Here is a 54450-nt window from a genome sequence, read left to right as displayed (position 1 = left end):
TCTCTTCCCGCGGGATCTCGACCTCGGGAGGGATCGGATTGGCGACCAGCTGACCTCCGGGCAGACCCAGCCGGGCGCGCATCAGATGCGCAGCGGCGATCTCGGCCGCGCTGTCCAGCCGCAAGGGCGCCGTCAGGCCCGAGGACCGCGACCAGAAGGCGGGAAACTCGCACTGGCCAAAGGCGATGACCGGCACCCCCATGGTTTCGAGATACTCCAGCGTTTTCGGCAGATCGAGGATCGCCTTGGCGCCGGCGGCAACGACTGTGACGGGCGTCTCGGCCAGTTCGCGCAGGTCGGCCGAGATGTCAAAGCTGCGCTCGGCCCCCCGGTGAACGCCGCCGATCCCTCCGGTGGCAAAGACGCCGATCCCGGCCAGATGCGCACAGATCATCGTCGCGGCCACCGTCGTCGCGCCCGTGCCGCCCGTGGCCAGGCAGACGGCAAGATCGGCGCGCGACAGTTTCGCCACGCCTTGCGCCTGCCCCAGGCCGTCAAGCTGAGCCTCGGTCAGCCCGATGTGGATCCGGTGATCCATGATTGCAATGGTCGCAGGCACCGCGCCATGCGCCCGGACTTCGGCTTCCACCCGTCGCGCCGTTTCGACATTCTGCGGGAATGGCATGCCATGCGTGATGATCGTGCTTTCCAACGCAACGATCGGGGCGCCCTCGGCGCGCGCTTGCGACACTTCGGGCGAAAAGGTCAGGGGCAGCGTCATGAGCCGATGTCTCCGGAAACATAGGTTGCAGCGGCGCGAAGCGCTTCGTCCAGCGCCGCTTGCCGGGCCAGCCCGCGCCGTTCGGCGACCAGATGGGCGGCCATGAACGTATCACCCGCGCCAGTGACGCGGGTCACCAGCACCTGCGGCGGGGCCCCTTCGATCACGCCGTCACCCCGGCGCCCCTCGGCGGCTGGCTTGCCGCCGTCGGTCACCAGAACCCGGGCGGCACCGCGGTCCAGCAGGGCCCGCGCGGCGTCCACCGCCGTCACCGCTTCGCTGCGGGCCAGGATGTTCGCCTCTTCCAGGTTCACATACAGCGTGGCCGACGCGTGGGTCAGCAGGGGCAACAGCCGCCCCGCCTTGCCGGGCGAGGCCGGGGCGACGCGAAGATCGGCGCGGGAAAACAGCGGCGAGGCGGCGATTTCCGCCAGCAGGCCCTCGGTCAGGTTGCCGTCCAGCGCGATAGGGCCAGCCCAGGGTGCTTTCTCGGTTCCCAGACGGCCATCGGCCAGGGGGCGCAGGATCTTGTCGCCCGCTGCCTCCAGCGAATGCGCGTCCGCGATGGCGGCGATCAGCCCGTTCGCGCCCTCGATGGCCGTGTAGCGGTCGGTCGGCAGGTCTTCGGATCGGTAGACCGTGTCGGTCATCAGCCCCAGCCGGTCACAGGCGGCCACCAGTTCATCGCCCTCGGCGTCCCGACCGATGGCGGTCAGAAGGGCAGGGGTCATCCCGAACCGCCGCAGCGTCATCGCGATGTTCATCGCCACGCCCCCCGGCAGGCGGGTGATCCGCCCCGGCACGTCCGAGCCAAGCCGCATCGAGGTGGGTGAGCGGCCGATGATGTCCCACAGGACCGAGCCGATGCAAAGGATGTCAGGCGTCATGTGCGCCTTCTGCCTTGTTCCGACAGGCAGGGTCAACTGCTCTTGCACCCCGCGTCGGTGGCCGAAGGACCGGCGAGCGCGGTGCCCCGGCGGAAAGCGAATTGCTGACAGCTTCAGTCATCTATAGGATGCAGCCGCTGTCCGGTCCGAGTGTTGAAACGGAGGCATTTCCCAGGAGGCCTTGCTGATGTCCGATGCGTTGTCAGGCTGGTTTGCGAAACCGCCCAAGGTTGTCAGTGACCAACCGAAACGCGGCTACTGGGTGATCGGCGTGCGAATCCTCGATCCGGTGCGCTATTCCAATCTTCTTGAGATCGCCGAGGAGACGATCGACTATCTCGGCGGCAGGATCGTGATCCGCAGCCCGGTCCTGACGGTCCTCAGCGGCTCGCTTCCGCCGCGTCTTCTGGTGGTTGAGTTCCCCAGCCTCGACCGTGCCCGCGAGGCCGTCGACGAGGCCGCCCTGAAGATCGGCGAGGGACTGTTCGACGGGGTGGCGGAATTCGACATGGCCATTGCCGAGGGCTACCACGATTTCGGCTGACGCCGACCTTTCCGTCCCGGCGTCATGCCGCCCCTTGCGCCTGGGCCGCATCCCGTCTATACGCGCGGCACTTCACAGGTGTCGTCGGGGCCGATGCGGGGAGAAATCCCGTACGGTCCACCGGTTGCCCCGGATCAGGTCCGGGGTGAAGACGGCGGCATCGAGGTTCAAACCGGAAAAGGACAAGGCATGGCTCTTCCCGAGTTCACCATGCGTCAGCTCTTGGAAGCTGGCGTTCACTACGGCCACCAGACCGCCCGCTGGAACCCCAAGATGGGCGAGTACATCTACGGTGAGCGCAACGGTATCCACATCATCGACCTGACCCAGACTGTTCCGCTGCTGGACCAGGCGCTGAAAGTCGTGCGCGACACCGTCGCCAAGGGCGGCCGCATCCTCTTTGTCGGCACCAAGCGTCAGGCCCAGAAGCCGATCGCCGAAGCGGCCGAGAAATGCGCGCAGTATTACATGAACCACCGCTGGCTCGGCGGCACGCTGACCAACTGGAAGACCGTGTCGCAGTCGATCCAGCGCCTGAAGCAGCTGGACGAAATCCTTGGCGCGGGCGGCGAGGGCCTGACCAAGAAGGAACGCCTCGGCATGGAGCGTGACCAGGCCAAGCTGCAAGCCTCGCTGGGCGGCATCCGCGAGATGGGCGGCGTCCCGGACCTGATCTTCATCATCGACGTGGGCAAGGAGGACCTTGCGATCCTCGAGGCGCAGAAGCTGGGCATTCCGGTCGTGGCCGTGGTCGACACCAACTGCTCGCCCAAGGGCGTGACCCATGTCATCCCGGGCAACGACGACGCGGCGCGCGCGATTGCGCTTTACTGCGACCTTGTCGCCCGCGCGGCGCTGGACGGCATGTCGGCCCAGATGGGCGCGGCGGGCGTCGACCTGGGTGCTCTGGAGGCGGCTCCGGCAGAAGAAGCGGTCGCTGAAGCCGAGGCCTGAGGCTTCGCTGTCACCAGACTTTCACCCGGCGGGCCTATCCCCGCCGGGCCATCGTTTCCAAGGAGTGAACCCATGACGATCACCGCTCAGATGGTGAAGGAACTGCGCGAATCGACCGGCGCAGGGATGATGGACGCCAAGAAGGCGCTGACCGAGACGAACGGCGACATGGAAGCCGCCGTCGACTGGCTGCGCACCAAGGGCCTGGCCAAGGCCGCCAAGAAGGCCGACCGCGTCGCGGCCGAGGGCCTGATCGGCGTGGCCGTGTCGGACGGCAGGGGTGTGGCCATCGAGATCAACTCGGAAACCGACTTCGTCGCCAAGAACGAGGATTTCCAGGCTCTGGTGCGGGATGTGGCCAATGTCGCGCTGACCACCGGCGATTCGATCGAGGTCGTGAAGGCCGCGCATCTGAACGGCAAGACGGTCGAGACGGTGATCCAGGAAGCCATCGCCCGCATCGGCGAGAACATGACCTTCCGCCGCCTGCATGTGCTGGAGGGCGACACCGTGGTGTCCTACGTCCATAACGCGGCAGCACCCGGAATGGGCAAGATCGGCGTCCTCGTGGCGCTGAAGGGCGACAAGGCCAAGGCGGAAGAGATCGGCAAGCAATTCGCGATGCACATCGCCGCGACGAACCCGCTCTCGCTGTCGGAAGCCACGCTCGACCCGGCCGTGGTGGAACGGGAACTGGCGGTGCAGACCGCCAAGGCGCTGGAAGAGAACGCCGCCTCGTCCAAGCCGAAGCCCGAGCAGGTGATCCATCAGAACATCATCCCCGGCCGGATGAAGAAGTTCCTGGCAGAGAACACGCTTCTCGGCCAGGCCTTCGTCATCAACCCCGACCTGACCGTGGAAGCCGCGGCCAGGGAAGCCGGGGTCGAGATCACCGGATACGCCCGCGTTGCCGTGGGCGAAGGCATCGAGAAGAAGCAGGAAGACTTTGCCGCCGAAGTGGCGAAGGCGCTTCAGGGCTGACACTGTCAACGATCGACAGGGCAGGGGGCCGGTGCAGATGCGCCGGCCCTTGTTGCTTTGCGCACCCCGGATCGGGCAGGTCGCAGGCCTGGGCGGACAGGTCCGGTCGGCACCTGGAAATGATGACGGCGCGGTTCTGGGGAAAACCGCGCCGTGCAGCCCCGCCCGATCCCCAGGGGAAAAGGGACCGGAGGGCAGGACAGGATATGACCACGAAACGCGTGGTCGAAACTCTTACGAACCGGCCTCAGCCAAAGGCCGTCGACCAGCATGACGCGGGCCTGCTTTCCGCAGCGTCAACTCTCTGCCTGACACGACACCCGCCTACAGGCGAGTAGGGAATCCCTTACCTTCTACCCAGGGCCGAAGATCCTCTGGCCAGGCTAGCGCGCGGCCTGGGACAGTTCGGGCGTGCGCTGGAAAATCATGTTCAGAAGCGCACCCTTGGCCACCGCCTGCGCGGTTGTCTCGACCGCCAGCGCCTCGCGGGCAAGGCGCAGATGTTTCTCCACCATCGCCGGGCTGACCCCCATCAACAGCGCCACGTCCTGCGTCGTCTTGCCATCGGCCACCCATTCCAGCGCCTCGCGCTGCCGCGGGCTAAGCGCCCGATGCCGCGACAGTTGCGGCAGGTGGACGATGGTAAGATGCATCATGTTGGCGACCGCCAGGATTTCCTCGCGCTGCGCGGCATGGATCGCTTCGACATCCTCGGGGCTCATCCCCGGATTGGCGATCAGGCCCATGGCTCCCTTGGACCGCGACAACACCTCAGGAAAACTTACCGACATCCCGGCCACAATGCCGTGAGCCGCGTTCTGCCGCACCGCCTCGGCCTCTTCCGCCGACAGCCTGCCCGCCTCGAACGCCTCTTTCACCCAGGACCAGGTGCAGATGCCGGCGTTCTGTTCGGCCCAGCGGAAGACCGGCGTCTTGGCGTAGAAGCCCCCCTGGAAATAGCGTTTGACATAGTCTGCATCGCAGGTGGTCAGGAACAGCGCATCATCCGGGTCGCCGATGGTTTTCAGATGCTTGAACCGTGTGAAGCCGTAATTGACCCGGCCAAAACCCAGCCCGGCAAAATAATCTGTCGCGAGGTTCCAGGCATCGTCGATCCGTTGCGAAGCGGCGATCCGGTTCAGCAGCGGCAAAATCGAGCTATCACGCATTGTCTGTCATCCCTGTATGCCTGACTGCGGCGCACGATCGCCTTGACCTTGCGGCAGTCAGGGGTTGGACGTGAGATACGGTGCCTTTCCTTGGTTTGTCTACCTTGTCGCGCGTGATAAGCCCGTCAAAACGGATGGATGACGGAACTTGTCATCCGTTCAGCGGTTTCGGCGTTCAAAGCCGCGGTGCGAGATGTGCGATCAACCGGGGCAGGGCGGCATGATCGTCGAAGATCAGCTTTGCGGAAAGATCTTCGGGTGCGGTCCTTCGGTAGCCCCGGGTGAACAGTGCCAGGGGCACATCGGCAGCGCGCGCGGTCTCTGCGTCGACTTCGCTGTCGCCGATGAAAATCGTCTGGCGCGGGCCAAGCGCAGATATCGCGCTCAGCAAAGGGGCCGGATCGGGTTTGCGCCGGGGCAGGGTGTCTCCGCCGACGACGACGGTGAAGAATTTCTCCAACCCGAAATGCCGCAACACGGCATGGGTCGGCCCCTCGGGCTTGTTGGTGCAGATCGCCAGGTGATGCCCTGCCGCGGCAAGATCGGAAACCGCTGTAGATACGCCAGGATAAAGTGCCGTCAGATCAAAGGCTTCTTCGTAGAGCCTGACAAAGTTGCCGACAAGTTCCGCTTGCAGATCGGCGTCATGCGTCAGCCCCTTGAAAGCCAGAAGCCGGTCGAACAGGACTTCGACACCATTGCCGATGAAACCTCGCACGGTTTCCTGAGAAAAGCCAGACAACCCTTTGGCAGCAAACACGGAATTCACAGCCGCATGAATCTGCGGCGCACTGTCGATCAGCGTGCCGTCAAGGTCGAACACAAGGTTCAGCGCGTCAGCCAATCGCGGCCTCGGCGGCAGCCCGGATCGACCGGATGTTTTCGCCATAGGCGGCGGGCTGATCCGCGGACCCGCCAGAGAACACCGCGTTGCCTGCCACCAGCACGTTCGCCCCAGCCTTGGTGACCAGAGGCGCCGTCTTCGCCGAAATCCCGCCGTCGATCTCGATATGGACCGGACGGTCGCCGATCATCTGCCGCAGTCGCGCGATCTTGTCGACCTGGCTGGCGATGAAGCCCTGACCGCCGAACCCAGGATTGACCGTCATCACGCAGACCAGGCCCACCATGTCCAGAAGTTCGGCCACGGCCTCGACAGGGGTTCCGGGATTGATGGCAACGCCTGGAGTTTTGCCCATGGATTGAATGGCTTGCAGGCTCCGGTGAATGTGCGGGCCTGCCTCGACATGCACCGTGATGTTGTCCGCGCCAGCCTTGGCATAAGCCTCCAGATAGGCATCGACAGGCGAGATCATCAGGTGGACATCCATCACGCCCTTGATATGCGGCCGCAGCGCCGCGCACATCGCCGGGCCGAAGGTTAGGTTCGGCACGAAATGGCCGTCCATCACATCGACATGCACCCAATCCGCGCCCATGGCCTCGACCGCGCGACATTCTGCGCCGAAGTTCGCAAAATCCGCCGCCAGGATGGACGGGGCGATCTTGATGGTGCGGTCGAACATCGGCAGGCTCCTTGCGGCGTCCTTGCCTCATATCCCGGCCAAACCGGGCTTTCCAGAAGCCATTACATTACATAATATTGATTATGCGATTACCAGACTTGGCCAGGTGCCCCTCTCTCCTGCAAATGAAAATGGCCCGGACAGATGCCCGGGCCACCCTGCACTGCTTGCGTCGGGATCAGCCGACCAGTTCGAGGCCCGAGAAGAAGAACGCGATTTCGCGCGCGGCCGAAGCCTCGCTGTCCGACCCGTGGACCGAGTTCTCGCCCTTGGACAGCGCAAATTCCTTGCGGATCGTGCCCTCGGCTGCGGCGGCCGGATCGGTCGCGCCCATCACCTCGCGGTTCTTCGCGATAGCACCTTCGCCTTCCAGCACCTGCACCACGACCGGCGCCGAGGCCATGAAGGCACAAAGCTCGCCGTAGAAGCCGCGCTCCCTGTGCTCGGCATAGAATTCGCCGGCCTGGGCGGGCGTCAGGTGGATGCGCTTGGACGCCACGACGCGCAGGCCGGCATCCTCGAACTTGGCAATGATCTTGCCGGTCAGGTTGCGCTTGGTGGCATCGGGCTTGATGATCGACAGGGTACGTTCAACGGCCATTTGGCTCTCCAGAAATGTGCGGCTTTGCGCCGGAATGGGACGCCGGGCTGCTACCACGCCCGCGCCGCATTGAAAAGGTGCAGCGGCATTGACCTTGGCCAGAGGTTCAGGCACTTCCCCGCCCATGCTGAAGATCGAGGACATCACATACAACGTCGAAGGCCGTCCCCTGTTCGAGGGCGCCTCCGCGACGATTCCCACCGGGCACAAGGTGGGCCTCGTGGGCCGCAACGGCGCGGGGAAAACCACGCTCTTCCGGCTGATCCGCGGGGAGCTGGCGCTGGAGGGCGGCTCGATCACCCTGCCCCAGCGCGCCCGGATCGGTGGCGTGGCGCAAGAGGTGCCGTCCTCGGACACCTCGCTTCTCGACACGGTCCTTGCCGCCGACACCGAACGCGCGGCCCTGATGGCCGAGGCGGAAACCGCCCGGGATCCCCACCGGATCGCCGAGATCCAGGCCCGCCTTGCCGACATCGACGCCTGGTCGGCCGAAGGCCGCGCGGCCAGCATTCTCAAGGGCCTGGGCTTTGACGCTGAACAACAACTCATGCCCTGCTCGGCCTTTTCGGGTGGCTGGCGGATGCGGGTGGCGCTGGCGGGTGTCCTCTTTGCCCAGCCCGACTACCTCCTGCTGGACGAGCCGACCAACTACCTCGACCTTGAGGGCGCGCTCTGGCTGGAAAGCTACCTGCAGAAATACCCCCACACCGTCCTCATCATCAGCCACGACCGCGGCCTTCTGAACCGCGCGGTCCAGGGCATCCTGCATCTCGACAACCGCAAGCTCACCTATTGGCAAGGCGGCTACGACCAGTTCGCCCGCCAGATGGCCGAACGCCGCGCGGTCCTGCAAGCCGAGGCGAAGAAGGTCGAGGCGCGGCGGGCGCATCTGCAAAGCTTCGTCGACCGTTTCAAGGCCAAGGCGTCCAAGGCTGTGCAGGCGCAGTCCCGCGTGAAGATGCTGGAAAAGCTGACCCCGATCACCGCGCCAGAGGACGCAAAGAAGGTCGTCTTCACCTTCCCCAAGCCCGAGGTACTCGCCCCGCCGATCATCAACCTCGACGGCGCGGCGGTGGGCTATGGCGGCCCGCCGGTGTTGAAACGGCTGAACCTGCGCATCGACCAGGACGACCGGATCGCGCTTCTGGGCCGGAACGGCGAAGGAAAATCCACGCTTGCCAAACTATTGGCGGGAAAACTTCAACCGTCCGAGGGCAAGCTGGCGCGCTCCTCCAAGCTGCGGATCGGCTATTTCGCCCAGCACCAGGTGGATGAGCTGCACCTTGACGAAACGCCGCTCCAGCACGTCATGCGCCTGCGTCCGGCAGAAGCGCAGCCGAAACTGCGCGCGCGGCTCGCGGGCTTCGGGCTGATGGCCGATCAGGCCGACACGGTCGTCGCCCGCCTGTCGGGTGGCCAGAAGGCGCGGCTCTCGCTCCTGCTCGCCACCATCGACGCGCCGCACCTCCTGATCCTCGACGAACCGACGAACCACCTCGACATCGAAAGCCGCGAGGCGCTGGTCGAGGCGCTGACCGAGTATCCCGGCGCGGTGATCCTCGTTTCCCACGACATGCATCTTCTGGGTCTGGTGGCCGACCGTCTGTGGCTGGTCAAGGGCGGCGCGGTGACCCCCTACACCGAGGACCTGGAAGCCTATCGCCGCCAGCTTCTGGCCGGGGACGACGAGGTGAAAGCCCCCGCGCAACCCGTTGTGAAACCGAAGAAAGCCAGCCGGGACGAGATCAGCGCCCTGAAGGCCGAGGTCCGCAGATGCGAGGAGCGGCTGGCCAAGCTGAACGACATGCGGGACAAGCTGGCCAGAAAACTGGCCGACCCGGACCTCTACGAGGATGCCCGCAAGGGCGAACTCGCCACTTGGAACGCCAAGTATGCCGAGGTGATGCAGGCGCTGGACAGGGCCGAGGCGCTGTGGCTGGAGGCGCAAGAGAGACTCGAGGCTGTGGCCTGACTTTCGGACCGGCTCTGCGATCGCGCAGGTTCCGCTTCCCAAACCCGGAACAGCCGGGCTAGCCTTGCGGAAAAGGACCCGCTATGCCCGAAACCGCCTTCCTCATCACCGCCTTTGCCACGCTGTTCGTCGTGATCGACCCGCCGGGTCTGGTGCCGCTGTTCATCGCGCTCACCCGCGGCATGGGGCCGGAAAGACGCCGGGCGATGGCGCGGCGGGCCTGCATCATTGCGGCCTGCCTGCTTCTGCTGTTCGGGCTCGCCGGCGAGGCGATCCTGACCTTCATCGGCATCTCGATGCCCGCCTTCCGCATCGCGGGCGGGATCCTTCTGTTCCTGACCGCGCTCGACATGCTCTTCGAACGCCGCACCCAGCGGCGCGAGGGGCAACTGGCCGAACCCGACCACGACCCCTCGGTCTTCCCTCTCGCCACCCCGCTGATCGCCGGGCCGGGGGCGATCGCCTCGGTCATCCTGCTGGTCGGACAGGCGGGACCGGGCTGGGCGGGGACGCTCTGGGTGCTCGGGCTGATGGTCGTGATGATCGCCGTGACCTATGCCTTCCTCCTCGCCTCGCCGCCCTTGGAGCGGATGCTGGGCCGGACCGGGACCATCGTCATCACCCGGCTGCTGGGGATGCTTCTGGCTGCGCTGTCGGTCCAGTTCGTGATCGACGGGGTCAAGGGCACCGGCCTGATCGGCTGACCTTCCCAAGCCGCCCCCCTGCCCCCATATCTGCCGGAACCGGAGGTGCGGATGGACGGAGACACACTGGCCCGCGCGGGCTATCTGGCGCTTATCCTGGTCGCGTTGGGCGGCTGGGTGATGGTCGAGTTCCGGGAACGGATCGGCCAGGCGCTGCGGATGGCCCTGGCCTGGGGGCTGATCGTCATCGGCATCATGGCCGGTTACGGGCTGTGGAGCGACATCCGCCGCGATGTGATGCCGATGCAGGAGGTCGTCGCGGACGGCGTGGTCGAGGTTCCGCGCGCGCAGGACGGGCATTACTATCTGACGCTGAAGATCGACGGCAGGCCCGTCCCGTTCATGGTCGACACCGGGGCTTCGGGCATGGTGCTGGCGGGACGCGATGCCGAGGCGCTGGGGATCGACCTTCAGACCCTGCGCTTTCTGGGAGAGGCGAACACTGCGAACGGGGTCGTGCGGACCGCGCGGGTCACGCTGGATCGGGTCGAACTGGGCCCGTTCACGAATGACCGCTTTCAGGCCTTCGTGACCGAGGGGGCGCTGGACCAGTCGCTGCTGGGGATGGATTATCTGGGGCAGTTCCGCATGGAATTCGCCGGTGGAAAGCTGATCCTGAGGCAGTAGATGCCGGGTCTGCCCACGCGTGGGCAGATTTTCCCGACCAATGTTTTCAATGCCTTGGTCGTGGATGTTAACGTTTTCGAAAGGTTCGCCCGCTCGGCCTCAAGTCGAGCTCAGCAGTCCCTGCACGGTGTTGGTCAGATCGCTGAGCGAGAAAGGTTTCGGCAGGAAGACCGAGTTCGGCACCCGCGCCTGATCCTCGGCCAGGCCGTCGTCGGCATAGCCTGACATGAAGACCACCTTCACCCCCGGCCGGTCGAGATGCGCCCGGCGCACCCAGGCCGGGCCGTCCATGCCCGGCATCACCACATCGGTGACGAACAGGTCGATGTGCAAGTTCTTGTCTTCCAGCTTTGCCAGTGCCTCTTCCGCACTCGCCGCCTCCAGCACCGTATAGCCACGCAGGGTCAGCGCACGGCTGGCAAAGGCACGGACCGAGGCTTCATCCTCGACCAGAAGCACCACGCCCTCGCCCTTGCGCGCGGCCACGCGCTTGGGCTCGCTGGGCAGAGAGCCGTCGGCATCACCTTCGTATACCGGGAAATACAAGGAGAACGTGGTCCCCTGCCCCAGTACGGAATCGACGAAGATGAAGCCGCCCGACTGTTTCATGATGCCATAGGCCATCGACAGGCCCAGCCCGGTGCCTTCGCCGATGCGCTTGGTGGTGAAGAAGGGCTCGAAGATCTGGCGCAGCTGGTGTTCGGGAATGCCGATGCCATGGTCCACCACGCGGATCACGGTGTAATCCCCGGCGGGCACTGTGGCCCGGTCGCGCTTGAGGTCTTCGGCCAGCGTTACCGGCTCGGTCTCGATCCGCACGTCGCCGCCATCGGGCATTGCGTCGCGCGCATTGACCACGAGGTTGATGAGCACCTGTTCGATCTGCCGCTTGTCGGCGCGAATGCGACCCAGGGGACGGTTGCCCTCGCGCCCCAGATGCGCCAGCGACAGATCGACCTTTTCCACCATCAGGCGGTTCAGAAGGTGGATCAGATCGGCCAGCAGATCCTCAAGATCCAGCACTTCCGGGTTCAGGGTCTGCTTGCGCGAAAAGGCCAGAAGCTGGCCCACCAGAGAGGCCGCGCGGTTGGCGTTCTGCCGGATCTGCTCCAGATCCGCAAAGTCGATGTCCTCGCGGCCGTGGCGCATCAACAACAGGTCGCAATGGCCTGAAATTGCAGTCAGAAGATTGTTGAAGTCATGCGCGATGCCGCCCGCCAGCTGACCGATCGCCTGCATCTTCTGGCTTTGGACGAACTGCGCCTCCAGCGTCTTCAGACGGGTCGCGTCGTTCAGGATCGCCAGCGCGCCGAGCCGGCCGTTTTCGACATAGCGGCGAAGCGTGATCTGAAGAAAACGCTCGGGCTCGCCCCTCTGGCGGAGGACTTCCGACCCGCCCGGATGCCGCCCCGCGGTGACATCGGCCAGCCATTCCGACACCGGCCGCCCCAGGCCCTCGAACAGGTCGTGGAACATCGCGGCCCGCGCATCGCCGTTCCACATCAGCTCGCGCGCGGCCAGGTTCGCCGACCGCATCGCCCCATCCGGGCCAAAGGTCATGATCGCGACCGGCACGTCCTCCAGATCGGCGCCGACGGTCACCACCGGCGCGCGCTCACCCGGTGCGGGCAGCGGCAGATCGGAGGCCAGCGGCAGATCCTCGGCCCGCCAGTAGTAATGCTCGGCATCGGCCCGATGGACCGACAGCCGCAGGGCCGAACCGTGACCGGGAAGATCCTCACGCGCCGCGCCTTCGGCCTCGGCCCGGCGTTGCAGACGCTGCAAGAGTTCACCCGGGTTGAGGGCGGTCTTGCCCAGTGCGGCCTGAAGCGAATGGGCATCGGCCCCGAAGCGCGTCTCGGCTGCCTGGTTGCGCAGGATCATCTGCCCGGCCCTGTCGGTCAGAAAGCAGGGCACCGGATCGTCGGCCATCAGGTGAAAGGCCAGATGACTGTCGCGTTCGGCCCTGCGCAGGCTGATCCTGTTCCAGGCGATCAGGGCAAGCGTCAGCGCCAGAAGGGCAAGCCCCACGAAGGCGGCGTAGGGCCCGCCCTCGCGCCAGAGGGCGGCACCCAGAAGGATCAGCGCCAGTCCGAAACCCGCCAGGGCAAGGAGGGACCCTTTCTGCATCTGCGGAGACACAGCCAACAACGACAAAGCCTTACCTGCCTCAAATCTGCCTGCCCGCGACCGGGATGCCGCGCAGCATGTCTGCAAGCGGTTAAGGGATCATTAACCGAGACAATGGACACGTCTAGGTTGCAGGTGGAAATTCAGTTTCCACGAAGAAGCGAAAGATGGAATCCGTCACCGCCCTGCAACGGTGTGAAGGTCTGCTCGCGCTCCAGCCGGAAGCCGGGATGGCGATCCAGGAAGGCGCGGACCTGATCCTGGTTCTCGGCCCGCAGAAGCGAGCAGGTGACATAGGCCAGCGCGCCCTTGCTGCGCAGCAGGGGGGCCACGCGGTCGAGGATCCGGCCTTGCGTCTTGCGAAGGCTGTCAAGCAGGTCCGGCGTCAGGCGCCACTTGCCCTCGGGGTCGCGGCGCCAGCTGCCCGACCCCGAACAGGGCGCATCGACCAGGATCAGGTCATAGGGCCCGGTCGTTTCGGGCCGGTCGGTCAGGGTGATCCGCACCCCGGCCCGACGGGCGCGGTCGGGCAGGTCGGCCATCCGGCGCGGGGCGGCATCGTGGGCAAGCAGGCGCAGCCTTGCCCGCGCGGCCATCGCCAGGGTCTTGCCGCCCCCGCCCGCGCAATGGTCCAGCACCGTCATCCCGTCCGCCAGCGGCAGCGCCTCGACCACGGCCTGCGAGGAGGCATCCTGCAACTCCACCAACCCGTCGCGGTAGGCGGCCGATGTCTGCACCTTGCGGGCGTTCTCCACCACCTCCAGCGCCGTCGCGGCGAGGGGATGCGGCCTTGTCACGATGCCTTCCGCCGCCAGCGCCGCCCGGGCAGAGGCGAGATTGGCCTTGCGCAGGTTGACCCGCAGGAAGACCGGCGCGCGCTGCCGAAGCGCCTGCGCCACCGCTTCCAGATCGGGGCCAAGGCTGTCGCGCAGCTGGGGGAGCAGCCAGGACGGCAGGTCCAGCGCCTCGTCCGCGTCGGGGGGACGGCCGGTCTCTGCGGGACCGGGAGGCGGTGGCGCGTGGCCCTCGCCGTTGAAAAGCGTCGCTTGCCCCGTGGCGCGCGCCAGCCCCAGGATCAGCCCGCGCCCGGTCAGTCCGCCGCCCAAGGCCGCCGCCGACCGGCGCTGGCGCAGGGCCTGGAACACCAGGTCCCGCACCGCCGCCCGGTCGCCCGACCCGGCATAGCGGTTCGACCGGCCCCAGTTGGTCAGCGCCTTCTCGGCGGGCTCTCCCGCAAGGACGCGGTCCAGCACGGCGATGGCGGCCGCAGCGCGCGCGCCGGGGGTCACTACATCACCCGGTAATTCGGGCTTTCGCGGGTGATCTGCACGTCATGGACATGGGATTCCTTCAGCCCCGCCCCGGTGATCCGCACGAACTGGCACTTCGTCCGCATCTCGGCCACCGTCGCGCAGCCGGTATAGCCCATCGCCGCCCGCAGGCCGCCGACCATCTGGTGGATCACCGCCGCGGCCGAGCCCTTGTAGGGCACCTGCCCCTCGATCCCCTCGGGCACCAGCTTGTCGCTGGCCGCATCCTTCTGGAAATAGCGGTCCGCCGAGCCCCGCGCCATCGCGCCAAGGCTGCCCATCCCGCGATAGGCCTTGAACGACCGCCCGTTCCACAGGATGACCTCGCCGGGGCTTTCGTCCGTCCCGGCAATCGCCGACCCGACCATGGCGCAAGAGGCCCCCGCCGCGATCGCCTTGGCGAAATCGCCGGAATACTTGATGCCGCCGTCCGCGATCACCGGGATGTCCCCGGCCGCCCGGGCCGCATCCATGATCGCCGTCAGCTGCGGCACGCCCACGCCCGCGACGATCCGCGTGGTGCAGATCGACCCCGGCCCGATCCCCACCTTCACCGCATCCGCCCCCGCGCCGATCAGCGCCCGCGTCGCCTCGGCCGTGGCCACGTTCCCGGCCACGACCTGCACCGTGTTCGACAACCGCTTGATCCGCTCCACAGCCTTCGCCACGCCCTCGCTGTGCCCATGCGCCGTGTCGATCACCACCAGGTCCACGCCCGCGTCGATCAGCGCCTGGCTGCGTTCGAACCCCGCATCGCCCACGGTCGAGGCCGCCGCCACCCGCAGCCGCCCCATCTCGTCCTTGCAGGCGTTGGGGTTCAGCACCGACTTCTCGGTGTCCTTCAGGGTCAGAAGTCCGGTCAGCTTGCCCTGCCCGTCCGTGACCAGAAGCTTCTCGATCCGCCGCGCCTTCATCAGGGAAATCGCCTCGGCCCGGTCCACCGGCTCGCGCAGGATCGCCAGGTTCTCGCTGGTCATCATCACCCGCACCGGCGTCCTGTCGTCGGAGGCAAAGCGCATGTCGCGGTTGGTCACGATGCCCAGCACCCGGCCCGCCTCGTCCACCACCGGAAAGCCGGTGATCGAATAGCGCTCCATCAGCACCTTGGCATCGGCCAGCGTCTGGTCGGGCGTGAGGGTGATCGGCTGATAGACCACCCCGCTTTCGAACCGCTTCACCCGGCGCACCTCGCGCGCCTGCGCCTCGGGGTCGAGGTTGCGGTGGATCACCCCGATCCCGCCCGCCTGCGCCATGGCAATCGCCATCCGGCCCTCGGTCACCGTATCCATCGCCGAGGACAGAAGCGGGATGTTCATCCGGATCGCCTTGGTGACGAAGGTCGAGGTATCCGCATCCGAGGGCAGGACGCTGGATGCCGCGGGCACCAGAAGCACGTCGTCAAAGGTGAGAGCCTCACGAATCTCCATAGGCGAACCCTCCGGGAGTTGGCGTCGTTTGGCGGTTCCCCTTTTCACGGGGCCGCAGGCTTTGCAAGAGCCAATCCGCCCCCGGATCGCCCCTTGCCCCCGCCCGACACACATGCAGATTTGCGGCAAAGCCGAAGGACACCAGATGCGCGTCGCCATTGTCGAGAACACCCGGATCACCCACCACGGTCAGGTCGGCGTTGCGCTGCATGAACAGGCGGCGCTGATCGACCTTTACAAGCCCTGGTCCGGCCAACCCCTGCCCCGCAGCGTCGATGCCGATGCGCTGATCGTCTTCGGCGGCGAGCAATCCGCGCGCGACGATCACACCCATCCCTACCTGCCCGACCTCGCCCGCCTGATGGCGGATTATACTGCGATGGACCGCCCGGTTCTGGGCATCTGCCTCGGCAGCCAGCTTCTGGCCCGGGCCTTCGGGGCCGAGAACCAGCTGGGAACCGCGCCCGAATTCGGCTGGGTCGATGTCAGCCTGACAGAGGCGGGCCGCGCCGATCCGGTCCTGTCGCAGGTGCCGGAAACGTTCCCGATCTTCCAGTGGCACTCGGACACCTTCACCCTGCCCGAGGGCGCAGTCCACCTTGCCCAAAGCCCCACCGCGCGCCATCAGGCCTTCCGCATCGGCCGCGCGACCTATGGCACGCAGTTCCATTTCGAGGCCAGCCGATCCGTCGTGCGCGATTGGATCGCGTCCTTCCCCGAGGTGATCGACCGGATGCTGCCCGGCTGGACCGCGAGCCACCCCGAGCTTGCCGCAACCCGTGGCATCGAGGCCGATGCGCATGGCCTCGCCCTCGCCCGCGCCTGGGTCGGATTGATCTAGGCCTCGGCGGCGTTGGTTCTGGCGGCCAGCCGCCCGCCCGGCCACAGGCTCAGCACCTGCCAGGCGATCCAGGGGATCACCCCCAGCGCCAGCAGCAGAAGCCCCTGCCCCACCCAGGCGAGCGCCCCGACCTGTTGCATCAGCGCTGTCGCGGCGGCGGCCATCGGAAAGGTGAAGGCCCCCAAAAGCGGCGAAAACCCGGATTCCGTGATCCAGCGCAACGAGGCCAGCAGGGCCAGAAGGATCGCCAGCGCCAGAAGCCCGAAGCCTGCAGAAAGCAAGGGCAGTCCGGTCAGGGCCGCGGTGGAGGCGAACAGGCTTGCCGGGGCCAGATGGATCGCCAGCATCGGGCGCAGGGGGGCGGGCGGCACCCGTCGCGCCAGTTGCGCAAGGCTGATACCCCAGATCGCCAGCGCAACCGGAAGCGTCAGAAAGAGCAGGCCGCGCGCCAGTTCGTCCAGGCCCAGCATCGCCGCCGGAGGAGCCGCGACGATGAAGCCCACAAAGGTCATGTGCCAACCCGGATTGATCTGTCGCGCCTCGGCCGGAAGCCCGAGGAGGACCCGCACTGTCAGAACGGCCAGCGCTGCGTGCAGCGCGATCATCAGCAACAGCAGCGGGACCGCGAGCTTGGGCACAAAGACCCCAAGATGCCCGGCGGCAACCATGCCCCCCATGGTCGCCGCCGCCAGACCGGCGCGCGCGGGCATGACTTTAAGATCATCCGCTATCACACTGATCCGTCGCACGATCTTGACGCTGTAGGCAAGGACCGCAAAGGCCCAGACCGGCACGGCAAGTCCCGCTGCGAGGTCGGCGATCTCTTGCCCCGTGCCCCACTGCGCCGCCGCCATCCGCAGCGCCGTGGCCAACCCCAGAAGGCCCAGAATCACCGGAAATACCGCGGGCGGGGTCCTGGCGAACAGCGCGACCTTGCGCGGTGGAAATTCGGGCGGCGGATACAGTTTCGGGCGGTGCCGGACCGGGTGTTCAGCCATTGAAAGTCTCCCTCTGCGCGAAGCTGACAGGAGCCCGGCTCGATTGTCGACCCGCCCCGATGTCGCACGGGACCGCTTCGACAGACCGTGGCGCGCGGCGCCTGGTATATACAACGTGCGATGACGGCATGTATCCATAGATGTATCTACAGATCAGAAAGCATTTCTGGATCAATGGCCTGACGCCTTTCATTCACGTCCCGATCGGCCATATCTTCGGGAACCAGTCGGGCCGCAGCCGCTGCCCGGCCCGCATCCCATGTCCGGGAAAGGGCGGCGAAGTCGGTCCCGGCCGTTCCACATACCGCGCATCGTCGCCGACAAGCCGCAGCGAGAAGGCCCGCCGCCGGTTCGCCGTCGTGTTCCCCCGCGCGCCATGCAGGGTGCGGAAGTGGAAGGCCACCGCGTCGCCGGGCTCCATCTCCCATTCCAGGATGCGCATCCCCTCGGCCTCGGGGTCGGGCACGGGCATGTAGTCGTCGTCGCCGGGATAGAAGTTGGTCTCGGACATCCAGCGCGTCGGCAGCACGTCCCTGGGCCAGAGGTGGCTGCCCGCGACACAGCGCAGCGAGGCCTCCCTGACCGGGTCCAGCGGCGACCAGAAGCTGACGGTCTGGCGGCCTTCGACAAAGTAATAGGGGCCGTCGGTGTGCCAGGGGGTGGGCTTGGTGGTGCCGGGCTCCTTGACCAGGACATGGTCGTGGAACAGTTGCACCGTGTCCGACCGCATCAGCTGCGCCGCAACCTCGGCTGCCGGCGACTGCCGGATCACCGCCGCGAATTCGGGCACCTTCTGCCAGTTGCAATAGTCGTCGAAGAAATACCCCGGCTCTCCGGGTTTCAGCGTCGCCATCTGGTGCGTCGGGTTGGCCATGTTCCGCGCGATCCCGGCGCGCAGCATCTCGACCCAGTCGGCCCAGAGCCCGCGGATCAGCACGACCCCGTCGCGCTGATAGGCCTCGACCATGTCCTCTGTCACCGTGACCATGCGGCATCTCCCCTTTGCCGCCACCCTGCCCCGCACGACCGTCTAGGGCAAGACCAGGCAGGTCGCCCCCAACCGGTGCAGCGCCGCCCCCGTTCCCAGCTTGAACCGCGCAAGGCCCGGCGCGCGGTCTGTATCTACAGACCCAAGGTCCAGCCACTGCACCCCTTCCGCCTGCAAGGCGCCCGCCGCCGTCATCAGCATCACCGAATGCACACCCTGTTGCCGCGCGGCCTCGGAGGCCCAGCCGAGGTGGTATGTGGCCGAGCCGCCATGCCGGACAAAGGCCATCGCGGCCCTGATTTCCCCGTCATGCCGCCACTCCCACAGCCGCAGCGCCTCAGCGGGCAGCGCCCGCGTAAAACCGGGAGGCAGACAGCGATAGCCGCGCCTGCGGCGCTGCACCGCTTCCTCGCCGATGAGCTTCTCCAGTGTGGCGGGCGTGCCCATTGTGACATCCACGCCCGCCCGCAGCGCCGCCATCAGCCTGTTGCGCCATTTCCCGGCCAGTCCGGCGCGCAGATCAGGCCCCAGCCGCCAGATCGCGTGATGCATCGGCGTGACCAGCGGTATCAGGCCGAAGCCTGTCACAGGCACCTCGGGCGTGGCAATCGTCACTCCCGGCCAATGCGCCAGTTGCCGCATGGCGCGGCGCTGGTCGTTCGGCGAGAGGTCTCTGCCAAAGACCGGCCCGCGCGACACCAGCCGCAGCCGCCCGCGTTCGATCGCCAGCGCCCGGCCCCCGTCCAGATCGACCCATGCCGCCCGCGCGCCATTCGCCCCGGCCGCCACCGCATAGGGCAGGCTTTGCTGGAACGGCAGGAATCCCTCGAATCCGTCGCAGTTCGTCATGCCGCCATTAACCGAACAGAAAGCTTACACGCGGTTAACTGGAGCCATGAAACGGGTCTCGCTCAAACGTTCCCCTGCCCCCACACCCCGGATGACACTCTGGGTTCCCGTGGTGCTCAGCGGCGGGCTCAGCCTGTTCTGGCTGGGCATTCTGGCGCTGACGCGGATCTAGCCCCAGCTCCGGCGCCTTAGGCTTTGACGCATCGGCAGGCTGTGGCTATGGTCCCAGCATCCAAACCGCATTGAGTGCCCCGCCCGATGAACCTGAAGGATCTTGCCCAGAGGCTCGGCCTGTCGCCGACCACGGTGTCCCGTGCGCTGAACGGCTATCCCGAGGTGAACGAGGCGACGCGCGAACGTGTCATCGCGGCGGCGAAAGAGCACAACTATCACCCGAACACCCGTGCGATCCGGCTGGCGACAGGCCGGGCCATGGCGGTGGGCCATGTGATCGCCATCGCCAACCGGCATGAGATCGTGAACCCGGTCTTTGCCGATTTCATCGCCGGTGCGGGCGAAACCTACAGCCGCAACGACTATGACATGGTCCTGTCGGTCGTCCCCGACGAAGAGGAAGCGCAGACCTACCGTGCGATGAAGGTGAAGGGCAATGTCGACGGCGTCATCGTCCACGGCCCGCGCGAGAACGACCCCCGCATTCCCCTCTTGCGCGAGGTCGGCCTGCCCTTCGTGGTCCATGGCCGCGCCACCGGGGCGACGGAGGACTATTCCTGGCTGGACGTGAACAACCGCCGCGCCTTCCAGCGCGCGACCGAACATCTGCTGGACCTCGGCCACCGGCGCATCGCGCTGGTCAACGGGCTGGAGTTCATGGATTTCGCGATCCGCCGCCGCCGGGGCTATGTGGACGCGCTGGCTGCGCGGCAGATCGCGCCGGATCCCGCGCTCATGGCCTCGGACGAGATGACCGAGGTCGCCGGCTTCCGCGCCGCCCATACCATGCTCGACCTTCCCGATCCGCCCACCGCTTTCGTTGCCGCTTCGATGCTCTCGGGCATGGGCGTCCGCCGCGCGGTCGAAGGGGCGGGCCTGAAACTTGGCCGCGACGTGTCGGTCATCATCTTCGACGACGACCTCAGCTACATGAAGAACGGCGAGGACCGGCCGATCTTCACCGCAATGCGCTCTTCGGTGCGCGAGGCCGGGCGGCTTGTGGCCGAAATGCTGCTGGCACGGATCGCCAATCCCGCTGCGGGCGAGGTCCAGCGCCTGCTCGAGGCCGAGCTGGTCGAGGGCATGTCCACCGGACCGGCTCCGCAGCGCTGACCGGCCCGAACCGCTTTGAACCCTCTGGCGCGCCCGGCGCTTTCGCCCTATCACGCAGCAGCCTCTTGAACGACGGACCTGCCCGATGACCCTCGCGATCCTTGCCGATATCGGTGGCACCAACACGCGCGTTGCGCTGGCCGACGGCGCCAGCGTCCGGCACGACTCGATCCGCCGCTATCCGAACGCCGAGTATCGGGCCCGCGGCCAGGACATCGCCCATGTGCTGCGCGATTATCTGGATGCAACGGGGGCCAGCGTTTCGGGGGTCTGCGTGGCCGCTGCCGGGCCGGTGCAGGACGGGGTCGCCACGATGACCAATCTCGACTGGGTGATGGATGCCGGAAAGCTGACAGCCGCGACCGGCGCGTGCAAGGTGGCGATCCTGAACGATCTTCAGGCGCAGGGACATGCGCTTGGCCATATCCCGGCCGCCAACCTGCGCAGGGTCATCGAGGGGCCGGTCAAGGCGGGTGGGTCCATGCTGGTTGTGGGCCTTGGCACCGGGGTCAACGCCGCCCCCGTGCATCCCGGGCCGCAGGGCCGGGTCGTGCCGCCCTCGGAATGTGGCCATGTGAACATGCCGGTGCGAACCGAAGAGGACGTCCAGCTTGCCCGTTTCGTGCAGGCGCGGCTTCGGGCCGAGGGCGAAGTCCCCCATGCCGGGGTCGAGGAAGTGCTTGCCGGCCGCGGGCTGGCGAACCTGCACGCCTTTGCCGCCCAGGCCGCGGGCCATCCCTCAAAGATGACCTCGGCCCAGGTCCTGACCGCGCTTGAGGCGGGCGACCCCATCGCCGCCCATGCCGCGCGCCTGTATATACACATCCTCGGTCAGATGCTGGGTGATCTCGCGCTGATCCACCTGCCCTATGGCGGCATCTTCCTGATCGGCGGCATGTCCCGCGCGATGACGCCCTATTTCGATGGCTTCGGCCTGCAAACCTCGTTCCGCGAGGCGCGGCGAGTCGATCTTCTGCTCAAGGATTTCGCGGTCACCGTGGTCGAGGACGACTACGCCGCCCTGACCGGCTGTGCGGCCTATCTGCACAATGCCGCGTAAGACTTTTGCCTGAAAGGCCTATCCCAGAACCTGCCTGATGAATTGCAACGCCGCGCCCAGGCCATCGGGGGCGATGCCGTGGCCGGTGCCCTGCATCACATGGCCATAGGTCTGGAACCCCGCCGCCACCAGCGCATCGCCCGCCCGGGCCATGTCGTCGAATGGCACCACCGGATCCTGGTCGCCATGGATCAACAGCACCGGCGGCTTGACTCGCGCCTCTTCCGCCAGCGCCTCGGGTCGCAGCAGCCTGCCCGAGATCGCCACCACCCCGGCCACCGCCTGATCCCGGCGCGGGGCGACATGCAGGCTCATCATCGCGCCCTGGCTGAAGCCGACCAGCACCAGCCGGTCCGGCGTCAGCCCCTCTTCGGCCAGCCGTGCATCAAGAAACGCGTTCAAGTCCTTGACCGAGGCTGCCATTCCGGCCTCCGCCGCGGCTTGCGACGAGCCGTCAAGCCACGGGATCGGAAACCACTGATAGCCGAAGCCGCCACCGATGCAGCGTTCCGGCGCGTCCGGGGCGACAAAGGCCGCGTCCTTCAGATGCGGGGCCAGCACATCGGCCAGACCCAGCAGATCGGCCCCGTCGGCGCCATAGCCATGCAGGAAGACGATCAGCGACCGCGCCCTGCCCTGTGCCACACCCTTCCGGCCGAACCGCAATTCCCGCATCAGATCACCCCGTCCCGTTCCTTCGCCACGCGGTAGTAGGCCCAAAGAATGCGCGCCGCAACCGACCGCCAGGGCGACCAGGCCTCGGCCATCCCTCGCAGCGCCTTGTCCGAGGGCCGCGCCTCCAGCCCGAACAGCATCCGCGTGGCCTCCTGCAAGGCCAGATCGCCCGGCGCAAAGACATCGGCCCGCCCCAAGGCGAACATCGCGTAGATCTCGGCCGTCCAGACTCCGATCCCCGGCACCGCGACCAGCGCCTTCACCACGTCCGAATCAGGAACATCGCGCAACTCATTGAAATCAATGCCAGCCTGCGCCAAGGCCCGCCCATAGCGCGCCTTCTGGCGGCTCAGGCCAGCCGCCCGCAGCTCCTCATCAGACGCCGCCGCCATCGCCTCGGCCTCGGTCAGGCCCATCGCCTCAAGCCGCGCCCAGATCGCCCGGGCACTGGCGACCGAGACCTGCTGACCCACAATGGCGCGCAGCAGGGCCGCAAAGCCATCCGGCTCGCGGCGCAGCGGCAAGGGGTCCACCAGTGTCAGAGCATGGGCAAAGCGCGGCTCGCGCGCGGCCAGCCAATCCGCCCCTTCGGCCACGCAGTCCAGCGTCTGGATGATCCGTCCCACCATGCCCGCAGCCTTGCATCCGCACGCGCCAGCCGCAACTCCCCGCAAAACGCACCTTGCCGCCACCCTGCCCGAGGTCTACGCCTTGGCGCATGAGCACCGACTCCCTCGCCCGCCGCAACGTTCTGGTCCTTGTCGCCGCCCAGGCCGTGCTGGGCGCGCAGCTGCCGATGATCTTCACCATCGCCGGGCTGGCGGGGTCCTCGCTTGCGCCCAACGCCTGCTGGGCGACGCTGCCGATCACGATGATGGTCATCGGCTCGATGCTGACCGCCACCCCGCTGTCGATGCTGATGCAGCGGTTCGGTCGCCGCGCCGGATTCTTCTTCGGCGCAGGCGGCGGGGCGCTTGGCGCGGCGATCGGCGCCTGGGGCCTGTCCACAGGCAGCTTCCTGACCTTCTGCATCGGCGCGGTCTTCTCGGGTATATACATGTCGGCGAACGGCTTTTACCGCTTTGCCGCTGTAGATACAGCGTCCGAGGCCTTCCGGCCCAAGGCGATCAGCTGGGTGATGGCGGGGGGCCTCCTCTCGGCCGTCTTCGGCCCGCAACTGGTGAAACTGACCGCGGACGAGATGGCCGTGCCCTTCCTCGGCTCCTACCTTACGGTGATCGGCCTGAACCTTGTCGGCTCGCTCCTCTTCCTTGCGCTTGACATCCCGAAGCCGAAGCCCCCGGTCGCCGGCAGCCCGCTTGGCCGCTCCCGGGCCGAGCTTCTGCGCAACCCGACGATCCTGGTGGCGATGATCTGCGCCACGGTCTCCTACGCGCTGATGAACCTGGTGATGACATCGTCGCCGCTGGCGGTGGTCGGCTGCGGCTTCGACAAGGGCGATGCGGCGGATGTGGTCACCGCCCATGTCCTTGCGATGTATGCGCCAAGCTTCTTCACCGGCCACCTGATCGCCCGTTTCGGCACCGAAAGAATCATCGCGCTTGGCCTGACCATCCTTGCTGCCGCCGGGGCCGTCGCCATGGCCGGCGTGCAGCTGGAAAACTTCTTCATCGCCCTGATCCTTCTGGGCCTCGGCTGGAACTTCGGCTTCATCGGCGCCACGACCATGCTGACCGCCGCGCAGCGCCCCGAGGAGCGCGGCCGCTTGCAGGGCCTGAACGACCTTGTCGTCTTCGGCGGGGTGACGCTGGCCTCGTTCTCGTCGGGCGGGCTGATGAACTGTTCGGGCGGGTCGGTGCAGGCGGGCTGGCAGATGGTCAACCTGGCCATGCTGCCCTTCCTGGTGCTGGCGGGCGGGGCGCTGATCTGGCTGTGGCTGCGCCCCGAGGCGCGCCGGGCCTGAGCTACCAGCGCCCGGTCAGCGCCTGCCGCAACAGCCGCCAGCGGCGCTGGAACTCCGAGAGCCGCACGTCGCAACGTCCCGTCGCAACCATCTGACGCAACAGGCTTTCCGCCTGCCAGCCCGCCAGCAGCGCCGGAGCGATGTCCTTCGGCACCAGCCTGCGGGCCTGCCGCGCCGTGGCCAGTCTGTCCAGGGCCAGACGGGCGAGGTCCCGGGCCGTCGTGCCCGGCGGCAAGGGCTGGCGGCCGCGCGCCTCCAGCTCGGGCACGGCCTGCAGATAGGCCGCCGCCGCCGCCGCCCAGCCATAGGCCCGCAGCGCATATTCCGCGCCGTCCGGCGCCCCAAGCGCGCGACCGGCCAGCCACATCAGCCCGGCCCCGGTTGCATCGAGGTAATCGGACAGCCCGGCAATCCCGTCGTGCGGGTCGCGGGTGATGTCCCAGCGCCGCGCCGCGATCAGCGCATCCAGCACCTCGATCGGCAGGCCGAAGTCGCGGATCAGATCGTGCAGCGGCCCCGCCACCTCATGCGCGCGCGCCGCCCCGGACTGGGCATTCTCCACCACGTCGCGCCACCATTGCAGCCGCATCTCGGCGATCAGCGGTTCCGCCGTGACCCAGGGCGCGCGCGCAACTTCCAGGTTGAAGGCATACAGCGGGAAAAGCTGCTCGCGCACCCGGGGCGGCGCAGCCATCACCGCCAGAAAACGGTCGGGATCGCCCCGCCGCACCAGCTCGGCACAGGCCTCTACGCTCATTTCGGCGCCCCGAAATCGCGGATCAGCTTCCACTGGATCGCGTCCAAGAGCGCCTCGAAACTGGCGTCGATGATGTTGGCGCTGACGCCCACGGTGGACCAGCGGTGGCCCTGCCCGTCCTCGCTGTCGATGATGACGCGCGTCACGGCTTCCGTTCCGCCATTGGTGATGCGGACCTTGAAATCGACCAGTTTCATGTCGTCGATGCAGGCCTGATAGGGCCCGAGGTCCTTTGCCAGAGCCTTTGCCAGCGCATTCACCGGCCCGCGGTCGTGGCCGTCCTCGTCCATGCTGTCCGACACCGACATCATCTTGCGGTCGCCGATCTTGACCACCACCACCGCCTCGGAAAGCGAGATCATCCGGTCATACCTGTTCTTCCGCCGCTCCACCGTGACCCGATAGCGCTTGACCTCGAAGAACTCCGGGCAGAGCCCCAGCTCGCGCCGCGCCACCAGCTCGAAACTGGCCTGCGCGCCGTCATAGGCATAGCCCTGATCCTCGCGCGCCTTGATGACCTCGATGATCCGGCCCAGACGGGGGTCCTTCGGATCGATCTCGATCCCCGCCGCCGCCAGCCGCGCGCGCAGGTTCGACAGGCCCGCCTGGTTCGACATCGGGATGATGCGTTCGTTGCCGACCAGCGCAGGGTCGATGTGTTCGTAGGTCGAGGGGTCCTTCAGGATGGCACTCGCATGCAGCCCCGCCTTGTGCGCGAAGGCCGAGGCGCCGACGTAAGGCGCCGACCGCAGCGGCACGCGGTTCAGGATGTCGTCCAGCATCCGGCTGGTCTTCAGCAGGCCCGCCAGAGCCTGTTGCGTGACCCCGGTCTCGAAGCGGCTGGCATAGGGTTCCTTCAGCAGCAGCGTCGGGATCAGCGTGGTCAGGTTCGCATTGCCGCAGCGTTCTCCCAGCCCGTTCAGCGTGCCCTGGATCTGCCGCGCCCCGGCCTCGACCGCGGCCAGCGAATTGGCGACGGCGTTTCCGGTGTCGTCGTGGCAATGGATGCCCAGCCTGTCGCCCGGGATTCCGGCGGCGATCACTTCGCCGGTGATGCGGCCGACTTCGGCAGGCAGCGTGCCGCCGTTGGTGTCGCACAGCACGATCCAGCGGGCACCCGCGTCCAGCGCGGCCCGCAGGCAGGACAGCGCGTAGTCGGGGTTGGCGCGGTAGCCGTCGAAGAAGTGTTCGGCATCGAACAGCGCCTCGCGCCCTTTCGCGACCAGATGCCGGATCGAGGCCGCGATGGCCTCGCGGTTCTCCTCCAGCGTCACGCCAAGCGCGGTGGTGACGTGGAAATCATGCGTCTTGCCGACCAGGCAGACCGCCGGCGTGCCCGCGTTCAGGACGGCGGCGAGGACGTCGTCGTTCTCGGCCGACCGGCCGACGCGGCGGGTCATGCCGAAGGCGGTGAGGGTGGCGCGCGTCGGCGGGGGGCTTGCGAAGAACTCGCTGTCGGTGGGGTTGGCACCCGGCCAGCCGCCCTCGATGTAATCGACGCCCAGAGCATCCAGCGCCCCGGCGATCTGCGCCTTCTCGGCGGTGGAAAACTGCACACCCTGCGTCTGCTGCCCGTCGCGCAGCGTGGTGTCGAAGAGGTAAAGGCGTTCGCGGGTCATTCGTGCAGTCCCCTGACCCCGCCCCGGACCCGATCCGGGAGCCCGCCCCGGACCTGATCCGGGGCCTCTCGGGTCGGCTGGAGGTCCCGGGTCAGGCCCGGGACGGGTATCCCACGGGTCACTGGAGCGCCTCCAGTTTGGCCGGGTCGAAGTCGGGGCCTGGGACGAGTTCGACACCTTCTTTCGACATGCGCACTTCGACGCCAGCGGCGGTCAGAGCGGATTTGAGGGCGTCGACGGCGGTGAAGTCTTTGGTGGTCATTGCGCCGGTTCGCGCCAAAGCAAGCCTCGCGGTCAAAACTTGTAATGCTCGCGCCGAGGAACTCGGCAGTTGTTCGGCCCGCCCCTGCAGCGCGAAGCCGAGGAGGTTGAGTGCCCCAGCGACCTCATGGTCACTCCGATAGTTCACCAGTAGTGCCATCGCACCGGCAGTATTCAGATCATCTGCAATGCAAGCGACAAAATCGTCGGGTGCTTTTGCACCAACATGCAGATCGGGTGATTTGATGCGTGCCCGCAACTTGGCCAGCGTCGCCTCCGCCTGCCGCGCCTTCCCCGCCGTCCAGTCCATCGGACTGCGGTAATGCGTCATGAGGAACACGAACCGGATCACCTCGCCCGGTATCCCCTGATCCAGCAGATCCCGCACCGTGAAGAAGTTGCCCAGAGACTTGGACATCTTCTTTCCCTCGACCTGCAACATCTCGTTGTGCAGCCAGTAACGCGCGAAATCCCCGTGCGGATGGGCGCAGGCGCTTTGCGCGATCTCATTCTCGTGGTGGGGAAACTGCAGGTCCAGCCCGCCGCCGTGGATATCGAAGCTCTCGCCCAGCAGCTCATGCGCCATGGCGCTGCATTCGATGTGCCAGCCCGGACGCCCCCGGCCCCAGGGGCTGTCCCAGCCCGGCTCTTGCCCGCTTGACGGCTTCCACAGCACGAAGTCCATCGGGTATTCCTTGAAGGGCGCGACCTCGACCCGCGCGCCCGCGATCATGTCGTCGACCGAGCGGCCTGACAGCTTGCCATAGTCCTTGTAGGACCGGACGCGGAAGAGGACGTGGCCGGACGCCTCGTAGGCGTGGCCCTTGTCGATCAATCCTTGCGTCATCGCGATCATCTGGCCGATGAACTCGGTCGCGCGGGGCTCGTGGTTCGGCCGCAGCGCCCCGAGGGCGTCCATGTCGGCGTGATACCAGGCGATGGTCTCCTCGGTGCGCTGGCGGATCAGCTCCTCCAGCGTGCCGGGGGCGCCTGCCCGCTGGCGCCGCAACGCCTCGGCGTTGATCTTGTCGTCCACGTCGGTGAAGTTGCGCACGTAGGTCACATGCTCGGCCCCGTAGACGTGCCGCAGCAGGCGGAACAGAGTGTCGAACACCACCACCGGGCGGGCGTTGCCCAGATGCGCGCGGTCATAGACCGTGGGGCCGCAGACATACATCCGCACATTCGACGGGTCGATCGGCCGGAACTCTTCCTTCTTCCGGGTCTTCGAATTGGTCAGGCGGATCGTCACCATGTCAGTCCCTTTGGCACGCGGCATCCCGCGCGGGGTGGCTGTTCAATCCGTTTGGGGGAATGACGAAGCACCCGCGCGACCGAAGTCAGCGGGTAATGCAGCAGATGCGGATGTTGCGCAATGTCGTCATGGGTGGGACAATTACATCGGAACCCGCCAGCCGCCAAGGGAAATCCGCCATGCAGGACCGCACCTTCGTCAACGCCTTCTGCGCCGGGTTTCCGGGGGCCGAGGTCAGCCAGCCCTTCGGCCCCGACCACGACTGCTGGAAGGTGGGCGGCAAGATGTTCGCCATCATCGGCCAACGGGGAGACGGCGTCTCGGTCAAGACCGACCACGTTGAAACAGCCCGCCTCTTGATCGAGACGGGTCGAGCGATCCGCGCGCCTTACCTGCACGCCTCCTGGGCGCGGATCCCCTTCGGCCAGGTGGCGGACGCCGAACTGCGCGAGCGCATCGCCACCTCCTACGCGCTGATCCGCGTGGGCCTGCCGAAGAAGGTGCAGGCCGCGCTGGACCAAGGCGCCGTCAGTTCCCCTGACGGCTGAATTCGCCCCGGTTGTCGGGACCCAGCGCCAGCCAGCCCGCCACCGTCGCCGCGACATGGTTCGAGATCATCGACTTCTGCGTGATCCCCTTGCGCCGCGCCTCGCGCATCCGCGCGCCGGACCAGGCCGGGGTCTCGGCGCGGATCTTCGTGGGCGGGACCAGAACCTCGCCCGTGCGGGCATCGGTGACCTGAGCGATGAAATCGACGTTGTGCACGCCCCAGTCGGAATTGGCCCGCTCGGCCTCGAAGGTCAGGGCGTGGAACCGGGTGACGGTCACGCTGATGACCACCGGGCGGCGGCCGCGCAGACCCTGTGCCCCGCGCAGGACTGCGTTCTGGATGATCGTTCCGACCTGCTGATAGCGGTCGCCCATCGGATCCTCGCGCCAGACGATGTCGGCATTGGGCAGAAGCGTCTTCGCCTCGGACACCGACAGGCTGCGCGGCACATCGACGCGCACTTCGGCCAGACGCCAGTTGCGCGTCACTTCCGGCGACAGGCGCGCATACTCGGTCTTGAAGGTGCCCCCGCCGACGCAGGCGGTCAGGGCGAAGGCAGAAATGCCCAACAGGGCGGCACGGCGGGACAGCGACATTCGGGCCTCTCGGGAAGTCTGGTGACAGTCTTGCGACCATTCCCTTAACGACTGGTAATGGCCGGAAAAAGGAGCCTCTGTGTCGGGATCGCGGTCGCCCCTTGCCGTTTCGGCGACAAGATGCCCATTAGCAGCGGAAATCGGGAGGATACCATGGATCACGAGGACCTGAGGCTCTGGTCGAAGCGCGCGGCGGACTGGGCGGCCGACTATCACGCCAGCTTGCGCGACCGCCCGGTGCGCGCGCCGCTGGTCCCCGGCGCGGTGGCCCGCCAGCTGCCCCCTGCCCCGCCCGATAGCCCCGAGCCGATGCAGGCGATCTGGGACGATTTCGAACGGATCGTGCCGGCCGGCATGACCCATTGGCAGCACCCGCGATTCTTTGCCTATTTCCCGGCCAATGCTGCGCCGGCCTCGATGCTGGCCGAACAGCTGGTCAACGCGATGGCCTGCAATGCGCTGATCTGGCAGACCTCTCCCGCCGCCACCGAAATCGAGCAGGTGATGGTCGACTGGCTGCGCCAGGCGGTGGGCCTGCCGGAGGGCTTTGTCGGCACGATCCACGATTCGGCGACCAATGCCACGCTGTCGGCAGTGCTGACCATGCGCGAAAGGGCACTGGGCTTTGCCGGGCTGGACGAGGGGTTGTCCGGCGCGCCGACCTTGCGCTTTTACGCCAGCGCCGAGACGCATTCCAGCGTGGACAAGGCGATCCGGGTGGCGGGGATCGGGCAGCGGAACCTGGTGAAGGTCGCTACCGACGCCGATCGCGCGATGACGGGCGAGGCCCTGCGCGCGGCGATCCGGGCCGACCGGGCGGCGGGGATGAAGCCTGCGGGCGTGATCCTCTGCGCCGGGGGCACCTCGGTCGGGGCCTTCGACCACATCGCCGACTGCATCGCGGTGGCACAGGCCGAGGGCCTGCCCACCCATGTCGATGCCGCCTGGGCCGGCAGCGCGATGATCTGCCCGGAGCTCCGCGCGCTCTGGGCCGGGGTCGAGGACGCCGACTCGATCGTGTTCAACCCGCACAAATGGCTGGGGGCGCAGTTCGACTGTTCGGTCCAGTTCCTGAAGGATCCCGGGGCTCAGGTCCGCACCCTGGGCCTGCGCCCGACCTATCTGGAAACGGCCGGGCGCGAGGAGATCGTCAACTTCAACGAATGGACCGTGCCGCTGGGTCGGCGGTTCCGGGCGCTGAAACTGTGGTTCGTGCTGCGGGCCTACGGGCTTGACGATCTGCGCCGCCGCATCCGCGACCATGTCGCATGGGCACAGGAGGCGCGCGACCAGCTGGCCGCCCTGCCGGGGGTGGAGATCGTCACCGAACCGCGCCTGTCGCTGTTCAGCTTTGCCCTGGCCGACGATGCCGCGACCGAGGCGCTTCTGACCCGCATCAACGACGATGGCCGCATCTACCTGACCCAGACCCGCGTCGACGGGCGGCTGGCGATCCGCGTCCAGATCGGATCGTTTGACTGCCGCCGGGAAGATGTCATGTTCATCGCAACGACCGTACAAGAAATGCTTGCATCATGTTCCTCCGTTCCCTTGCCCTCGCGCTGACGCTTGCGGCGTCGGCCGAGGCCCGGACCTTTCCCGAACCTCTCGGCGACGCGCTGTCCGATTTTGCCGATGTGCTGGACGCCACCGAAGAGGGCCGCATCACCCGGCTTCTGGCCGATACCCGGTCGGAAACCGGGGTGCAGATGGTGGTGGTGACGCTGCCCGGCCTTGGCGACAGCGGCCTGACGATCGAGGCCTACGGAAAGGCGCTGTTCAATGCCTGGGGCGTGGGCGGGGCAAAGCGCAACGACGGGATCCTTCTGCTGCTCGACACGCAACGGCGCGAGGCGCGGATCGCGCTTGGCGAGGGCTACGACCCGGTCTACGACGGCCGCGCGGCGCGGGTCCTTTCCACCGCCGTCCTGCCCGCGCTCCGCGACGGCAACTATGCCGCCGGGATCGAGGCCGGGATCGCCTCGGCCCGCGACCGGCTGATCGCGCCCTTCCTGGCGGGCCAGCCCGTCAGCGTGACCGACGGCTTCCCCGCCGACCCCGACAGTTCGAGCCTGACCCCTCTCCTCGGCCTCGGCGCCGTTGCCGCCGTGGCGGGCTACGGCATCTGGCGCAAGCGGCGCGCGCAGGTGACCTGCCCGAACTGCGGCGCCGCGACGCTGGAACGCAGCCGCGAGATCATCGAGCGTCCCACCCGCAGCGAACCCGGCATGGGCCTGCAACACCTGACCTGCTCGGCCTGCGGATTCATCGACCGCAAGTCCTATCCGGTCCGCTGGTCCTCGCCCGAGGCGCGGCGCGACCGCGACCCGACCAACCGCAACGACCGGGGCGGCGGCGGCAGCGGATCTGGCGGCTTTGGCGGCGGGCGGTCCTCGGGAGGGGGAGCAACGGGCAAATGGTAAACAGATCAACGCTTTGTGCGGCGATCCTGATGCTGGCCACAGCGGTTGCAGCCAAAAGTCCGCAGGACCTGATGTTTCCAGACAGGACCAGCTGCTATGCCCGCAGCTACTCGGCCAGTCACCTGGCCAACCATCCCGGGCAGCGCGTGACCAAGATCGCGCTCCGGCCCGATTTCGACGCTCCCGGCCCGTTCCTGACGCTAAAGATGACGTTCGTGCTGCGCATGGTTCCCGGCGACGCGTTCCAAGCCTATGCCGCCTGCGAAAACGAGGGCGGCGATACCTTGTTCTGTCTGCTGGAGGGGGATGCCGGGGGGTTCCAGATCACACCGGCAAAGCACGGTGCGATCCTGATCGAAGTGTCCAGCCTTGGGATGACCCTGGAAAACGACAGGGCCTTTGCCACACTGGAAGCGAAAGCAGGGGATGACCGCAGTTTCCTGCTGCACCCCGTCGCCTGCCCCTGAAACCGGCAAAGGGGTGCGGCGCGGGGGGCAACCGCGCCGCACCAGGTCAGGATCGGAGCGTCAGAAACGCATACCGACCTTGGCCTTGACCGTGGTCGCGTCGAAGTCGTTGCCGGTTCCGTCGAAGTTGTCGAACTTGTGTTCGGTCACTTCGCCGCCGACGGTCCAGCGGTCGCTCACCGCGTAGTCGAAGCCCAGGCCGTAGACGAGCCCGTTGTCCTTGTAATCGACACCGAGGACCGTAGCATTGGCCCGCGCCGCGCCGAGGGTCCCGTAGACCAGGCTCCTGCCGATCTCGCGGCCCGCCGTCAGTTTCAGCGCCAGCACATTGCTCAGCTCGTCGCCAGCGGTGGCGCCAAGGCCGATGTTGTTGGCGTCATAGGACACTTCGGTGCCCGCCACCCAGCTGCCCAGGTCCCAGCGATAGCCGCCGTGGACGCCGCCGAACCAGTCGTTGCCATCCAGGCCCGCGCCGTTCGAATCGACATCGCCGTAGCCGACCTGGGCACCGACATAGGCGCCCGTCCAGTCAAGGCTCGGGGCGACATAGGCGGTGGCCGCCGGAGCGATGGTCGGCTCTTCTGCCACGGCAGTCGGGCCGCCAGCAAAGGCCGGGGCGGTCAGAGCGACGGTCGTGATGAGTGCTGCGATAGTTTTCATTTCTGTCTCCTTGTTCTGGCCAACCTCAACCCGCCGCAGGCGCGACGGTTCCGGGAGGCTCGGACTTGGAATGGGGATGATGCTGCAAAAGCACAATGCCTGCTCACGGTGACTTGAGGCCGCCTGTGGCGCATGGGCGGCGTGACGCCGAGGAGCCGGCGCCTTTGGGCCGATCGCCGCCAGTCACCGGCGATAGACGATCACTTACGCGCGATCGGCCAGGTCCAGCCACTCGCTTTCCGCCGCCTCAAGCGCGCTCTGGCGCTCGGTCAGCGCCTCGGTCGCCTTGCGGAATTTCACCGGCTCGCGGGTGAAGAGGTCGGGATCGGCCAGAAGCTCCGACAGCCTGGCGATCTCGGCCTCCAGCCGGGCGATCACGGCAGGCAGGTCGTCCAGCCGCTTGCGTTCGGTGAAGGACAGGCCGTTCGGCTTTGCCGTCTCGGCCTTCGTCGCAACAGAGGCCTGCGCCGCGCGCGGGGCGGGCCTGGGCTCGGCCTCCACCGGATCGGGGCGTTGCGCGGCATAGTCCGACCAGCCGCCGGGATAGGCCTGCACCCTGCCCTCGCCCTCCATCGCCACGGTCGCGGTGGCCACCCGGTCGATGAAATCGCGGTCGTGGCTGACCAGCAGCACCGTCCCGTCGTAATCGCCCAGGATGTCCTGCAACAGGTCCAGCGTTTCCACGTCCAGATCGTTGGTCGGTTCGTCCAGGATCAGCAGGTTCGACGGCTGCGCCATCAGTTTCGCCAGAAGAAGCCGCGCGCGTTCCCCGCCCGACAGGCTGCGCACCGGGGCGCGGGCCTGGGCCTCGTCGAACAGGAAATCCTTCAGATAGGCCACCACATGTTTCGGCGTGCCGCGCACCATCACCTGATCCGAGGCGCCCGACACCCGCATCAGGGGATCCACCGTCAGGTTGTCCCAGAGGCTCGCGTCCAGGTCGAGCCGGGTCCGCGTCTGGTCGAAGACCGCGATCTCCAGGTTGGTGCCCAGCGTGACGGTCCCGGCATCCGGTTGAACTTCGCCAGTCAACATCTTGAGAAGCGTAGTTTTTCCTACGCCATTCGGTCCGACGAAGGCCACCCGGTCCCCGCGCAGGACGCGCAAGGAAAAGTCCTTGACGATCACCTTGTCGCCATAGGCCTTGGTCAGCCCGACCGCCTCGATGACCTTCTTGCCCGAGGTCGGGCCGCTCTCCAAGGCAAAGGCCGCCGTCCCCTGCCGCCGGATCTGCGCCTTGCGTTCCGCCCGCAGCGCCTGAAGCGCCCGGACGCGGCCCATGTTCCGCTTGCGCCGGGCACTGATCCCCTCGACCGCCCATTTTGCTTCGTGCCTGATCTTGCGGTCCAGCTTGTGGCGGGCCTCGTCCTCTTCGGCCCAGACGGTTTCGCGCCAGTCCTCGAAGCCGTCGAACCCCGCGTCGCGCCTGCGCACCTCGCCCCGGTCGATCCACAGCGTCGCGCGGCTCAGCGCCCGCAGGAAGGCCCGGTCGTGGCTGATGAGGACAAAGGCCGCCCGCGTGTCGCGCAGTTCCGCCTCCAGCCACTCGATGGCCTGGATGTCCAGGTGGTTGGTCGGCTCGTCCAAGAGCATCAGCTCCGGCGCCTCGGCCAGCAGCTTGGCCAGCGCCGCACGGCGACGTTCCCCGCCCGAAGCCGTGGCCACCGGCGTCTCGGGGTTGAACTTCAGCCCCTCGGCCACGACTGACAGGCGATACTCCTGCCCTTCCGGCAGGTTCGAGGCCGCAAACTCTCCCAGCGTGGCAAAGCGGCTCAGGTCCGGCTCCTGCTCCATGTATCCCACGGTCACGCCGGGCGGGACAACGCGCGTGCCGCGGTCGGCCTCGACCAGCCCGGCCATGACCTTCATCAGCGTGGACTTGCCGCTGCCGTTCCGCCCGACCAGCGCGATGCGGTCGCCGGGCTGGACGGTCAGCGACAGATCGTCGAAGACCGGATTGCCGCCGAAGGTCAGCGAGATGCCGGAAAGTTGCAGAAGGGGTGCGCGTGCCATGCGGGCGAGGTAGAGGGGGATTTGACCGGCGTCAACGTGCCGTGATGATACCATGTCATGGTGGCCGCGAAGGAGACACAGATGGCACCTCTCGACGGGATCACGATCCTCGACCTGACGCATGTGCTGGCCGGGCCCTTCTGCACGCAAGGCCTGCAGGACCTCGGCGCCCGCGTAATCAAGGTGGAACGCCCCGGCACCGGCGACGACACCCGCGCCTTTCCGCCCTTCGTGGCGGGCGAAAGCGCCTATTTCGCCACGCTGAACGCAGGTAAGCAGTCCATCGCGCTGGACCTGAAGCAGGATGCCGACCGCGCGATCTTCGACCGGCTGCTGGCGCGGGCCGATGTGCTGGTGGAAAACTACCGCCCCGGCGTGATGGACCGGCTGGGCTATGGCTGGCAGGCTCTGCACGCCCGCCATCCGCGCCTGATCTACGCCGCCGTCTCCGGCTTCGGCCGGACCGGGCCGGACGCCGGGAAGCCCGCCTATGACATGGTGGTGCAGGCGCGTGGCGGGGTGATGTCGATCACCGGAGAGACAGGCGGTCCCCCGGTCCGTGTCGGGGCCTCGATCGGCGACATCGTCGCGGGCATGTATCTGGCGCAAGGCATCCTTGCCGCCCTTTTCCAGCGCGAACGGACCGGAGAAGGCGCGATGATCGACGTCGCCATGCTGGATGCCCAGCTGGCGATCCAGGAACACGCGCTCGCCATCGCCTCGGCGACCGGCACAGCCCCCGGCCCGACCGGAGCCCGCCACCCCACGATCACCCCCTTCGCCACCTTCCGCGCCGCCGACGGCTTCGTGGTGATCGCTGCCGGAAATGATGCGATGTTCGCCCGGCTGTGCGACACGCTCGGCCTCGACATCGCCGCCGATCCGCGCTTTGCCACCAACGCCGCGCGCTGCGACAACCACGCGCTTCTGAAGCGGCTGATCGAGATGGTGACGCTGACCCGGCCCGTCGCCCACTGGCTGGAGGTGCTGGACGCCGCGGGCCTGCCCACCGCCCGGGTCCAGAACATGCTGGAGGTGCTGGCCGACCCCCAGCTTCGCGCGCGCAACATGATCCTGCCGGTCGCGCCCCACCCCGGCGGCCCCGCCTTCACCGCTCCGGGCAACCCGATCAAGATGTCCACCCTGCCCGACCAGACCGCCCTGCCTCCGGCCCCGCGCCTTGACGGGGACCGGGCGGCGATCCTGGCCTGGCTGGACGGCACCGACGAGGTCCGGGGCCGAACCCCGGGCGACAAAGCGCTGTGAGGCCCGTCCCCGGCGATGCCATCCCCGGACCATGCCCTGTCGAACGCCGCCCCCGCGCCTGGCCGGAAGGGCACATGACGGAATGACGCTGCCAGTTGCCGCATTCCATCCTTGCTGCCGCCGCAAGCCGGATTAGAACCGGACCAGCATGACACGGCCCGCCGCCATCCGCATCGACGCGCAGGACTGCGCCCCCGCCCGCTGGGACGATCCGGCGCGCGGCACGCTGTCATGGCGTACGCTGATCTCGGGCGAGGTGACGCCGACCGACACCCTCGTCTGCGGCATCGCCGAGATGCGACCCGGCGAGACCTTCGCGCTGCATCGCCATGCCGAGCCCGAGGTCTATTTCGGGCTGGAGGGCGAGGGCAGCGTGCTGATCGACGGGGTCGCGCACCGCCTGGCCCCCGGCGTCGCCCTTTACATTCCCGGCATGGCCGAGCATGGCGTGCCCGAAGTCACCCAAAGCCTGCGCTGGTTCTACACCTTCGCCCGCGACCGCTTTGACCAGATCGTCTACCACTTCACGCATGAAGCCCCCGCAACGGAGCCCGCGCCGGAATGACTGCCGAACAGGACGCCCTCGTCATCTTCACCCCTTCGGGCAAGCGGGGGCGGTTTCCGCTGGGCACCCCGGTCCTTACCGCCGCGCGGCAGCTGGGGGTGGACCTCGATTCCGTCTGCGGCGGGCGCGGCATCTGTTCCAAGTGCCAGATCACCCCGGGCTATGGCGAATTTCCCAAGCATGGCGTCACCGTGCATGAGGACGCGCTGTCCGAATGGAACGCGGTCGAGGATCGCTACAAGCGCATCCGTGGCCTGATCGACGGGCGGCGCCTCGGCTGTCAGGCCAGGGTCATGGGCGACGTGGTCATCGACGTGCCGCCCGAATCCCAGGTCCACAAGCAGGTGGTCAGGAAACGCGTCGAGGCGCGCGAGATCCGCATGGACCCCTCGGTCCACCTGCATTTCGTCGAAGTGGCCGAGCCCGACATGCACGACCCTTCGGGCGATCTGGAACGCCTGTGCGACGCGCTCCGCGACCAGTGGGGCTTTGACAACGTCACCATCGACCTGCCGGTCCTGACCACGCTGCAACCCACGCTGCGCAAGGGCGAGTGGAAGGTGACGGTGGCCCTGCATCAGGAAGCCGCAACCGACAGGCCCCGGATCATGCAGATCTGGCCGGGGCTTTACGAAGGCTCGATCTACGGGGTGGCGGTGGACCTTGGTTCCACCACCATCGCCGGGCACCTCTGCGACCTGCGCACCGGGGAAGTCGTCGCCTCCTCGGGCCTGATGAATCCCCAGATCCGCTTCGGCGAGGATCTGATGAGCCGGGTCAGCTATTCGATGATGAACCCCAACGGCGCGGCGGAAATGACCGCCGCAGTGCGGCAGGCGATGAACACCCTCTTCGGCCAGCTCTGCGAAGAGGCGCAGGTGGACCGGACGCTCATCATGGATTCGGTCTTCGTCTGCAACCCGGTGATGCACCACCTGTTCCTTGGCATCGACCCCTATGAACTGGGTCAGGCGCCCTTTGCGCTGGCCACGTCCAACGCGCTGCGCCTGACCGCCCGCGATCTGGACCTGCACCTGCACCCCGCCGCGCGGGTCTATATCCTGCCCTGCATCGCGGGGCATGTCGGCGCGGACGCCGCCGCCGTGGCGCTGTCGGAAAACCCCGACAAGTCGGAAGACCTGATGCTGGTCGTCGATGTCGGCACCAACGCGGAAATCCTGCTGGGCAACACGACCAAGGTCCTCGCCTGTTCCTCGCCCACCGGCCCGGCGTTTGAAGGCGCACAGATCTCCAGCGGTCAGCGTGCCGCGCCCGGTGCCATCGAACGGGTGGAAATCGACCCCGTGACGAAAGAGCCCCGCTTCAAGGTCATCGGCTCCGACCTCTGGTCCGACGATCCGGGCTTTGCCGCCGCGACCGCGACCACCGGCGTCACCGGCATCTGCGGCTCGGGCATCATCGAGATGGTGGCCGAGATGCGTCTGGCCGGGATCGTCGATGCCCAGGGCCTGATCGGCAGCCCCGAACAGGTCGGGACCGACCGCCTCTTCCTCGATGGCCGCACCTACAGCTACCTCGTCCACGACGGCAGCGCGACTGGCGGGCCGAAGATCACCGTCACCAACCGCGACATCCGCGAAATCCAGATGGCCAAGGCCGCGCTCTACTCCGGCGCGCGGCTTCTGATGGACAAGTTCGGCGTGGATCACGTGGACCGCATCATCCTCGCCGGGGCCTTCGGCGCGCATATCAGCCCGAAACACGCGATGATCCTCGGCATGATCCCCGACGTGCCGCTGAACAAGGTGACCTCTGCCGGAAACGCCGCCGGCACCGGCGCGCGCATCGCCCTGCTGAACCGCGCCGCGCGGGCCGAGATCGAGGCCACCGTCCGCGACATCCACAAGATCGAGACCGCCATCGAACCCCGCTTCCAGGAGCATTTCGTCAACGCCAGCGCCATCCCCAACGCCGTCGAACTGTTTCCAAATCTGGAGAGCATCGTTTCCCTCCCCGACGTCAATTTCAACACCAAGACGGCGGGCGACGACGGCGGGCGGCGGCGGCGGCGCGGCTAGGCGGCGCGGGCGGCGTGTCGGCCATTTCGCGCAAGACCTTGCCATATCGGCCGGAATCCGTAACGTCTGCCGCATGGATGATCCGGTCGCCCGATTGATCGCACAATGCGCCGCCGCCGACCGCGCGGCCTTCCGCACGCTTTACCGCGACACCTCGGCGAAACTCATGGGCGTTCTCCTGCGTATGTTGAAGGAACGCGCAGAGGCGGAGGATGCCTTGCAGGAAGTCTACACACGGGTCTGGCTACGCGCCGGACGGTATGATCCGGCCAAGGGACGCGGCATGACCTGGCTCATCGCGATTGCCCGCAATCTGGCCATCGACCGCCTGCGCGCCCGGCCCGAGGCGACGTCGGACGACGGCCTCGACACGGTGCAGGACGCAACCCCCGGCGCCGAGACGCGGCTGGTCGCGCAAGGTGAGGCGCGGCGCATGGCCGACTGTTTCGACACGCTTGATCCCGACAAGGCCGACGCCGTGCGCGGGGCCTATCTGAACGGGCTGTCCTATCTGGACCTCGCCGCGCGCCACGGGGTGCCGCTGAACACGATGCGGACCTGGCTCCGGCGCAGCCTCCTCAAGCTGAAGGAGTGTCTGGACACATGACCGACGCCCCTCTCACCCCGCGCGAGGCCGAGGAGGCATTCGCCGCCGAATATGTCCTGGGCGTGCTGGACGCCGCCGAACGCGCCGAGGCCGAAGCCCGGATCAGGCGCGATGCGGGCTTTGCCGCCCTCGTGGCAGAATGGGAGTCCCGGATGTCCGGGCTGAACGACGGCTTTGACCCGGTGCCGGCCCCGAACCTGCTGCCCCGGATCGAGGCCCGGCTCTTCCCCAGGGCCGTCCCCGCCCGCCGCTTCGGGATCCTCGGCTGGCTCTCGGGCGCGGTGGCGGCGACGGCGCTGACGCTGGCCACGGTGACGATCCTCGCCCCCCCCCGGCCCGAGCTGGTGGCGACCCTGGCCACGGCCGACCACCGGCTGGCCTATTCGGTCACCCATTTCGGCGACAGCCTGCAAGTCACCCGCGTCGAAGGCGTCCCGGCGGTCAAGGGGCAGGTCCACGAGCTTTGGGTCATCGCCCCCGGCGCCGCTCCGGTCTCGCTGGGCCTGCTTCAGGACCGCCCGCTGGTCGTGACCTACCCCAAGCCCCCGGCGGGCTTCGTTCTGGCGGTGTCCATCGAGCCCGAGGGCGGCTCGCCCACCGGCGCGCCCACCGGCCCGGTGATCCTGACCGCCGAGATCGGCGCCTGATCACGAAAGCGTGAGCATGACCCTGCGCTGAAACTTCGGCCGAAGTCCTCCGTTGCTTCGGATGTGAGGCGGGAATGACCCCGCCCGAAACCGGAGGAAAGACCCGATGAAATCCCTGACCCTCGCCACTGCGATCCTGGCCCTGTCGACCGGCATGGCGCTGGCCGAAAACCCGATGGTGGGCGGCGCGCCGATGTATGAGGACAAGAACATCGTCGAGAACGCCGTGAACTCGAAGGACCACACCACCCTCGTCGCCGCCGTGCAGGCCGCGGGCCTGGTGGAGACGCTGTCGGGCCCCGGACCCTTCACCGTCTTCGCGCCGACCAACGAGGCTTTCGCCAAGCTGCCCGCGGGCACGGTGGAAACCCTGCTGAAGCCGGAAAACAAGGATCAGCTGACCAAGATCCTGACCTGCCACGTCGTCGCGGCCAATGCGATGTCGGATGCGATCATGAAGATGGTCGATGACGACAAGGGCGCCCACCCGGTCAAGACCGTGGGCGGCTGCGAATTCACCGCGATGTACAAGGACGGCGTGGTGATGATCAAGGACGGCCAGGGCAACGTGGCCAACGTGACCATCGCCGACGTCAAGCAGTCGAACGGCGTGATCCACGTCATCGACACGGTTCTGCTTCCGGCGATGTAAGTCCTGCATCCCCGGAACACCTGCCGCCCGTGCTGGTCACTCGGCCCGGGCGGCAGGACCGACACGGGGCGCCGAAAGGTCACTGTCCCCTCACTTTCGGCACATCCCCTATCGGGTCCTCAGGCAACCCCTGAGGACCCGTTTTCCTGCGGCACGCCCAGATTGACCGAACGCCGCCCGCTGGCCCAGGTTTTCCCCAGTCCATTTTCAGACCGGAGCCGCACAATGCGCCTTTTCGCTTTCTTTCGCTCGCTTCTTGTCGTCCAGGCGCTGATTGCCGCGCCGCTGTTTGCAGAAGGGCGCTCGATCATCGTGCTGGACGCTTCGGGCTCGATGTGGGGCCAGATCGACGGCCGCGCCAAGCTGGAGATCGCGCGTGAGGCGCTGGCGGCCGTGCTGGCCGAAATGCCGCCCGAGACCGAGCTGGGCCTGATGGCCTATGGCCACCGCGAAAAGGGCTCGTGCAGCGACATCGAATTGGTCGTGCCCCCTGCCCCCGGCACGGCGCAGGCGATCACCGATGCCGCCAATGCAATGAAATTCCTGGGCAAGACGCCCCTGACCGAATCCGTCCGGCGCGCTGCGGCCGAACTGAAATCGACCGAAGCCAAGGCCACCGTGATCCTGATCACCGACGGGATCGAGACCTGCGAGGCCGACCCTTGCGCGCTTGGCGCGGAACTTGAAGCCTCGGGTGTCGATTTCACCGCCCATGTCGTGGGCTTCGGCCTGACCGAGGACGAGGGCAAGGCCGTCGCCTGCCTGGCCGAGAACACCGGCGGCCGGTATATCCAGGCCAAGGATGCGGGCAGCCTTGTCGATGCACTGAAGACCACCGTTGTCGTGGCCGAACCCGAACCCGAGCCTGCGCCCGAACCGGACCCCGCCCCTGCCCCGGCCGCTCTGGCCGAAAACGTCGATCCCGCCGCCTATCTGGTCGCGGGCGGGGCCGAGCTTGACGACAGGATCATCGCGGACGTGATCTTCACCTTCACCCCGCTTGCACGCGCTGCGCGCCGTCCTTGGCGCGGCCGAGGCGAACCAGTCGGTGGTGATCGACCCCGGCAAGGTCAGCGATCTTGACCTGATCCTCGGCACCGGCCTCGCCGTGGTCGAGGCCACCTATTCCGACAGCGTGAAAGTCGAAGGCGGCGACCAATATGTCGAGATCTTCGAGGCCCGGAAGGACATCGACGGCAACCGCAATTCGGTCGCCTACGCCTATGGCGCCGGGGCCCGCTTCGACCTGACCGCAGGCGATTACGTCGCCGTGGTGACGCTGGGCGCGGCCAGATCCGAAGTTCCGTTCACCATCAAGGTCGGCGAACGCACCGACATCACCGTGCCGCTGAACGCAGGCGTCGCCGCCTTCACCTCGCCCGGCGATGGACTGATCGAAGTGCTGGCCGCCAAGGCGGACATCAACGGCAACCGCGCCTCGCTGGCCTATGGCTATGGCCCGGCCTGGCAGACCACGCTTCCGGCGGGCGACTACATCGTGAAACTGACGAAGGCCGACAAGTCCTCGGAAACCCCGCTGACAGTCACGGCGGGCGAGCGCAGCGAACTGGCCCTGACCCTGCCCTGAGCGGCAGGCGCACCCGGGCCGTCAGGTAAGAAGGCCGCCTCGACGGGCGGCCTTCTGTCCTCCTATTCGGCGGCTTCCTGCGGCGGCTCGCCATCCGGCTTGCCCTCGCCCTTCGGCTTGCGCGGTGCGCGTGGGCGACGCGCCGGACGGTCTTCGCGCGGGGCGGCCTCGGCAACGGGAGCCGGGTCGACCTCGGCCCGCGACCGCACCCGGGATTCCGGCGTCTCGATCAGCCCGCTGTCGTCCCCGGTCTCCAGGTCGATGACATCGGCGATCACCGGCTGCTCTGACGAGCCAAGGTCGCGGTCCGCGCGGAAGTCCCGGTTGAAATCGCGCCGGTCGCCGCGATCGCCGCGATCAGAACGCTCACTCCGGTCGCCCCGGTCGCCGCGATCCTGCCGGTCGCCGCGCGGCTGGCCCTGCTGGCCGCCCTGCTGCGCATTCTGCCCGCCGTTCTGCCCGTTCTGGCCGCCGTTCTGGCCGCCCGCTTGCTGATACTGCTGCTGGCGCGCCTCCTGCTCGGCCGCCATTTCCTTCATCGCCTCGGCCAGCATCCGGGTGTAGTGTTCGGCATGTTGCAGGAAATTCTCGGCCGCCACGCGGTCGTTCGACAACTGCGCATCGCGGGCGAGCATCTGGTATTTCTCGATGATCTGCTGCGGCGTGCCGCGCACCTTCCCCTCGGGGCCGGAACTGTCGAAAACGCGGTTGACGATATTGCCGAGGGTGCGCGGGCGGTTCTGGTTCGAACGCGAGCGTTTCTTGGAAGAGCGCATCTGGTCCTTTTGATGGCTTTGGCCCGCAACCGCCGCCCCTCATGGGCAGCAAAATCAAGGTCAGCAGGGCTTGGGTAGTGCATCGGGGCAGGTGAAAACCCGCTCCCGACGACTTTCACTAATCACAGGCTTTCGCGGGTGACAAGCGATTTTTGCCGGACCTGCGCGAAATCGGCCGCAGTCAGGCCGCGCCGCAACGGTCCGCCGGCCCCGGTTTCACCGCCCCGACCACCCGGTCCCGGCCGTCCAGGTCGGGCAGCACGCGGATCTCCGCCAGACCCGCCGCGGCGAACAGCCCGGCAACCGCGGGCCCTTGCGTCGGCCCGATCTCGACCAGCAGCCGTCCGCCCGGCATCAGCCGCGCCCCGGCACCCTGCGCGATGGCCCGGTAGGCGTCCAGCCCGTCGCCCCCGGGGCTGAGCGCCAGATGCGGCTCCCAGTCGCGCACTTCCGGGGCCAGCTGCGCCATCTCCGCGGCGGAGATATAGGGCGGATTCGACACGATCAGGTCGAACACGCCGCTCACGTCGGAAAACCAGTCCGACCGCCGGAACCGCGCCCGCGCCTCCAGCCCCAGATCGCGGGTGTTGCCGATCGCCACCTGCAAGGCCGCGTCCGAGATGTCGGTGCCCAACCCCCGCGCCTGGGCCATGCCTTTCAGGCAGGACAGAAGGATGCAACCCGTCCCGGTGCCCAGATCGAGCATCTTCAGGAACGGCGCGCGCAGGGCCTCGGCCACCAGCGTCTCGGTCTCGGGCCTCGGGTCCAGCGTGTCGCGCGTGACGCGGAAGGACAGGCCCCAGAACAGCCGCCGCCCGGTGATCTGCGCCACCGGCCGCCGCGCCATGCGCGCCGCCAGCGCCTCCTCGTATGCCTTCGCCTGCGGCTCGGTCATCTCGTCGGGCAGCTTCAGCGTCAGCCGGTCATGCCCGATCCCCAGCGCATGGGCCAGAAGCACCCGCGCATCGCGGGCGGCATCCTCGATCCCGGCCTCCTGCAACCGCGGAATGGCCCGCCGCAGCGCGTCGCCAGCCTTCACGCGCCCATCTCCGCCAGCCGTTCCGCCTGGTCATGCGCCACCAGCGCGTCGATCAGCTCGGTCAGGTCGCCCGCCATGATCTGCGGCAGCGCATAAAGTGTCAGGTTGATCCGGTGGTCCGTGATCCGGCCTTGCGGGAAGTTGTAGGTGCGGATGCGCTCGCTGCGGTCGCCCGTGCCGATCTGGCTTTTCCGGTCGGCCGAGCGTTCGGCATGCAGCCGTTCCCGCTCCGCCTCGTAAAGCCGCGACCGCAAGACCTGCATCGCGATCTCGCGGTTCCGGTGCTGCGACTTTTCCGAACTCGTCACCACGATGCCCGAGGGAATATGCGTGATCCGCACCGCAGAGTCGGTCGTGTTCACATGCTGCCCGCCCGCGCCCGACGACCGCATCGTGTCGATCCGGATGTCGGAGGCCGGGATGTCGATGTCCACCTCCTCGGCCTCGGGCAGCACCGCGACCGTCGCCGCCGAGGTATGTATCCGCCCCTGCGCCTCGGTTTCCGGCACCCGCTGCACCCGGTGGACGCCGGATTCGTATTTCATCCGGGCATAGACGCCTTCGCCCTCGATCAGGGCGGAAAACTCCTTCAGCCCGCCAAGCTCGCCCGGCTGTTCGCTGATGATCTCGAACCGCCAGCCCATCCGTTCGGCATAACGCTGATACATCCGCGCAAGGTCCCCGGCAAACAGGGCCGCCTCGTCGCCGCCCGTCCCCGGCCGGATCTCGATGATCGCAGGCCGCGCATCGGCCGCATCCTTCGGCAACAGCGCCAGCCGCAGGGCCTGCTCCATCTCGGGGATCCGCGCCTTAAGCCGGGGCAGTTCCTCCTCGGCCAGGGCCTTCATCTCGGGGTCAGAGAGCATCGCCTCGGCTTCGGCCAGATCGTCCAGCGACTGGCGATAGGCGCGGATCTGCTCCACCACCGGCTTGAGGTCGGTATATTCCTTCGAGATCTTCGCGATCTCGGCCGGCGCTGCCGACCCGGCGTTCAACTGGGCTTCGAGAAACTCGAACCGTTCGGTGATCTGGGCAAGTTTGTCCAACGGAACCATGCGCGGGGTGTGGCGCGGATATGTGGGCCGGTCAAGGGGTGCACCCGCCCTGTTATCCGGATGATTGCCCGTAAGCCTCGATAATTCTCTGCCGCAGATCACCGATCGCCCAATCCGCCCAATACAGTCGACGGCCCTTGCGGTCGGTGATCACCGCACCTTCCGGCAGTGCCGCAAGGTCTTCGGCCTTCAGTTTCACGCCCGGAAAGGTGACAGCAACCAGGCCCTGCCGCCGCTTGCGGATCCAGGGCATCCGGGCACGCAGATAAACCAGCCAGCGCCATGGCTGCATGTATTCCGTCGGGAACTTCACCACCAGCGTCCGGGGGATCGCCCGCATGACTGGCTGGGCGGCCCATGACAGGAAGCGTTCATCCGCTCGCAGGGGCTTGAATCCCTTCGGACCCCGCTCGACCAACTCCCGGAAACGCCGCGCCACATAGGTGCCGTGGGCCGGATGCCAGACGACGACCGAGGAATTGCCCCTCGCATAGCGAAGCCCACCGGTGATGCGGTTTAGCCAGCGGGCCACGGGACCGAACGGCAGAATGGCACTTTGCAGGATGGCTATGGTTTCGGGAGTCGTCATGACGGCAAGAAGACGCGACAGATCTCCGAAGACCAGCGTGTCCAGATCCAGAAAGATCGCCGGCATGTCGTCCGGAACCACTCCGGCCTCGAACATGCACAACTTGGCCTGACAGCCAGGGCCGCGGAACTCGGGGGCAAGGAACCAGTCCGGTATCGCCCGCACTTCGACCTCGGGGATGAGGCCCGGCCGCGGCCGATCGGACAGCAGCACGAACCGCTCCACTCCCCGCGAATGACTGCGCACGGACCGGACCAGCCGGTTGATCTCGTCGACCGGATATTTATCGCCCCAGGCGATCAACACACATTGCCAAGCTTGCAGCATATCCCGCATCGAACCCTCGGACACGACAGGTCAGACCAGTCACTTATCACCCCCGTGAGGGCATTGGCAGCACGTCGCACGGCAAACAAGCCCCGCGTCGCTCACTCCCGCAGCAAGGCTGCACGCCAGGCGTCCAGCCGGGCTGCGTTCACCCCCAGGTCACTCCTTCCGAACCGCAGGCGGGCGTAGACCGCCAGACCATCGGGCCGCACCTCAGCGGTCGTGTAATCGGGAAATCCCCATATCGCCGAACGCGTGATCCACGTTATGCGCCCCTCGGCCACGCTCCCGGCCAGCCGCGTCGTGCGCGGGGTGCCAAGCGCGATTCTGTCAAGCTGCGCCAGCAGTGCCGGCCCGTCGCCCTGAAGCCGCAGGCTGGCCGCGCCTTCTAGCGCGACCACTTCGCCTGCCGGCCCTTCGGCCACAGGCGGCACATGCCAACGCGCGGGGTCGGAGGGCGCAAGGCGGACATAAAGGGCGAAGGCGGCCAGCGCCGCCAGGATCGTCCAGATCGTGATGCGCATGTTCTCACCTCTGCGTCCGCGCCCAATGGTAAAGGCAGATCAGCTCATAGGCCACATGCGCCCCCGCGATCGCCGTGGCGCCGGTGGTGTCATAGGGCGGAGAGACCTCCACCACATCGCCGCCGACCAGGTTGATCCCGGCCAGATCGCGCAGCATCGCTGCCGCCTGCCAGCTGGCCAGCCCGCCCCAGACCGGGGTCCCCGTCCCGGGCGCAAAGGCCGGGTCCAGCGCGTCGATGTCGAAGGTCAGGTAGGTGGGCCTGTCCCCCACGATATCCTTCACCGTCGCCACCACGCGCTCCACGCCCCATTCATGCGCCTCGCGCGCGGTGATGACGTTGACGCCCAGGTAATCCTCGGTCGTGGTGCGGATGCCGATCTGGACGCTGCGTTTGGGGTCCACCGCCCCCGCCTTCACCGCCTTGTAAAGCATGGTCCCGTGGTCGATCCGGGCCGGGTTGTCGTCGGGCCAGAGGTCGGAATGGGCGTCGAAATGGATCACGCCAAGGGGGCCGAACTTCTCGGCATAGGCCTTCAGGATCGGCCAGGTGATGTAATGGTCGCCCCCCAGCACCACCGTCCCCGCGCCCGCCTTCAGGATGGTGCGGATGTGGTTGGTCAGCGTCTCGGGAAACTCGGGCACATTGGCGTAGTCGAAGGCCACATCGCCGTAGTCGATGACGGACAGATCCTCCAGCGGGTCGGTGCCCCAGCCCGGCGGCGGGTCATAGGGCATCAGCGCCGACGCCTCGCGGATCGCGCGCGGGCCGAACCGGGTGCCGCTGCGATGGCTCACCGCCTGATCGAAGGGAACCCCGGTGATCGCCAGATCGACCCCGGTGAGGTCCTTGGTGTAACTCCGCCGCAGGAAGCTGGTCGCCCCGCCGAACGCATTTTCAAAGGAATAGCCCCGGTGCGCAGTCCGGGTGAACGCAGTATCGACCTGCGTCTTCGCGTCTTCAAGTGCCATGATGGTCTCGGGTCTTGGGCGCAGTCGTTCAGCGGAGACGCGCGGATCCGGTAAGCGCAGCAAACCCGTCCCGCGCGCCGCTGTCAAGCGGGCGATTTCTTCGAAGAAATCGCCCCGGAGCCTTCGAAACCTCCGGGGCCCTACCCCAGCCGGAACCCTTCGCGCACCAGCTCATCCGTGACCTGGACAATCGCGCGTTCCAGCGTCTCGGCGATGAAATCCACCTGTCCTTCCGTGATGACCAGGGGCGGAGACATCACGTTAAGATGCCCCATCGGCCGCACCAGAAGCCCCATCGCCTCGGCCGCGTTCGAGATGCGCTTCGATTCGTTCGCCTCATCCGGCAGCACCGCCTTCGTCGCCTTGTCCGCCACGCTTTCCACGCACAGCATCAGCCGCCGCCCGCGCACGTCGCCGATCAGCGGCAGGTCGGCCAGCGCCGCCATCCGCGCCTCGAAATAGCGCCCCACCTGATCGGCCCGCGCCAGAAGCCCCTCGCGCTCCATGATCTCGATGTTCTTCAACCCCGCCGCACATGACACCGGATGCCCGGAATAGGTGAACCCGGCGGTGAACCAGCGCGATCCGTCCGCGGCCATCGCCTCCCACATCCGGTCGCTGAGGATCAGCGCCCCCAGCGGCACATAGCCCGAGGTCAGCCCCTTGGCCGTGCAGATCATGTCCGGCTGCACCCCGAACAGGTCCCAGGACGCGAACCAGTGCCCCAGCCGACCGAAGGAGGTCACCACCTCGTCGGCGATGAACAGGATGTCGTGGCGCTGGCAGACCTCCCACATCCGGCGCAGATAGCCCTCGGGCGGCACGATCACCCCGCCCGAGGCCTGGATCGGTTCCGCGATGAACCCGCCGATCCGGTCGGCCCCCACGCGCGCGATCAGCGCCTCGAACTCGGCCACCAGCGCGTCGCAGAAGTCGGCCTCGCTCATCCCTTCCGGGCGGCGGTAGGGGTTCGGCACCGACAGGTGGTGGATGCCGTCTTCCTTGTAGCGGAACTCCGGCACCCGGTCGCCGGGACGCTTGCCCACCGACTGCGCCAGATAGGTGGACCCGTGATAGCTGTAATCCCGCGCCACGATGTCGGTCTTCCCGGGCCGGCCCATGCAGGTCTGGTAATAGGCCACCGTCCGCACCGCCGTATCCACCGCCGTCGAGCCGCCGGTGGTGAACATCACCCGGTTCAGATCGCCCAGAGCCAGCTCCGCCAGCTTTGCCGCCAGCCGCGCCGAGGGGTCGTTCGTCACATCGACGAAGGTGTTGGAAAAGGCCAGCCTCTCGGCCTGTTCGGCGATGGCCTGCGCCATTTCCTTCCGACCGAGGCCGATGTTGGTGCACCACAGACCGCCCACCGCATCCAGATAACGCCGCCCCTCCGCGTCCCAGAGGTAACAGCCCTCGCCCCGCGTGATGACCAGCGCGCCCTCTCGCTCGAAGGGGCCGAAATTCGTCCAGGGGTGCAAGGAGTGGCTCCGGTCCATCTCCCAAAGCGCATTCGGGCTGGGCCGTGCCAGGGCCATCGGGGCGGTCATGTGCGGTCTCCGTCGTTGAATGACACAAATGGATAACAACGACAGACTAGCAGTCCGGTCAAAATCCGGCCAGCCCCCTGGAGCGTCCAAAGGTTGCGGGTCACCCAGATATGGTGTCCAAAGGTTGATCCGGCCCCCATTGGGACCGTCGCCCGCCCGGGGCCGACCACACCCGCGATTCGCAGGTGGCCGGGGTCAGAACAGCTTCTGCTTTGCCTTCGACACGCTGAACCCGTGGCCCTTGGCATTGGTGCAGGTCATGCCCGACTCGGCCGAGACGCAAGAGATCCCGCCCAGCGACACCGCCTGACCATAGCGCAGCACCGCCAGGCCCGCGCCGCCCACGGCATCCGACACGCAGGCCAGATAGCCCTTGCCGGTGTTGCCCACCGCAAAGGACCGCCCCCAGTCGAACTTGCACCCCGCCGGTCGCCTGGTGTAGCTCGGCGTCAACTCCGTCAGATCGCAGCGCGCCGTCGCGCCGGAGGGGTCGCTGACCATGATGCAGTTGATGTTCCCGGTGGGCGAGCGGAACTGAATGATGTCCGCCTGCGCGACACCCGCCACCAGACCCAGGAACGCAACTGCAACTCCGACCCGCATCATCCTGAAACTCCTCGCCAAAACCCGTCAGACCACCGGCTGCGCCCGCTCCACCAGCCGCGCGAAGAAGCTGGCCCCGATGGGGGCCGCCTCGTCGTTGAAGTCGTAGGCGGGATGGTGCAGCCCCGCCCCCGGCCCGGTGCCCAGGAACAGGTAAGCCCCCGGCCGCGCCTCCAGCATGTAGCTGAAATCCTCCGACCCCATCTCGCGGTTGGCCCGCGCATCCACCGCATCCGCGCCCGAGACCTCCCGCGCGACTTCGGCAGCGAACTCCGCCTCGTCCTCGTGATTGATCGTCGCGGGATAGCCCCAGTCGTAATTGATCTCGGCCTTCACGCCATAGGCTGCCGCATGGCCCTCGACGATCTCGTGGAACCGCCGTTTCAGCAGCGCCCGCACATCCGGCTTGAAGCAGCGGATCGTGGCGGCGAAGAACCCCTCTTCAGGGATGATGTTCGACGCGGTCCCGGCGTGGATCATCGTGACCGAGATCACCGCCTCGTCCAGCGCATGGACGTTGCGCGGGATGATCGTCTGCACCGCCTGCACCATGCCGACGATAGCCACCACCGGATCGACGCATTCGTGCGGCGTGGCGCCATGCCCGCCGCGCCCCGTGACCTTGACCACCGCCGTATCGACGCTGGCCATCAACGGCCCCGGCGTGGTCTGGAAATGCCCGAAGGGGATGTTCGGAGCGTTATGGATGCCGTAGACCTGCCCGATGCCGAAGCGGTCCATGATGCCCTCCTGCACCATGACCTGGCCGCCGCCGCCGTCCTCTTCCGCCGGCTGGAAGATCAGCGCCACGGTTCCGGCAAAGTTCCGCGTCTCGGCCAGATATTTCGCCGCCCCCAGCAGCATCGTCACATGCCCGTCATGCCCGCAGGCATGCATCCTGCCCTTGACCGTGCTGGCATGGGGCGCGCCGGTCAGTTCCTCGATCGGCAGCGCGTCCATGTCCGCGCGCAGGCCGATCACCGGGCCCTCGGTGCGGCCCCGGATCAGCGCCACGATTCCGGTCTTCGCGATGCCTTCGTGGATCTCGTCCACCCCGATCTCGCGCAGCCGTTCGGTGATCCAGGCCGCGGTCTGGTGACACTCGAACCCCAGCTCCGGGTGCATGTGCAGATGCCGCCGCCATCCCTTCATCTCTTCGGCATAGGACGCGATACGGTTCAGAACGGGCATTGCGGACTCCTTCGCGGTGCCCTGCGAGCAAATCGGAAATCGCGGGCGACCGCAATGATCGAAGCGTAGCACCCGGCGCCGGAAACGCTCCGGTTTGCCCTACCTCCGCCGTTGCGTCCAGGGCCACGCCGACGGCAGCGATGCGAAAATGCATCACGTTTCGGAAATGCGAATCACTCTGCCCGGCAGACCGCCGCCATCAGCAGGAACCCTGTTATACGAATATGACAAGTCTTCACCAAGGAGAGCAGTAAAATGAAAACCGCGCTTGCAATTGCCGCCCTTGCGGCCCTGACCGGCCCGGCCCTTGCCGGTGGCCCGACCATGGTCGCCGATGACCCGATGCCCGCCGCCGCTCCGGCGGCGACTGACGTGCATGATTGGTCGGGGCCCTATGTCGGTCTGTCCTATGGGAAAACGGGCGGCGATTTGAACGACAGCTTTGCCGACTTCGAACTCGACAGCGACAAGGCCACTGGAGCATTCGTCGGATACAATATTCAGCGCGGACAAATGGTCTATGGCGGTGAACTCGCGTACGCTTCGACGGATACGGTTGTGATCGGTGGTGGCGGCGACGATACCTTCGACTCGATGCTTGACCTGCGGGGACGCATCGGATTGTCGGCGGGCAAGGTCCTTGTCTACGGTGCTTTGGGCTATTCCAGAGCGGAAATGACCATCAATGGGACCGACGGCGCCACTCTCTCGGGCATTTCCTATGGTGTGGGCGTGGATGTTGCCGTCTCCAGCAGAATTTTCGTCGGGATCGATTATACGCGTCGGAACCTGGACGGGCGGAACGACGCCGACACGTTTGATCTCGATACCACGGTGAATACGGTTGGCCTCCGCGTCGGCCTCAGCTTCTGACCGCAGCGGGGCGTGACACCGCCCGCCAAATCCCTATCCTGCGCCCGGACATCCGTTCCGGGCGCAAGGCTTTGATGACCACCGACACACTCCCCCCCACCGGCATCGACCGCCTTCTCGCCATCATGGCCGCGCTCCGCGACCCTGACACCGGCTGCCCCTGGGACATCCAGCAGACCTTCGCCACCATCGCCCCCTACACGCTGGAAGAGGCGCATGAAGTCGCCGACGCCATCGACAGGCAGGACTGGGACGATCTTCGCCTGGAACTCGGCGACCTTCTGTTCCAGACCGTCTACCATGCCCAGCTGGCCGCCGAGGCCGGGCACTTCACCTTCGCCGACGTCGTCGCCGCCATCTCCGACAAGATGATCGCCCGCCACCCGCATGTCTTCGGCACCGAAAGCCGGGACAAGACCGCCGAGCAGCAGACCCGGGACTGGGAGGCGCAGAAGGCCCGCGAACGCGGGGCCGCCCGCACGCTCGACGGCATCGCCGCCTCGCTTCCCGCCCTCACCCGCGCGCTCAAACTCCAGAACCGCGCCGCCCGCGTCGGCTTCGACTGGCCCTCCACCGACCAGGTCCTCGACAAGCTGGTCGAGGAGGCCCGCGAAGTGACCGAGGCCCGCGACACCCTCACCCATGACGCCCTCACCGAAGAAATCGGCGACCTCCTCTTCGTCATGGCCAACCTCGCCCGCCACCTGAAGGTCGATCCCGAAGCCGCCCTGCGCGCCGCCAACGCCAAGTTCACCCGCCGCTTCGCCCGGATCGAGGACTGGCTCGCCGAACAGGGCCGCACCCCCGCCGACAGCACCCTGGCCGAGATGGACGCGCTGTGGAACCGCGCCAAGGCAGAAGACAAGGCCCGCCCCTGACCCTTTCCCTTCTGCAAATATCCCTGCCGAAGGCTCCGCCGCCTGCAACCGGCGCCGCGGCGCGGAATTGCCGAGCAAATCACTCAACCACTTGACCAAAGCAAAACAGTCAGGTTTATACGTCCCGGCAAACCTGACTAAAGGACTCAACCATGTTCCGTCTCTCCACCCTTGCCCTTCTTGCCTGCTCGGTCCCGGCACTTGCCCAGGAAGTCAACGTCTATTCCCATCGCCAGCCCGAGCTGATCCAGCCCCTCGTCGATGCCTTCACCGCCGAGACCGGCATCAAGGTGAACGTGGCCTTCGTCGACAAGGGCATGGCCGAACGCCTGGTGGCCGAGGGCGACCGCTCGCCCGCCGATCTGGTCCTGACCGTCGACATCGCCCGCCTGATGCAGATCGTCGACGCCGATGTCACCCAGCCCGTGCAGTCCGAGGTGCTGGAGGCGAACATCCCCGAAACCCTGCGCGACCCGAACGACCACTGGTTCGGCCTGACCGCGCGCGCCCGCATCGTCTATGCCGCGAAGGACCGCGTCGATCCGGCCGAGATCACCACCTACGAGGATCTCGCCTCGGACAAGTGGAAGGGCCGCATCTGCTCGCGCTCGGGGCTGAACGACTACAACATCGCGCTGCTCGGTGCCATGATCGTCCACCACGGCGAGGACTATGCCTCGAAATGGGCCGAGGGTCTCAAGGCCAATCTCGCCCGCAAGCCTGACGGCGGCGACCGCGACCAGGTCAAGGCGATCGCGGCAGGCGAATGCGATATCGCGATCGGCAACACCTACTACATCGGCCAGATGCTGGCCGACCCCGAACAGCGCGCGGCGGCCGAAGCCGTGACCGTGACCTTCCCGGTGTTCGAGGGCGGCGGCTCGCATCTGAACATCTCGGGCGTGGCGATGACCAAATCCGCCCCGAACAAGGAAAACGCGCTGAAGTTCATGGAATGGCTGTCCGGCGACGAAGCGCAGAAGATCTATGCCGAGACCAACAACGAATACCCGGTGAAACCGGGCGTGGAACGCTCGGCCGTGGTCGCCTCCTGGGGCGATTTCACCGCCGACCCGACACCGCTTGCCGACATCGCCAAGGCCCGTGCGGCGGCGCTGAAGATCATGGAGACGGTGAACTTCGACGGCTGATCCGACAAGCCCGCGGGCCGGGATCCCTCCGGCTCTCCTGCCAGAGCGCGCCTGCGGGCGCGCTCTTTCAGTTGCAGGTGACCAGCCGGGTGAATGCCTGCGCAACCTCGGCCAGCTCTTCCGGCGGCAAGGGCGCGCCTGCCGGCTCTACCACCGGATCGACCCCGTTCTGCGCAAGGAACAGTTTTGCAATCTCGCCCCGGATCGCGAAATTCACGTTCTGCGGCACCGTATCATAGGTCTTCATCGCATAGCTGTCGCTCAGCCGCGCGACCACGACGCCGACGACCTGCCCTGCCCCGTTCAGGACCGGCCCCCCGGAATTGCCCGGCTGCACCGGGGCCGAGATCTGCATGTTGATCCCGTCGCCGCCGATCCCCTTCAGACTGGTCACCGCCCCTCGCGTGATGTTCAGCCCGCCCAGCAGTTCGGGCAGGGGATAGCCCGCCACGGTGACATCGGAATTCAGTCGCGCCGGGTCCTGTGCAAAGGGGGCGGGTGCATGGCCGACCAGACCCTCGGCCCGCAACAAGGCAAGATCGAACACCTTGTCCTCGGCAATCACCCGCGCCGCCTGGCCATCGATCGACAAACGCGCGCATGCGGCGATGACATGTCGATTTGTCAGCACATCGCCGCTTGCCGTGACCAGAAAGCCGGTGCCATAACCTGCGGCAGGAACGACTTCGGGCGCCTGCGCCACCTGACTGTCCGGTGTCTGGGACGCTGCGGGCGGCTCCAGCAGCGCGGCCAGGGTGGCGATCCCGTCCACAAGTTTGCCCGGCGA

At 67.2% G+C, this 54450-nt stretch carries 56 protein-coding genes (2 of these 56 cut by a window edge); 26 read left to right on the top strand and 30 right to left on the bottom strand.

What is annotated here, in order from left to right; all coding sequences use genetic code 11:
* On the bottom strand, positions 1–721 hold the 5' portion of the coding sequence (locus D5084_RS17110) for a pseudouridine-5'-phosphate glycosidase (protein ID WP_202910080.1). 194 nt of this gene lie to the left of the window's left edge; 721 of the gene's 915 nt are visible here — the first part of the coding sequence; its start codon is at positions 719–721; the stop codon falls past the left edge of the window.
* Positions 718–1608 carry a PfkB family carbohydrate kinase gene (locus D5084_RS17105; RefSeq protein WP_128516722.1) on the bottom strand — a complete coding sequence of 297 codons (891 nt, stop codon included), beginning with the start codon at positions 1606–1608 and terminating at the stop codon, positions 718–720. Before D5084_RS17105 ends, D5084_RS17110 begins: the two co-directional genes overlap by 4 nt.
* Before the next feature lie 187 nt (positions 1609–1795).
* Here D5084_RS17105 and D5084_RS17100 point away from each other — a divergent pair, with 187 nt between their 5' ends.
* The 3 genes from D5084_RS17100 (at position 1796) to tsf (ending at position 4087) form a co-directional block, all read left to right on the top strand.
* On the top strand, positions 1796–2152 hold the full coding sequence (locus tag D5084_RS17100) for a DUF1330 domain-containing protein (RefSeq protein ID WP_128516721.1): 357 nt from the start codon (positions 1796–1798) through the stop codon (positions 2150–2152).
* Positions 2153–2341: 189 nt separating this feature from the next.
* A complete protein-coding gene (rpsB, locus tag D5084_RS17095) occupies positions 2342–3106 on the top strand; it encodes a 30S ribosomal protein S2 (RefSeq protein WP_128516720.1) in 765 nt (254 codons plus the stop codon).
* A gap of 72 nt (positions 3107–3178) precedes the next feature.
* Entirely contained in the window at positions 3179–4087 is a 909-nt protein-coding gene (gene tsf, locus D5084_RS17090) for a translation elongation factor Ts (RefSeq protein ID WP_128516719.1), read from the top strand.
* 383 nt (positions 4088–4470) lie between these two features.
* Here the strand turns inward: tsf and D5084_RS17085 are convergent, their stop codons facing one another.
* The 4 genes from D5084_RS17085 to ndk all read right to left on the bottom strand — a co-directional run bounded on the left by D5084_RS17085 (position 4471) and on the right by ndk (position 7383).
* Positions 4471–5256, bottom strand: coding sequence for a helix-turn-helix transcriptional regulator (locus tag D5084_RS17085; protein ID WP_128516718.1), 786 nt, complete (start codon positions 5254–5256; stop codon positions 4471–4473).
* A 175-nt stretch (positions 5257–5431) separates the two neighbouring features.
* Positions 5432–6100 (bottom strand): phosphoglycolate phosphatase, encoded by a 669-nt coding sequence (gene gph, locus D5084_RS17080; protein WP_238382691.1) that lies wholly within the window; start codon positions 6098–6100, stop codon positions 5432–5434.
* Positions 6093–6782 (bottom strand): ribulose-phosphate 3-epimerase, encoded by a 690-nt coding sequence (rpe, locus tag D5084_RS17075; protein ID WP_128516716.1) that lies wholly within the window; start codon positions 6780–6782, stop codon positions 6093–6095. The genes gph and rpe overlap by 8 nt, the downstream gene beginning before the upstream one ends.
* A 178-nt stretch (positions 6783–6960) precedes the next feature.
* Positions 6961–7383: a nucleoside-diphosphate kinase gene (gene ndk / locus D5084_RS17070; RefSeq protein ID WP_128516715.1), complete on the bottom strand. Its 423-nt coding sequence runs from the start codon at positions 7381–7383 to the stop codon at positions 6961–6963.
* A gap of 124 nt (positions 7384–7507) precedes the next feature.
* Between ndk and D5084_RS17065 the strand changes: the two genes are divergently transcribed.
* From D5084_RS17065 to D5084_RS17055, 3 genes are all read left to right on the top strand, one after another.
* Entirely contained in the window at positions 7508–9355 is a 1848-nt protein-coding gene (locus D5084_RS17065; protein WP_128516714.1) for an ABC-F family ATP-binding cassette domain-containing protein, read from the top strand.
* An 83-nt stretch (positions 9356–9438) separates the two neighbouring features.
* The gene (locus D5084_RS17060) at positions 9439–10059 is read left to right on the top strand and encodes a MarC family protein (protein ID WP_128516713.1); all 621 of its coding nucleotides are present in this window, start codon (positions 9439–9441) and stop codon (positions 10057–10059) included.
* Positions 10060–10110: 51 nt separating this feature from the next.
* Positions 10111–10686 carry a retropepsin-like aspartic protease family protein gene (locus D5084_RS17055; RefSeq protein WP_128516712.1) on the top strand — a complete coding sequence of 192 codons (576 nt, stop codon included), beginning with the start codon at positions 10111–10113 and terminating at the stop codon, positions 10684–10686.
* Positions 10687–10785: 99 nt separating this feature from the next.
* On the opposite strand, the gene D5084_RS17050 is transcribed toward D5084_RS17055, so the two are convergent.
* The 3 genes from D5084_RS17050 to guaB form a co-directional block, all read right to left on the bottom strand.
* Positions 10786–12816 (bottom strand): hybrid sensor histidine kinase/response regulator, encoded by a 2031-nt coding sequence (locus D5084_RS17050; RefSeq protein WP_128516711.1) that lies wholly within the window; start codon positions 12814–12816, stop codon positions 10786–10788.
* Between the two features lie 143 nt (positions 12817–12959).
* Positions 12960–14105: an RsmB/NOP family class I SAM-dependent RNA methyltransferase gene (locus D5084_RS17045; RefSeq protein ID WP_128516710.1), complete on the bottom strand. Its 1146-nt coding sequence runs from the start codon at positions 14103–14105 to the stop codon at positions 12960–12962.
* Positions 14105–15553, bottom strand: a complete 1449-nt coding sequence (gene guaB, locus D5084_RS17040; RefSeq protein WP_128516709.1) for an IMP dehydrogenase — start codon at positions 15551–15553, stop codon at positions 14105–14107. Before guaB ends, D5084_RS17045 begins: the two co-directional genes overlap by 1 nt.
* Positions 15554–15698: 145 nt before the next feature.
* Here guaB and D5084_RS17035 point away from each other — a divergent pair, with 145 nt between their 5' ends.
* Complete coding sequence (locus D5084_RS17035; protein ID WP_128516708.1) at positions 15699–16394, top strand: type 1 glutamine amidotransferase; 696 nt, start codon at positions 15699–15701, stop codon at positions 16392–16394.
* Here the strand turns inward: D5084_RS17035 and D5084_RS17030 are convergent.
* The 3 genes from D5084_RS17030 to D5084_RS17020 all read right to left on the bottom strand — a co-directional run bounded on the left by D5084_RS17030 (position 16391) and on the right by D5084_RS17020 (position 19229).
* The gene (locus tag D5084_RS17030; protein ID WP_128516707.1) at positions 16391–17392 is read right to left on the bottom strand and encodes a TDT family transporter; all 1002 of its coding nucleotides are present in this window, start codon (positions 17390–17392) and stop codon (positions 16391–16393) included. The two genes, D5084_RS17035 and D5084_RS17030, sit on opposite strands and share 4 nt — an antisense overlap.
* A 193-nt stretch (positions 17393–17585) precedes the next feature.
* Positions 17586–18380 (bottom strand): phytanoyl-CoA dioxygenase family protein, encoded by a 795-nt coding sequence (locus D5084_RS17025; RefSeq protein ID WP_128516706.1) that lies wholly within the window; start codon positions 18378–18380, stop codon positions 17586–17588.
* 42 nt (positions 18381–18422) lie between these two features.
* Positions 18423–19229: a GNAT family N-acetyltransferase gene (locus tag D5084_RS17020; RefSeq protein ID WP_128516705.1), complete on the bottom strand. Its 807-nt coding sequence runs from the start codon at positions 19227–19229 to the stop codon at positions 18423–18425.
* Positions 19230–19275: 46 nt separating this feature from the next.
* Between D5084_RS17020 and D5084_RS18905 the strand changes: the two genes are divergently transcribed.
* From D5084_RS18905 to D5084_RS17010, 3 genes are all read left to right on the top strand, one after another.
* The gene (locus D5084_RS18905) at positions 19276–19401 is read left to right on the top strand and encodes a hypothetical protein (RefSeq protein WP_262373687.1); all 126 of its coding nucleotides are present in this window, start codon (positions 19276–19278) and stop codon (positions 19399–19401) included.
* 86 nt (positions 19402–19487) lie between these two features.
* Positions 19488–20516: a LacI family DNA-binding transcriptional regulator gene (locus tag D5084_RS17015; RefSeq protein WP_128516704.1), complete on the top strand. Its 1029-nt coding sequence runs from the start codon at positions 19488–19490 to the stop codon at positions 20514–20516.
* A gap of 85 nt (positions 20517–20601) precedes the next feature.
* Entirely contained in the window at positions 20602–21576 is a 975-nt protein-coding gene (locus D5084_RS17010) for a glucokinase (protein ID WP_128516703.1), read from the top strand.
* A gap of 18 nt (positions 21577–21594) precedes the next feature.
* Here the strand turns inward: D5084_RS17010 and D5084_RS17005 are convergent, their stop codons facing one another.
* Together D5084_RS17005 and D5084_RS17000 are read right to left on the bottom strand one after the other, a co-directional pair.
* On the bottom strand, positions 21595–22254 hold the full coding sequence (locus D5084_RS17005) for an alpha/beta hydrolase (protein WP_128516925.1): 660 nt from the start codon (positions 22252–22254) through the stop codon (positions 21595–21597).
* Positions 22251–22880: a DNA-3-methyladenine glycosylase family protein gene (locus D5084_RS17000; RefSeq protein ID WP_128516702.1), complete on the bottom strand. Its 630-nt coding sequence runs from the start codon at positions 22878–22880 to the stop codon at positions 22251–22253. The genes D5084_RS17005 and D5084_RS17000 overlap by 4 nt, the downstream gene beginning before the upstream one ends.
* 89 nt (positions 22881–22969) lie before the next feature.
* On the opposite strand from D5084_RS17000, the gene D5084_RS16995 reads away from it, so the two are divergent.
* A complete protein-coding gene (locus D5084_RS16995; protein ID WP_128516701.1) occupies positions 22970–24175 on the top strand; it encodes an MFS transporter in 1206 nt (401 codons plus the stop codon).
* Position 24176: 1 nt separating this feature from the next.
* On the opposite strand, the gene D5084_RS16990 is transcribed toward D5084_RS16995, so the two are convergent.
* From D5084_RS16990 to cysS, 3 genes are all read right to left on the bottom strand, one after another.
* Positions 24177–24932 (bottom strand): phytoene/squalene synthase family protein, encoded by a 756-nt coding sequence (locus D5084_RS16990; RefSeq protein ID WP_128516700.1) that lies wholly within the window; start codon positions 24930–24932, stop codon positions 24177–24179.
* On the bottom strand, positions 24929–26551 hold the full coding sequence (cimA, locus tag D5084_RS16985) for a citramalate synthase (protein ID WP_128516699.1): 1623 nt from the start codon (positions 26549–26551) through the stop codon (positions 24929–24931). The genes D5084_RS16990 and cimA overlap by 4 nt, the downstream gene beginning before the upstream one ends.
* A 118-nt stretch (positions 26552–26669) precedes the next feature.
* Positions 26670–28067, bottom strand: coding sequence for a cysteine--tRNA ligase (gene cysS, locus D5084_RS16980; protein WP_128516698.1), 1398 nt, complete (start codon positions 28065–28067; stop codon positions 26670–26672).
* Between the two features lie 179 nt (positions 28068–28246).
* Between cysS and D5084_RS16975 the strand changes: the two genes are divergently transcribed.
* Positions 28247–28615: an MmcQ/YjbR family DNA-binding protein gene (locus D5084_RS16975; protein WP_128516697.1), complete on the top strand. Its 369-nt coding sequence runs from the start codon at positions 28247–28249 to the stop codon at positions 28613–28615.
* On the opposite strand, the gene D5084_RS16970 is transcribed toward D5084_RS16975, so the two are convergent.
* Positions 28596–29213: a DUF6778 family protein gene (locus D5084_RS16970; protein WP_128516696.1), complete on the bottom strand. Its 618-nt coding sequence runs from the start codon at positions 29211–29213 to the stop codon at positions 28596–28598. The two genes, D5084_RS16975 and D5084_RS16970, sit on opposite strands and share 20 nt — an antisense overlap.
* A gap of 153 nt (positions 29214–29366) precedes the next feature.
* Here D5084_RS16970 and D5084_RS16965 point away from each other — a divergent pair, with 153 nt between their 5' ends.
* From D5084_RS16965 to D5084_RS16955, 3 genes are read left to right on the top strand one after another with little or no spacing between them, the layout of a single operon-like run.
* Positions 29367–30779: a pyridoxal phosphate-dependent decarboxylase family protein gene (locus D5084_RS16965; RefSeq protein ID WP_128516695.1), complete on the top strand. Its 1413-nt coding sequence runs from the start codon at positions 29367–29369 to the stop codon at positions 30777–30779.
* Complete coding sequence (locus D5084_RS16960; protein ID WP_128516694.1) at positions 30749–31636, top strand: TPM domain-containing protein; 888 nt, start codon at positions 30749–30751, stop codon at positions 31634–31636. Before D5084_RS16965 ends, D5084_RS16960 begins: the two co-directional genes overlap by 31 nt.
* A 29-nt stretch (positions 31637–31665) precedes the next feature.
* Positions 31666–32103, top strand: a complete 438-nt coding sequence (locus tag D5084_RS16955; RefSeq protein ID WP_155523144.1) for a hypothetical protein — start codon at positions 31666–31668, stop codon at positions 32101–32103.
* 60 nt (positions 32104–32163) lie between these two features.
* On the opposite strand, the gene D5084_RS16950 is transcribed toward D5084_RS16955, so the two are convergent.
* A complete protein-coding gene (locus D5084_RS16950; RefSeq protein ID WP_128516692.1) occupies positions 32164–32763 on the bottom strand; it encodes an outer membrane protein in 600 nt (199 codons plus the stop codon).
* A 204-nt stretch (positions 32764–32967) separates the two neighbouring features.
* Positions 32968–34776 carry an ABC-F family ATP-binding cassette domain-containing protein gene (locus D5084_RS16945; protein WP_128516691.1) on the bottom strand — a complete coding sequence of 603 codons (1809 nt, stop codon included), beginning with the start codon at positions 34774–34776 and terminating at the stop codon, positions 32968–32970.
* A gap of 81 nt (positions 34777–34857) precedes the next feature.
* On the opposite strand from D5084_RS16945, the gene D5084_RS16940 reads away from it, so the two are divergent.
* The 8 genes from D5084_RS16940 to D5084_RS16905 all read left to right on the top strand — a co-directional run bounded on the left by D5084_RS16940 (position 34858) and on the right by D5084_RS16905 (position 42140).
* Positions 34858–36042, top strand: coding sequence for a CaiB/BaiF CoA transferase family protein (locus D5084_RS16940; RefSeq protein ID WP_128516690.1), 1185 nt, complete (start codon positions 34858–34860; stop codon positions 36040–36042).
* Positions 36043–36190: 148 nt separating this feature from the next.
* Positions 36191–36607 (top strand): cupin domain-containing protein, encoded by a 417-nt coding sequence (locus tag D5084_RS16935; protein WP_128516689.1) that lies wholly within the window; start codon positions 36191–36193, stop codon positions 36605–36607.
* Entirely contained in the window at positions 36604–38646 is a 2043-nt protein-coding gene (locus D5084_RS16930) for an ASKHA domain-containing protein (protein ID WP_128516688.1), read from the top strand. The genes D5084_RS16935 and D5084_RS16930 overlap by 4 nt, the downstream gene beginning before the upstream one ends.
* A gap of 73 nt (positions 38647–38719) precedes the next feature.
* Positions 38720–39253 carry a sigma-70 family RNA polymerase sigma factor gene (locus D5084_RS16925; RefSeq protein ID WP_128516687.1) on the top strand — a complete coding sequence of 178 codons (534 nt, stop codon included), beginning with the start codon at positions 38720–38722 and terminating at the stop codon, positions 39251–39253.
* Positions 39250–39900 carry an anti-sigma factor gene (locus tag D5084_RS16920; protein ID WP_128516686.1) on the top strand — a complete coding sequence of 217 codons (651 nt, stop codon included), beginning with the start codon at positions 39250–39252 and terminating at the stop codon, positions 39898–39900. Before D5084_RS16925 ends, D5084_RS16920 begins: the two co-directional genes overlap by 4 nt.
* Positions 39901–40006: 106 nt before the next feature.
* The gene (locus tag D5084_RS16915; RefSeq protein WP_128516685.1) at positions 40007–40552 is read left to right on the top strand and encodes a fasciclin domain-containing protein; all 546 of its coding nucleotides are present in this window, start codon (positions 40007–40009) and stop codon (positions 40550–40552) included.
* 225 nt (positions 40553–40777) lie between these two features.
* On the top strand, positions 40778–41635 hold the full coding sequence (locus D5084_RS16910) for a vWA domain-containing protein (protein ID WP_128516684.1): 858 nt from the start codon (positions 40778–40780) through the stop codon (positions 41633–41635).
* Positions 41553–42140 carry a hypothetical protein gene (locus tag D5084_RS16905; protein WP_128516683.1) on the top strand — a complete coding sequence of 196 codons (588 nt, stop codon included), beginning with the start codon at positions 41553–41555 and terminating at the stop codon, positions 42138–42140. Before D5084_RS16910 ends, D5084_RS16905 begins: the two co-directional genes overlap by 83 nt.
* A gap of 62 nt (positions 42141–42202) precedes the next feature.
* Here D5084_RS16905 and D5084_RS16900 read toward each other — a convergent pair whose 3' ends face one another.
* The 9 genes from D5084_RS16900 to D5084_RS16860 form a co-directional block, all read right to left on the bottom strand.
* Positions 42203–42916, bottom strand: a complete 714-nt coding sequence (locus D5084_RS16900; RefSeq protein ID WP_128516682.1) for a DUF4167 domain-containing protein — start codon at positions 42914–42916, stop codon at positions 42203–42205.
* Between the two features lie 181 nt (positions 42917–43097).
* Positions 43098–43955, bottom strand: coding sequence for a peptide chain release factor N(5)-glutamine methyltransferase (prmC, locus tag D5084_RS16895; RefSeq protein WP_128516681.1), 858 nt, complete (start codon positions 43953–43955; stop codon positions 43098–43100).
* Positions 43952–45010: a peptide chain release factor 1 gene (gene prfA, locus D5084_RS16890; protein ID WP_128516680.1), complete on the bottom strand. Its 1059-nt coding sequence runs from the start codon at positions 45008–45010 to the stop codon at positions 43952–43954. The genes prmC and prfA overlap by 4 nt, the downstream gene beginning before the upstream one ends.
* Positions 45011–45062: 52 nt before the next feature.
* Positions 45063–45935: a hypothetical protein gene (locus D5084_RS16885; RefSeq protein ID WP_128516679.1), complete on the bottom strand. Its 873-nt coding sequence runs from the start codon at positions 45933–45935 to the stop codon at positions 45063–45065.
* A gap of 92 nt (positions 45936–46027) precedes the next feature.
* On the bottom strand, positions 46028–46450 hold the full coding sequence (locus D5084_RS16880; protein WP_128516678.1) for a DUF1499 domain-containing protein: 423 nt from the start codon (positions 46448–46450) through the stop codon (positions 46028–46030).
* A 4-nt stretch (positions 46451–46454) separates the two neighbouring features.
* On the bottom strand, positions 46455–47420 hold the full coding sequence (gene speB / locus D5084_RS16875) for an agmatinase (RefSeq protein WP_128516677.1): 966 nt from the start codon (positions 47418–47420) through the stop codon (positions 46455–46457).
* Between the two features lie 140 nt (positions 47421–47560).
* Entirely contained in the window at positions 47561–48967 is a 1407-nt protein-coding gene (locus D5084_RS16870; protein ID WP_128516676.1) for an aminotransferase, read from the bottom strand.
* A 195-nt stretch (positions 48968–49162) separates the two neighbouring features.
* Entirely contained in the window at positions 49163–49573 is a 411-nt protein-coding gene (locus D5084_RS16865; RefSeq protein WP_128516675.1) for a DUF6636 domain-containing protein, read from the bottom strand.
* Between the two features lie 24 nt (positions 49574–49597).
* Positions 49598–50761: a M20 aminoacylase family protein gene (locus D5084_RS16860; protein ID WP_128516674.1), complete on the bottom strand. Its 1164-nt coding sequence runs from the start codon at positions 50759–50761 to the stop codon at positions 49598–49600.
* Positions 50762–51016: 255 nt separating this feature from the next.
* On the opposite strand from D5084_RS16860, the gene D5084_RS16855 reads away from it, so the two are divergent.
* The 3 genes from D5084_RS16855 (at position 51017) to D5084_RS16845 (ending at position 53663) form a co-directional block, all read left to right on the top strand.
* Entirely contained in the window at positions 51017–51634 is a 618-nt protein-coding gene (locus D5084_RS16855; RefSeq protein ID WP_128516673.1) for an outer membrane protein, read from the top strand.
* 74 nt (positions 51635–51708) lie between these two features.
* Positions 51709–52512, top strand: coding sequence for a nucleoside triphosphate pyrophosphohydrolase (gene mazG / locus D5084_RS16850; protein WP_128516672.1), 804 nt, complete (start codon positions 51709–51711; stop codon positions 52510–52512).
* 152 nt (positions 52513–52664) lie between these two features.
* Positions 52665–53663 (top strand): Fe(3+) ABC transporter substrate-binding protein, encoded by a 999-nt coding sequence (locus D5084_RS16845; RefSeq protein WP_128516671.1) that lies wholly within the window; start codon positions 52665–52667, stop codon positions 53661–53663.
* A gap of 67 nt (positions 53664–53730) precedes the next feature.
* Here the strand turns inward: D5084_RS16845 and D5084_RS16840 are convergent, their stop codons facing one another.
* Positions 53731–54450 carry the 3' portion of a S1 family peptidase gene (locus D5084_RS16840; protein WP_128516670.1) on the bottom strand. It continues 690 nt past the right edge of the window, so the window shows 720 of its 1410 coding nt (coding positions 691–1410); the start codon falls outside the window, past its right edge — the gene reads right to left on this strand; the stop codon is at positions 53731–53733.

Origin of the sequence: Tabrizicola thermarum (genome assembly GCF_003574395.1) — a bacterium.
In the GTDB taxonomy this organism is placed as follows: domain Bacteria; phylum Pseudomonadota; class Alphaproteobacteria; order Rhodobacterales; family Rhodobacteraceae; genus Tabrizicola; species Tabrizicola thermarum.
This window is presented reverse-complemented; position numbering and strand designations above follow the sequence as displayed.

What these genes read in the sequence shown, in the direction of transcription:
- D5084_RS17105 (WP_128516722.1), bottom strand. Translation starts at nt 1,608, where the DNA reads ATGACGCCTGACATCCTTTGCATCGGCTCGGTCCTGTGGGACATCATC.
- D5084_RS17100 (WP_128516721.1), top strand. Translation starts at nt 1,796, where the DNA reads ATGTCCGATGCGTTGTCAGGCTGGTTTGCGAAACCGCCCAAGGTTGTC.
- rpsB (WP_128516720.1), top strand. Translation starts at nt 2,342, where the DNA reads ATGGCTCTTCCCGAGTTCACCATGCGTCAGCTCTTGGAAGCTGGCGTT.
- tsf (WP_128516719.1), top strand. Translation starts at nt 3,179, where the DNA reads ATGACGATCACCGCTCAGATGGTGAAGGAACTGCGCGAATCGACCGGC.
- D5084_RS17085 (WP_128516718.1), bottom strand. Translation starts at nt 5,256, where the DNA reads ATGCGTGATAGCTCGATTTTGCCGCTGCTGAACCGGATCGCCGCTTCG.
- rpe (WP_128516716.1), bottom strand. Translation starts at nt 6,782, where the DNA reads ATGTTCGACCGCACCATCAAGATCGCCCCGTCCATCCTGGCGGCGGAT.
- ndk (WP_128516715.1), bottom strand. Translation starts at nt 7,383, where the DNA reads ATGGCCGTTGAACGTACCCTGTCGATCATCAAGCCCGATGCCACCAAG.
- D5084_RS17065 (WP_128516714.1), top strand. Translation starts at nt 7,508, where the DNA reads ATGCTGAAGATCGAGGACATCACATACAACGTCGAAGGCCGTCCCCTG.
- D5084_RS17060 (WP_128516713.1), top strand. Translation starts at nt 9,439, where the DNA reads ATGCCCGAAACCGCCTTCCTCATCACCGCCTTTGCCACGCTGTTCGTC.
- D5084_RS17055 (WP_128516712.1), top strand. Translation starts at nt 10,111, where the DNA reads ATGGACGGAGACACACTGGCCCGCGCGGGCTATCTGGCGCTTATCCTG.
- D5084_RS17050 (WP_128516711.1), bottom strand. Translation starts at nt 12,816, where the DNA reads ATGCAGAAAGGGTCCCTCCTTGCCCTGGCGGGTTTCGGACTGGCGCTG.
- guaB (WP_128516709.1), bottom strand. Translation starts at nt 15,553, where the DNA reads ATGGAGATTCGTGAGGCTCTCACCTTTGACGACGTGCTTCTGGTGCCC.
- D5084_RS17035 (WP_128516708.1), top strand. Translation starts at nt 15,699, where the DNA reads ATGCGCGTCGCCATTGTCGAGAACACCCGGATCACCCACCACGGTCAG.
- D5084_RS17030 (WP_128516707.1), bottom strand. Translation starts at nt 17,392, where the DNA reads ATGGCTGAACACCCGGTCCGGCACCGCCCGAAACTGTATCCGCCGCCC.
- D5084_RS17025 (WP_128516706.1), bottom strand. Translation starts at nt 18,380, where the DNA reads ATGGTCACGGTGACAGAGGACATGGTCGAGGCCTATCAGCGCGACGGG.
- D5084_RS17020 (WP_128516705.1), bottom strand. Translation starts at nt 19,229, where the DNA reads ATGACGAACTGCGACGGATTCGAGGGATTCCTGCCGTTCCAGCAAAGC.
- D5084_RS18905 (WP_262373687.1), top strand. Translation starts at nt 19,276, where the DNA reads ATGAAACGGGTCTCGCTCAAACGTTCCCCTGCCCCCACACCCCGGATG.
- D5084_RS17015 (WP_128516704.1), top strand. Translation starts at nt 19,488, where the DNA reads ATGAACCTGAAGGATCTTGCCCAGAGGCTCGGCCTGTCGCCGACCACG.
- D5084_RS17010 (WP_128516703.1), top strand. Translation starts at nt 20,602, where the DNA reads ATGACCCTCGCGATCCTTGCCGATATCGGTGGCACCAACACGCGCGTT.
- D5084_RS17000 (WP_128516702.1), bottom strand. Translation starts at nt 22,880, where the DNA reads ATGGTGGGACGGATCATCCAGACGCTGGACTGCGTGGCCGAAGGGGCG.
- D5084_RS16995 (WP_128516701.1), top strand. Translation starts at nt 22,970, where the DNA reads ATGAGCACCGACTCCCTCGCCCGCCGCAACGTTCTGGTCCTTGTCGCC.
- D5084_RS16990 (WP_128516700.1), bottom strand. Translation starts at nt 24,932, where the DNA reads ATGAGCGTAGAGGCCTGTGCCGAGCTGGTGCGGCGGGGCGATCCCGAC.
- cimA (WP_128516699.1), bottom strand. Translation starts at nt 26,551, where the DNA reads ATGACCCGCGAACGCCTTTACCTCTTCGACACCACGCTGCGCGACGGG.
- cysS (WP_128516698.1), bottom strand. Translation starts at nt 28,067, where the DNA reads ATGGTGACGATCCGCCTGACCAATTCGAAGACCCGGAAGAAGGAAGAG.
- D5084_RS16975 (WP_128516697.1), top strand. Translation starts at nt 28,247, where the DNA reads ATGCAGGACCGCACCTTCGTCAACGCCTTCTGCGCCGGGTTTCCGGGG.
- D5084_RS16970 (WP_128516696.1), bottom strand. Translation starts at nt 29,213, where the DNA reads ATGTCGCTGTCCCGCCGTGCCGCCCTGTTGGGCATTTCTGCCTTCGCC.
- D5084_RS16965 (WP_128516695.1), top strand. Translation starts at nt 29,367, where the DNA reads ATGGATCACGAGGACCTGAGGCTCTGGTCGAAGCGCGCGGCGGACTGG.
- D5084_RS16960 (WP_128516694.1), top strand. Translation starts at nt 30,749, where the DNA reads ATGTTCCTCCGTTCCCTTGCCCTCGCGCTGACGCTTGCGGCGTCGGCC.
- D5084_RS16955 (WP_155523144.1), top strand. Translation starts at nt 31,666, where the DNA reads ATGCTGGCCACAGCGGTTGCAGCCAAAAGTCCGCAGGACCTGATGTTT.
- D5084_RS16950 (WP_128516692.1), bottom strand. Translation starts at nt 32,763, where the DNA reads ATGAAAACTATCGCAGCACTCATCACGACCGTCGCTCTGACCGCCCCG.
- D5084_RS16945 (WP_128516691.1), bottom strand. Translation starts at nt 34,776, where the DNA reads ATGGCACGCGCACCCCTTCTGCAACTTTCCGGCATCTCGCTGACCTTC.
- D5084_RS16940 (WP_128516690.1), top strand. Translation starts at nt 34,858, where the DNA reads ATGGCACCTCTCGACGGGATCACGATCCTCGACCTGACGCATGTGCTG.
- D5084_RS16935 (WP_128516689.1), top strand. Translation starts at nt 36,191, where the DNA reads ATGACACGGCCCGCCGCCATCCGCATCGACGCGCAGGACTGCGCCCCC.
- D5084_RS16930 (WP_128516688.1), top strand. Translation starts at nt 36,604, where the DNA reads ATGACTGCCGAACAGGACGCCCTCGTCATCTTCACCCCTTCGGGCAAG.
- D5084_RS16925 (WP_128516687.1), top strand. Translation starts at nt 38,720, where the DNA reads ATGGATGATCCGGTCGCCCGATTGATCGCACAATGCGCCGCCGCCGAC.
- D5084_RS16920 (WP_128516686.1), top strand. Translation starts at nt 39,250, where the DNA reads ATGACCGACGCCCCTCTCACCCCGCGCGAGGCCGAGGAGGCATTCGCC.
- D5084_RS16915 (WP_128516685.1), top strand. Translation starts at nt 40,007, where the DNA reads ATGAAATCCCTGACCCTCGCCACTGCGATCCTGGCCCTGTCGACCGGC.
- D5084_RS16910 (WP_128516684.1), top strand. Translation starts at nt 40,778, where the DNA reads ATGCGCCTTTTCGCTTTCTTTCGCTCGCTTCTTGTCGTCCAGGCGCTG.
- D5084_RS16900 (WP_128516682.1), bottom strand. Translation starts at nt 42,916, where the DNA reads ATGCGCTCTTCCAAGAAACGCTCGCGTTCGAACCAGAACCGCCCGCGC.
- prfA (WP_128516680.1), bottom strand. Translation starts at nt 45,010, where the DNA reads ATGGTTCCGTTGGACAAACTTGCCCAGATCACCGAACGGTTCGAGTTT.
- D5084_RS16885 (WP_128516679.1), bottom strand. Translation starts at nt 45,935, where the DNA reads ATGCGGGATATGCTGCAAGCTTGGCAATGTGTGTTGATCGCCTGGGGC.
- D5084_RS16880 (WP_128516678.1), bottom strand. Translation starts at nt 46,450, where the DNA reads ATGCGCATCACGATCTGGACGATCCTGGCGGCGCTGGCCGCCTTCGCC.
- speB (WP_128516677.1), bottom strand. Translation starts at nt 47,420, where the DNA reads ATGGCACTTGAAGACGCGAAGACGCAGGTCGATACTGCGTTCACCCGG.
- D5084_RS16870 (WP_128516676.1), bottom strand. Translation starts at nt 48,967, where the DNA reads ATGACCGCCCCGATGGCCCTGGCACGGCCCAGCCCGAATGCGCTTTGG.
- D5084_RS16865 (WP_128516675.1), bottom strand. Translation starts at nt 49,573, where the DNA reads ATGATGCGGGTCGGAGTTGCAGTTGCGTTCCTGGGTCTGGTGGCGGGT.
- D5084_RS16860 (WP_128516674.1), bottom strand. Translation starts at nt 50,761, where the DNA reads ATGCCCGTTCTGAACCGTATCGCGTCCTATGCCGAAGAGATGAAGGGA.
- D5084_RS16855 (WP_128516673.1), top strand. Translation starts at nt 51,017, where the DNA reads ATGAAAACCGCGCTTGCAATTGCCGCCCTTGCGGCCCTGACCGGCCCG.
- mazG (WP_128516672.1), top strand. Translation starts at nt 51,709, where the DNA reads ATGACCACCGACACACTCCCCCCCACCGGCATCGACCGCCTTCTCGCC.
- D5084_RS16845 (WP_128516671.1), top strand. Translation starts at nt 52,665, where the DNA reads ATGTTCCGTCTCTCCACCCTTGCCCTTCTTGCCTGCTCGGTCCCGGCA.